Below are 41,564 nucleotides of genomic sequence, written 5' to 3' on the forward strand. Positions count from 1 at the left end.
CCGAAAGACAAGATCCGCTCGACTTGCATGTATTAGGCACGCCGCCAGCGTTCGTCCTGAGCCAGGATCAAACTCTCCATAATAGGCGAAATGGCAGAGCCATTTGCGCCAAATGAATTTGCTTGTTAGCTCATTCAAAAAACTAGCTCGTCAGAAACACTTTCGCCAAATGGCGATCGTCGTTTCGACGTATTTTATGACCTTTTGACAGGTCGCTCATTGTTCAGTTTTCAAGGAACAAACTTACTTATTTCTCGTCCCAGTCTCGCGACCGGAATTAGAATATAACACACATCGAAACTTGATTGCAAGCTTTATTTTTCAACTTGTTTTTGTTTCGACCACCGCGTCATCGTGTATGTCTCAGCGGCAGAAATAGAATATACCATGTCCCACAACTAGTATGCAACAGGTATTATTTTACAACAAAAGAAAGAGCCAATGCAAGTTGCCTCGGCTCTTTCTTTAATCAACACGGACTATGCCCAGTTCTTACAACCTCGGAACGGCATATGCTTGCCTTCGACATACTTAGGGAATGGCACGTATTCGTTAACGCCAGGCACTGCCTTGCCGCGAAGCAAGAAAGCCGATGGCCATTGTGGAATCGTAATCTTCGTGCTCGTCGGAATGTAGCGGATCGTTAAACCACAGCGTCGCAGCGGCGAATGGTTCGGCTCTGAGCCGTGAATGACGTTCGGATGATGAACCGACACGCCACCTGCGCGGAGAATAAGGTCAACTGCTTTATCCTCTTCGACTAGCGCCGGATCGACCTCCGACTCAAGAACGTTCGCTGTCTTCGTATTCGTCTTCATCTCTTGCAGTTCCATCGTCTGCGTGCCTGGGATAACTCGCAAGCAGCCATTCTCCGGCAGTGAGTCGTCAACGGCAAGCCACAACGTCACGACATTCATGGGCTCAAGCGGCCAGTAGCTGCCGTCTTGATGCCATAGTACTGGACGTCCGTCAAAGGGCGGTTTACTAATATAGTGGGATGCAAATAGCGCAATGTCTGGTCCGATGTACTGCTCCGCAATATCAAGCAGACGGTCGTCACTAATAAGGCGGACCCAGAACGGATCATCTGCCATCAATGTATGTCCGAGATTCTCTGGACGAAGATCCGGATTGTGCTTCATCAGCCAGTCAATATGCTCTGCTGCTTCTTGTATAAGTGACTTATCAAGGACGTTCGGGTACACGGCGTAACCATTAACGTCGTACTGTTCTTTTGCCTGCTTTAATTGTTCTAGGGTCATTGCTGGTTCCTCCTCCATAGTAGCTCTTGCATTTCTTTATTTTAACCGCTTACATCTTGACCTGTCCATAAGCCTGCGCCCATCACAATAAGGAAATATAGCTGAGCGAGAGGCAGATGCCTCAATCGGAAATGGAAACCCCGGCGTACGATAGAACACATGAATTTTATCGCGGGGGTTGAAGGTTACCATGAAGGCAGTTGTCACAGGAGGCGCCGGTTTTATCGGCTCTCATCTCGTCAAAGGTTTACTAGAAGGCGGCGCCATCGTCCATGTCATCGACAATCTGTCCTCAGGCATCCGTGAAAATGTCGCTCCCGAAGCGGTACTGCATACGGAAGATGTCCGTTCAGCGGAAGCGAAGCAGATCATTGCCTCCGTCAAACCGGAGGTTGTCTATCATTTGGCTGCGCGAGCGGATGTGCAGCAATCTATCCTTGCGCCATCTCTCGATGCCTCCGTCAATATAACGGGTACGATTAACATCCTTGATGCATGCAAGGCGGCTTGCGTAAATAAAATCATTTTTGCATCGACATCGGGCGTCTATGGCAATTTGGAGAAAGAGCGGATTACGGAGCGTGACCCCGCCATTCCGATCTCGTTCTACGGCTTGTCCAAACTAACAGCAGAGCGCTACATCCACATGTACAGTCAGCTCTACTGCCTCTCCTATACGATTCTCCGGTATGGCAATGTGTATGGCCCGGGTCAAACGGCCAAAGGCGAAGGCGGCGTCATTGCTAACTTTATGGAAAGGACCATAGGCAATCTGCCCCTATACATTAATGGAGACGGCGAACAAACCCGCGATTTCATCTACGTCGGCGATGTCGTGCGCGCCAACTTGGCTGCTGCCCGCCATGGCGATCAAGAAACCATCCATGTGAGCACTGGCAAACGTACATCCGTGAACCGCATTATTGAGCTGCTCCGCGAAATGCACTCCGCCGAAATCGATCTTCATTACCGTCCAGCGCAATCCGGAGATATTAAGCATAGCTGCCTATCGAACCGGAAAGCTCGCACAAACCTGCAGTGGGAGCCGGCGGTAAGCATTGAACAAGGTATTGCAGAAACATATCGTTCATGGCTGCAGCGCCGTTAGCGCACTTCCCTTATATAGAAGAAAGCCTTGAATGCATACCGCGGGGCGCGGCATCCATCAAGGCTTTCTTACGTTCTGTTTACGGCGCATATACGGCACCTTGAAGCGAATAAGGACCGATAATCCGCGCCCGCTTCTCCGCTGAACGCACAATTAAGTAATAGCGCTGTGCCGTAACTGCGCCACCGACCATTGTATGCCGCTCCGTGGAACGAGCCCGCAAGAAACAGGACTCCATATTCCAATAGAGAACGGTACCTGTCTCGGAACCTTCCCGAATCATAATTTCAAGCTCTCCGGAATCCCATTCGGGCAGACTTTCCCAGACGATTTCGAAGCTCAGTACGATTCGATCGCCCGGCGCGATATTCGCAAGTCCTGCCGAAGCAAGCACAATCTCGTCCGGGCCGACGAGAAAGGGAGCGAAGCTTCCTGCATCCGCAAACATTTTATCCGAAAATTTCATCGCTACCATCCCTTATCCATACATAGATTGCACAATCATGGCATGCGGTCGAAATCCTTCTCCGTAAAAATAGCAAGCAGTACGCCTTTGCTTCGAACAATTAGCGTCACGGTCGTAGTGTCATACGTGAAGTAATTCGTGACAATCAACAGGTTGAACGGTGTGTAATTCGTAGGCACAGAAGGAAAGTTAGCCCCGCTGTCTGGCTTAAGCTCCTGTAGTGATTCAAAGAATAGGGCACCATTGTGGCTCGCCTGCACAAGCATGTCGAAGGTCCGGCTGCTTTCATTCATCACGGTTAACTCCATTGACTCTACGAATCTCGAATCCACCTTTGCACCAGGGGCCACTGCTAGCTGAAAAATCGCCATATCATCCCTCCCTCATGCCGCAAGCTGTCTATAGTATCCTATGAAGCGCAGCTTCATCTGCTTGGGACATATCCTCCCTGCCAGCTACCCAAATGTGCCAGGCCCTCATCCATCTGTCCAATCATGCTGCGTGAGTGAAGCATTTAATAGTCTAAGAGGTTGATGGCTATGAAAAGAAAGGAAGTGTGAGCGATGCGACTTGCTGAGTTAAAAGGAAGGTACGACACGATCTACAGCCTCGGCGATCTCTGTCTGCCTGCGATTCAGATGGAGCTCAATGATTTGCGGCCTTTTGCCGGACCGCTCGATTGGATGCAGTCTCAAGTGCTGCCTGATGTGATCAGACTACTCGCGAACCGTTTTGCCGGATTCATGGATTACAGTCACTTGGAAGTTATAAATAAAGCCACCGACAAGCTCTACTATGTAAAAGAAAAAGAGTACAACATCTACTCCAACCACGACTTCTACACACATAACAACTTCCCGCCTGAACTGAATACGTACCCGGAAGTGAAAGCGAAGTACGATCGAAGAGTTGCTCGTTTCCTGGAAAAGGCCGCGCTCAGCGAGCAAATCTTGTTCATCCGGACGGAAGCGACACCTGAACTGACGAAACAGCTGACTGACGTGCTATCTTCCCTTGTTGCAGGCAGCTATCGGCTCTTGGTCGTTAACCATACTCCGGTTGCCGGCATCGTCGAGCAAGACTGGGGACTGCCTAACGTATGCGCGATTCAGATGCCGAATGATGAGATTTGGCAAGGAAATAACCAATTGTGGAAGCAGATTTTTCAGGGTATTGAATTGAAGGATGAACTATAATGGTTGGCAAAAGCGAAGGGCCTCCTGATTTAGGAAGCCCTTTTTGTGTGCCCTGTGCAGCAATCGGCGGTTATGAAGTTGGTTTGCCAATCGTTGAAAGTACGGTCCAGTCCGGCAGCTTATAGCCCTCTGGCAGCCCTGCGAGTATGCGGGTCCAAACCTCATAATCAACTCTCAGCGACGAATCTGTCGTTTGAGCGGCGAAGATGCGGTTGTACAAATCTGCTGGCACCATAAAAGGCTGATTAGTCATCAAGCTTCGTTTGCCCCCTCTATGGAAGTTTGGATTTTGCGATTGCGGTCTGATAGACGCGCATAACATTGCTCATCATCGTATTCATCGACCATTGCTTCGCCCCCCATTGTCTCGCGTTATGACCGAGCTGCCGGCGAAGCGCATCATTCTCAAGGAGCATCTCCAGCTGTGTTGCGAGTGTGACCGTATCTCGTACTGGCGAGATGAGTCCGTTCACGCCATGCTGCACCATCTCTGGCAAGCCTCCCGCGGAGGAGACAAGTGTAGGCAAACCGGCAACCTGCGCTTCCATAACCGAGAACGGCTGATTGTCTTGAATGCAGGCGTGCACAAAAATATCCGAGTTGTTAAGCAAACCGGGGATGTCATCCCGCTCGCCGAGAAACAGCACCTCCTGCTGCAGTTGAAGTTCGGCGGTCTGCCTGAGCAGATCCTCCTGCTTCTCTCCGTTCCCGACAATCCAGCACACCCAGTCCTGACGCCGAAGCTTCAGAAGATGAAGCGCTGCAATTAAGACATCAATCCCTTTGACGAAAGCAAGGCGTGCCGGACAGATAATCACTTTCTTGCCAGGCGGGCGCTGTATTGTCGTCCCTTGCTTCAGCTTCCTCGTAAAGGCATCAATATCAAGCCCATATGGGAACACGCTGATCCGATCCGCTTGTACGCCGAATGACTGGACGAGAAGCTCCTTCTGCCAATTGTTCGCTGTAACCGTTACATGCCCTGCGTTTGCGCCGTAATGCTCAAGTCCGTTGAAGTACCGCCATGCCGGGTCATCCTCTTTTACCCCAAGCTGCGGGTTCAGCTTATAGTTCATTGTGAGCTCCAGCGCGACAGAACCGTGTACGTGAGCGACTAGTGCCGTTCGCGGTGCTTTCACCCGTTCAAACGCCCTTGCCGCAAAAATATCTTGCGTATGGATCAGATCATATTGAGATATGTCAAAATAAGCTGCCGCGAGCTCCATATAGTAGCGTTCAAACTCGCTATGCAGCACAAAATGGTCTGAATGGATTTGAGGCGCACGAGCAGCATTCAGCTTCGCCATAATGAGCGGCCTAAGAGTATCCTTATTCAGCTCCCTGTTCGATCCCGGCATGTGAATCTTCGTATTGTCCGGACTATTGCCCAGCATGTCGACCTGATGCCCCATCCCTTCAAGCCGTTCCTTGAGCTGCAGCATATACTTCCATACGCCGCCGACATGCGGAATCGCCCAATAGGTGGCTAGTAATATTCTCACTCTGTCTGATTCCCTCCCCGTGCACGTCCGAATTATTACATTTTATTGGGGAAACGACTCATTAGTCACGACAGTTCGCCCCCGTCAATGGACTATTTACCAAATTGTAATACGGGCATCTTCATGCATAGAGTTGAATATAAATACGTTATGTAGTATATTTATTCATATACTTATTTCGAGGGGGATTCCGGAATGTCGCTTACTGTAAGGAATGTCGAGGCTGCAGATGTAGCTAAAGTAGCTGAATTGATGCATAAATATATCGTCGGTTTCTATAGTAATCCATGGCCAGGCGATGACAACATAGATGAACTGATCCAAACACTGCTTAAGAAAGAGGAAGGCATTCAATTCGTTGCCGAGAAGGACGGCGAGCTCATTGGCTTCTCTACGCTATATTTCTCACGCAGTACGATGAAGGCGCAGAAGATAACAGTCATGAACGACTTCTTCGTACTTGAGCCTTATCTTAATACGAAGGTGGAGTCGCTTCTCTTCATGACATGCCAGAAGTACACGCAGGATCTGGGGTTCTCGCATATGTCGTGGATTACTTCGGTGGAGAACAAGCGCGCGCAGCAGTTTTTTGACCAAGCCGGCGCCGTGCAGGGGAATTGGCTGTCTTACTCGATCGTATAAAAAGAGACTTGCGGCTGAAGGAACGAGTGAGGATGTTCCGCGGCTGTAAGTCTCTTTTTTGCGTTGTGATGCGTGTTATAGGAATTAAAGGGTGAATTAAAGAGTTACAAAGCTGCCGCCCGCTTCTGCGGACTTCTGCTCTGCTTCAATAATATCAATCGTGCGCGCTGCGCTCTCCGGTGTACATACGGTCGTCGGCTTGTTCGTCACGATCGCTTCAACAAACGCGCGAACCTCGAAATAGTACCCCATATCGTCGGACAGCTCAGCGACGAAGCCTGCGCCTTCGTTCGGATTGACAGTCACTTGGTTGTTCTCGAAAATCAAGTTGCCTCCCTCGAAGTTTACCCGGTACGTCATCGCGAAACCGAAGTCACCACGAAGTGTCCAATCCGCCTGTGCGTTCAACACCAAGCCATCCTCATAAACATAGTGAGTCGAGACGATGTCGTAGGCACTGCCGGCAATGACGTTGCGTCCGATTGTAGAAACCTTTTGTGGAACACCGAACAGCCAGTTGATCATATCGGTATCGTGGATATGCATGTCCATCAACACGCCGCCGCTCTGGCTACCGTCGAGGTACCATGGCTGTGGAAGACCCGAGCCGCGGAAGAAATAACCGCCAAGCGGTTGGCCGTAGCGGCCGTCTTCAATGCATGCTTTCAGGTACTCATATGCTGGCCAGAAACGGAGACACTGGGCAATCATTAGCTGCTTGCCGGTGCGCTTCGCCGTCTCAACCATTTTCCAGCTGTCCGCTGCTGAGCGAGCCATCGGCTTTTCACACAGCACGTGCAGACCGCGCTCCAGCATCTGGCAAGTGAGATCCGCATGAGCCGTCGTCGGCAATGTGATGTCGACCATATCGAGCTCTTCATTCGCCAGCATGTCTTCGATGCTCGTGTATAGATTGAAGGCAGACAGATCGTACAGCTCCTGATTCGTCGCAATATTACCAACTGCCGCGCCATTCTTCAGTTCTTCAATACGAAGATCGCATACCGCGACGAGCTGAACCGGATGCCCTTCCTTCATTAATCGCGTATAGTTGTCAAAATGCATTCTGCCCATAAAGCCGAAACCGATCAAGCCTACTTTAATCATTAAAAGTCCGCTCCTCTATTTGACCCGGCCTAGGATAGCATCCATTGCGCGGGAAGTATTGTAAATGATTTGCTCGCCGTGATGTGTATACGATGGAATCATCTCGCCAATGACATAACCGTTATAGCCGACTGTATTCAGCGCCTCGACCACTGCCGGATAGTTTACATCGCCAGCAAGCAGATCCACGAATCCGTGCAGGCCGCCGGCCTGTCTGCGGTAGTCTTTGAAATGTACTTTCTTAATGCGCTTGTTAAGAATACGGATCCACTGCTCTGGGTAGCCGCTATGAACGACGTTTCCTACGTCAAAATACGAGCCTACATAGTCTGAGCCAACTGTATCGATGAACGTTCTCAGCTCAAGTGGGGAAAGGAACAGCTTGTTCCATACGTTCTCGATGCCGATGTTTACGCCTGCTGCTTTTGCATCCGGTGCAAGTGCAGTGATGCACTCAAGAGCACGGTCGTATGCACGCTCGTAATCAACGACTTCGCTGCCCGGAATAAAGTCGACACCGACTGCGCCAGGGATAACGAGAATCGTATCGACATTGAAAGCTGCGGCAAGCTCAAGCTGCTTGCGCGTAATGTCCATTGCCTTCGTGCGATTCGCTTCCGATTCGCTCGTCATGGAGTTGGACCAGTAGAGACCAGTCGCAAGACCGCAAATTTCAAGGTCTGCCTGCTCCAAATGCGATTTGATCTCGCGGATTTCCTGCTCCGTCGTTTCAAGACTAAGCTCGCCCGTCTCATTCAGCGCCAGCTCAATACCCTCGAAGCCTGCGTCCTTCGCGATGCGAATACTCTCTGCAATCGTCATTCCTTGCGGGAACGACCAAATGTTAATCCCCTTCTTCATGTGGCTGTCATCCTCTCCATTTGTGTTTTTCCTGTTTCCAGGTCTATTCGTGAACATGTATAATTGTTGTAGTTATAATTCGATTATAATGGAGTATGAGGGGAAAATATTTAGCGGATAGAGCGATAATTTGTACGATTCCGTGATTATAAAGAGCGAAAGATAAAGAGGGAGAGCGATGGAGCGTTGATGCGGCAACCGCGAGACTTGTAAGGATGGTGAAGGGATGATGCGGCAACCGCGAGATATGTGGAGCGCTGATGCGGCAACGGCGAAGCTTGAAAGGATGGTGGAGCACTGATGCGGCAACCGCGAAGCTTGAAAGGATGGTGGAGCACTGATGCGGCATGTTGTGCCTTATCGTGAATGGTCGCCTAGCATTCACTATGCGCAGTACCAACGGTTATTGCCGGGTAAGCTCGTCCGGCGGCGGCTGTATGATTATGAGCTGCTGTATGTGCGCCAAGGCGAAGCGGCTACGACGATAGATGATGTACGGCATGTGTGGAAGGCTGGGCAGCTCGTTTATTTGCCCGCTGGATTGTACCACCAGAACGAGGTCGTTTCTAGTCCTAGTGCGGAACTGCTTGGGATACACTTCGATTATTTCAGCGAACTAGAGGTAAGCTCGGATGAGGATATGGTCGTGAACGAGCAGCAGCAGGTGGCGGAGAAGTTCTGTATCGAGCCGATGAACGAGACGTTCCCGCCGCTGTCGGAGCAGCTGATCTATACGCCACCGCATGGTTGCGTCCAGCTGATGGAGCAGCTAGTGGACGAGTTCACGGCTCGGCCTCCGGGCTATGAGCTCGTCTGTAAGGCGCTCATGCTGAACATTCTCTCACAGCTGCAGCGAACACGGTCAACACTGCATGAACGTGCAGCGGAATCCGTGCATGGTCAGCGCATTCTATCGCTGATGAAGCAGATGGAGGCCGCGCCGGCCGAGGCCTGGCCAAGCCAGCGGGTTGCGGAGTCGCTCCGCATGACGGAGGATCATGCGGCGAAGCTGTTCAAGCAAGTCGCGGGGCAGCCGCCAGGCGAGTATTTGCGCGCCTTACGGCATCGCGAAGCAAGGCGGCTGCTCCGTGAAACGGAGCTGTCCGTGGAGGCAGTCGGGGCTGCCATCGGCTGCCCGGACATCCATTATTTCAGCCGCCAATTCTCGAAGCAGGAGGGACTCTCACCGAGTATGTACCGCAAGCTGTCGCGGGTGGTATAGGGAGAGGTCGCGCCGCAAGTAGGGCTAGGCGGTGGGGTTGATCGCCTGCAAGTGGCGGCGGAGGATGAAAGCCGTGAGACCGGGTTGGCCGCTGGGCAGCCGTTGTGCGGTTGGGATTCTGAGAGAACGTATTTGATCTCTCAGCGTGATTTTGAGGGATCTGTTGAGCTGAGAGCACGTATATGCTCTCTCAGAGGAGTTTTTTCGCTCGAGTGCACTCTAATAGATGCTGAGAGAGCGTATTTGATCTCTCAGCTTTTTGTTTGGCTGGAAATATTGCTGAGAGCACGTATATGATCTCTCAGCAATATTTCTCGGACGAGCGAAGCCTCTGAGAGGCGGAGTTTCCGACTCTCAGAGCTAAGTGAGGCTAGTTTGGCTGCGGAGAAGCAGATTTCCCGACTCTCGAGCTGCATTTGGCGGGGGATCTGGGTTGTTGGTGTCTGAGAGTCGAGTTTTCCGACCCTCAGAGCAATTTCGAGCTAGATTGGCAGCGGAGAAACGGATTTCCCGACTCTCGAGCTGCGCTGGGTGAGGGAACTCGGTTGCTGGTGTGTACTGAGAGTCGAGTTTTCCGACCCTCAGAGCAATTTCGAGCTAGATTTGCAGCCGAGAGACGGATTTCCCGACTCTCGAGCTGCGCTAGGCGAGGGATCTTGGTTGCTGGTGTGTACTGAGAGTCGGGTTTTCCGACTCTCATAGCAATTTGAAGCTAGTTCGGCTGCTGATAGGCGGATTTTTTTACGAATCCAAATAAAAAAACACCCGCAAGCCATCAAAATGGCTTGCGGGCATCGCATCGCGATTAATTGCCTGCGCTGTCGCCGGTGTTGCTGCCGGCCTCAACTTTATTCTTTTCCCCTTTGCTTTTGTACGGCTTCGGGGCGCTCTTGAGTTTGTTGGCACTGCGCTGCCAGCGGTTCCAACCTTTTTTGTCGGTGCCGCGGCCAGTGCCGCCTTTACCTTTTGCCATGATGGTCCCCTACTTTCTCGTTAGCGAGGCCCACGTCTGCTCAAGCCACTGATCAAAACCAGCTTCCTTATCGCCCTCGTAAGTGTCGTAAACGTCGGATCTCATCTTTTGCAGCTTCTCCTTGAATGCCTCAAACGAATGACCCTCTGGCAAACTTTTCTTGATACGCAGCAGAATCTTATTCACGCCCTTGACCAGCTCGCCAGTCTTGCGTGCCGGCAGCTCCAGTTCTTCACCTAGCTCGCGCAGCGCGCGATGCGCCGCTGCCTGCACTTGATGAACCGTGTCGCCCTTCGCCATGCGGGAAAGCTGATCAATAGCTTGTTGCCCGCCGAGCTTGCCGAGCTCCTCGACTGCTGTAAGACGCGCTCGCCAATTCGACATCCGGCTCGATGACTTTTTCAATTCTTCGATGCTTGGCGCACCGGATTCAACAACTTCTACTTCTTCTGTATGTTCCATATCTTATCAAGCTCCTCACAATTTCCACGTTCTATAAGGCAGTATATCCCATTTTGCAACTTACAGTCCTTATAGAACGCTACTACGATGAGCGGAGAATGTCAATGTTGTTGCTTCTGGTGTATGAACTACGCGCTGCGACGTATACGGAGAATGGGCACAGCGAGCCTGAGATAGTCAGACTGGTCAAACGGATTATGGCGGGGGATGACGCTACCCCAGCTGCTTCGCATTCGTCCGGTACTGGCTCGGCGTAATGCCGTACACCTTCTTGAACTGTGTGAAGAAGTGGCTGCGGCTGGAGAAGCCCGACTTCTCCATAATATCGGTGATCGTATCCTTCGACGAAACGACCAGATGGCTCGCATACTCAAGCCTTGCGTTATTGATATAATCCGCGACCGATACGAGCCGATGCTTCTTAAACAGCTTGCCGAGATAGGCGGGAGACAGGTCCACTTCCGCAGCGATTGAATCGAGCGACAACGCTGGATTAGCAAGCTCACGCTGAATGATCTGCGTCACTGTACCAAGCAGCTTCATATACTTGTTATCCTTCTTCGCCTCCAGCTCCATCGCGAGTGAATCGAAGAGCCCGAAGAAGTCTGTCAAAATCAATTCGACCGTCTCCATCTTCTGCAGCTTCATCAAATACGCGTTGAAGTTGAAATCCACCTTCATCGCATGGTTCGTCTCCAGTGCCTCGATTGCATGGCGGATAAGCAGCAACAAACGAATGAAGAGCGAGTTCAGCGCCGTATAGCTGTACGACGACGCACCTGCAACAATCTCGTTAAGCGCCTGCTTCGCATTCTCAGACCGCCCCCCAATAAGCGCCTCCGTCAGCTCGTCATCCCGCTCCTGCGGATATTTAATTTCATCCGTACGGCCACTGACGCTGATCATCTCGCTGTATATCATGCTTTCATGCCCATAGATCAAACGATAATAACTCAAATCCACCGTCTTCAAATAATAAAAGTTCAGCTGTGAGATCGATTCAAACGTATCACTGCATGTCACGGATACCGTGGAGCCCAAATACCGATGCGTCTGTTGCTGAATGTGCTGAAGAAGCAGCGCCAGCCCGCGATTCTCGGAAGGGTCGTGCATCCCTGGCACCTGTAACAGGATCATAACCTGATCCTCACCTGTCTCCGTACACTCATGTGCATACGCAGGTGCAAGCAGCTCCGTCACAATGTTGACCATGCCGAATTTCAGTAGATCGCGGTCACCTCTTGTGTACTTCGCGCAGAACTCGGAGAATCGGTCGATCTTCAGCAGCACAATTAAGAAACTGCCCGTCGGATCAAGTGTAATCGCGTACTTGTGAAACTGGTTCTGCAGATACTCCCGAGTCAGCAGTCCGCGCGAATGAATGACTTTGCGAAGAAACTCCTGCTTCCGATCGTAGTACTCGCCCCGCTTCTCAAGCTCCAGCTGATTGTAATTCTGGATCACCATCGAGATCGGGACAAACAGCCTGCGGGCAAAATAGAACGACAGCAAAATGCTGCCCACAATAAACAGCACCACGAAGAGGTAGGTCTTCTCCTTCATTTTCTCAACATCTTTCACAATGTAGCGGTATGGCGTAATGCTGACCAGTTTCCAATCGAACGCATCGGTCGAAGAATAGGTAATGAACGAATCCACGCCATCAACATCCATCCGCATGCTGCCTGCCGGAGTTTTAGAGCCGTTGATCTGCTGGATGTATGCCTGACCATGCAGGTCGCTAAGCAGTGGATGAACCGAATCATCGGACAGCAGCTGTCCATGGGAACTGATAACGAAGATCCGATTACCGCTCTCGCTGCTCTGCGGCTGAATGCTCTGCTTAATCCAATCTGCGGAAATGTTCAGAATGATCGCCTCATTCACTTTGCCGCTTGATACTTGCGAGTCGAAGAACAGGTAGGAATAAACATAAATGCTCTGTGGCGCACCTGTGGAGATGCCTGCGAGCACATTAGGAATTTGACGAAGGACGATGCTGTGGGATTTATTGTTCTTGATGTCATCGAGAATGGTGAAAATGCCTTTGTCATCGAAGCTGTTTCGGTCATAGACGAACTCCGGCCTTGGAACTGCATGGATATGCTCGCCGTTATAAACGTAGATGGATTGCAGGAAGGGATAAATATTTTTGTACGATTGCAGCTTGTTCTGGTACTTGAAGTAGTCATCGGGGCCGACGTCTGTGTAGAGCAAATCTTTGATCACATCATCGAAGAAGGCGGTCGTCGATACCGATCTCGCGGTCTGCTCGAGAACGCTTACATTTTGGCTCGTGTTTTGAAGGTCTGTCACTTGCTGATGGTACACTTGGTTGAGCGCAAATTTCTCGAAGTTGCGGTTAAGCAGGGAAGATTGAAGAAAGAGCAAGAGCACGGTGCTGACGAGGAAGGGAAGCAGTATCGTTAGAAAAAGCTGATACGGATTTTTGAGGACGAATTTTTTAAACATCGTAAGTCCACTCCTTCCCTTCAACACTATCACAGAAGCAGAATTTTCATCAACGTAATCAACTCCAACCACTGGTCAAAAACCCACTTTCCGAACAAAAATCGGTATTGAGAACTACCCTTTCCCTGAAAATCGAACTGATATCCCGATTCAGAAATTGCCTCAGCGACCACGCTTCCCCTATGATCAAAGTATAAATGACAACGCATACATTAATCCGCAAAGGAGTCGGCTTGCACGTGAATAAACTCCCTTTCCTATCGCCGTCACGACATTTCAAGAAGAATCTACAACTAACAGTGCTTGCCCTTCCCGCAATTCTCATCATCCTCATCTTCTCGTACTTGCCGATGGGCGGCATCTTTATCGCATTCAAGAACATTAACTACACCGATGGCATCCTCCACAGCCCTTGGGTCGGCTTCGACAACATCAAGTTCTTCTTTACCTCGAACGATGCCTGGCTGGTCATCCGCAACACGCTACTGTATAACATCATCTTCATTGCAGTTGGTACGTTCATGTCCGTCGTCTTCGCCATCATGCTGAATGAAGTGCTCAGCCGCAAATGGCTGAAGACGTATCAAACCATCTTCTTCTTCCCCTACTTCTTCTCCTGGATTATCGTGGCGTACATGGCATACTCGTTCATCGGTCCATATGGCGTCATCAGTACATGGGTCAGCAAGCTCGGTTACGAATCCTTCGACTTCTACTCGGAAACGTGGGTTTGGCCAATTCTGCTCACTCTCATTAATATTTGGAAGGGACTCGGTTATGTCAGCATTATTTTCTACGCAGGCATCCTCGGCATCTCGCAGGAATATTTCGAAGCTGCTGAGATCGACGGCGCCTCCAAGCTCCAAGTCATTCGCACCATAACTGTACCGCTGCTCATGCCGCTCATTACCATCATGACACTACTGTCGATCGGCAAAATCTTCTACTCCGACTTCGGCCTCTTCTTCTTTGTACCAAGGGAGGTTGGCCAGCTATTCCCGGTGACGCAGGTCATTGATACGTATGTGTACCGCATGCTGAAGGTGTCAGGCGATATTGGCATGTCGTCAGCAGTCGGTTTATTCCAATCGGTTATGGGCTTTATCGTCGTGCTCTTCAGCAATTATGTCGTGCGGAAGATTGATGACGATAACAAACTATTCTAATCAGGAGGTGCGCGTGTGAGCGACAAACCTTGGCAGTCCAGAATTCCTCAGTTACTCATTCATCTCGTATTCGTCCTGTTTAGCCTGGCATGTATCCTTCCACTCATCTCCGTTCTGTCCGTCTCGTTCAGCAACGAGGTCGATATATTGAAGAACGGCTACAGCCTATGGCCGCGCAAATTCGATCTCACTGCTTACACCTACGTGCTGTATCGGCCCATTCAGCTGCTAAGCGCATTCAAAATCTCTATCATTGTGAGCGTCGCCGGCACGGCATGCGCGGTCTTGTTCATGGCAGGTATCGCTTATGCCCTATCCCGCCATGATTATAAATTCAAGAACAGCCTCAGCTTCTACGTCTTCTTCACGATGCTGTTCAACGGCGGCCTAGTGCCGACTTACATTCTTATCAGCAACTATCTTCACCTCAAAAATACGATCTGGGTGCTCATCCTGCCGTACTTGGCGGTTCCTTGGTTTATTTTGCTGCTGCGCTCGTTTATGCAGAAGATTCCGTACCACATCATCGAATCATGCATGATCGACGGTGCGAGCGAGTTCCGGATCTTCTTCCAAATCGTGCTCCCGCTTGCCAAGCCAGGTCTCGCAACTGTCGCTTTGTTCACGATGCTGCAGTATTGGAACGACTGGTGGCTCAGCCTGCTCTATATCGAGGATGAACATCTTGTCCCGCTTCAATATATGCTCTACCGAATGATGAACAACATCTCTTTCCTCACGAGCTCCACGAACATGATGCCCGCGAGTATGAAGAACGTCGTGCTGCCCTCCGAATCCGCGCGCATGGCGATGGCGATTCTCGCTGCTGGTCCGATGCTGGCGGTGTTCCCGTTCTTTCAAAAATATTTTGTTCGCGGACTTACGGTTGGTGCGGTGAAGGGGTAAGGATTCGAAAGGAAATCGCTTAAACATGGATTGGCCATCCATTTTAAGATAAGCAGATTCAAACAAATAAAGGGAGGATTCACGATGCAAAGAGCAGTCCGAATGTCAAAGCTTGGCCTTGTCTGTACGATCATTCTGCTCGTCTTCAGCATGCTCGCGGCAGCATGCGGCAGCAATTCAAACAACAATAATAATGCGGGCACATCGGGCAATGCAGCGAAGAATGACTCAGGAGGGACGGCTAACACGAGTACGGATACATCCAACAACGCGGCAGCAGATAATTCAGCTACAGAGACGAATACATCGGCTGATCTCCCTGAAGTGAAGCTGACTTGGTATTTCCCGGGAAACTGGCCTCAACCGGAGCAGGATAAGGTATTCGCTGAAGTGAACAAGGTCATCAAATCGAAGATCAATGCAACAGTCGATTTCAAAGCGATTCCGTTCGGCGATTATGACCAGAAGATGCAAGTTGTTATTGCTTCCGGCGAGCCTTATGACATCACCTTCACAGCAGGCTGGATTAACAACTACACGCAGAATGTAGCGAAGGGAGCTTTCCTCCCTCTCGACGACCTGCTTGCCAAATATGCGCCGCAAACCTCTGCTTCGATGCCTGCATCCTTCTGGGATGCCACGAAGATTAAAGGTCAAATCTACGGCTTCGTGAACCAGCAAATCTCCGCGCGTACGCCTGCTGTCGCCGTACCACAGTCGCTTATCGACAAGTACGGCCTCGATATGAATGCCATTAGCGCCAAAATCGGTCCGGATACGCTGAACCTGCTCGAGCCATTCATTCAAGCGGTGAAGAAGGACAATCCGCAGAAGTTTCCAGTTGTCGGCATCGACCCGGACTTCTTCAACGTCGAAGCGATCGTCGGCATTAATGTCCCTGGCGTCGTCGCTTTCAACGATGATTCGCTCACCGTTGTGAATCAGTTCGAATCGGACGGCTTCAAGACGTTCCTTGCTACACTGCGCGACTGGAATGCGAAGGGCTATATGAATTCCAAAGAACGTCTCTCCAAGAAAACCGACGATTGGACCGACGGTAAAGCAGGCAAGTTCATCTTCAACATCGGCGGCGCCTTCAAACCAGGCGGTGCGAACCTCGACTCTGCTCTCGGCGGCGAGCCTTACGCTGAAGTTCCGGCAGGCACGGCCCACTTAACGACTGGCGGTATTACGGCAACAATGATGGCGATCAACCGCAACTCCAAAAATCCGGAACGGGCGATGATGCTGCTTGAGCTGCTCAATACAGACAAAGATCTGTACAATCTGCTCAACTTCGGCATTAAAGACGAGCATTACAAAATCGACTCTGACGGCTTAATGATTCCAGGCGACAACCAGCAAGGCTATAATCCGCAGGTACCATGGATGTTCGCATCGAACTTCCTCGCTAACGTTGAGAAAGGGATGCCTGCTGATGTTTGGGATCAGACGAAGAAAGTGAACGCTGATGCGCTGCCTTCCAAGCTGCTCGGCTTCACCTTCGACGCTGAACCAGTCAAAGGGGAGATCGCGAAAGCAACAGCGGTATGGGATGAATACTCGCGTGCGATCAGCCTCGGCGTCACTTCAGAGGAGAAGTATAACGAGTTTCTATCGAAGATGAAGTCCGCTGGTGCGGATAAGATTATTGCGGAAATGCAGAAGCAAATTAATGATTGGAAGGCTAGCAAGTAAACGGGCAATTGTAAAAGAAAGAAGCTCCTGTACGAGGAATGTATCCTTCGTATAGGAGCTTCTTTCGTTCGTTTCGTTTAGTTGATTAAGTGCGCTTTCTGTAGGAGCGCATACAGCACCATCGCCGCCGCTTCACGTGTCGTTGCCCCACTTGGGTTAAACATTTGCTGCCCCGCTACGATTTGGCCTTTCATTAAGCCACTTTCGGTAACGGCCAGGATGCTCGCCTCGGCAAAACCGGCGAAGCTCTGTGCGTCACCGTAGGTGACATGCTTCGGCCCTTCAATGCCAGTGACATCGAGCAGCTTCAGCACCTTGGACAGGATCACCGCCAGCTCTTGGCGGGAGATATCGGCGTTCGGATGGAAGCTACCATCTCCATAGCCGTTCACAAGCCCAGCTTCTTGGACCGCTGCCACATCTTTCGCATACCAAGCCGTCGACGGTACATCGTGGAACGGAGCTTGCCCGGTTGGCGTAAGGCCAAGCGCACGAACGAGCATCGCTGCGAATTCTGCTCGCGTGACATGCTTCTTCGGTGAAAAGCTTGTCGCGGAAGTGCCATTCAGCAAAAACTTGCTTGCAAGCGTCTGAATCTGATTGTTCGCATACGAGGTGCCGATATCATTGAATGCCACCTTGTGAGATGCGGCTGCGTAAACAGAGAAGCCCGGCCGGTTCACGACTACTGTATACGTGCCGTCTGAATTGTGCGTGAATGTCGCGGGTACAGGCTCGACCTCACCATTTTCCAAGTACAGCACTCCTGCGGAGGCCGGGTTCAAGTCCCCGCTGACGATGAAGGAGCGTTTAACGAAATCCTGACCTTGCAAAGTGATCGGAACAGATTGTGAGCCAGTGACAACGAACACTTCGAAGGAGACAGGCGTCCCGATGACCGTTATCCCTGCATCTGCAATCATAAACGTGGAGTTCGACTCACTAGCTTCTTTCAAGACGATCTTGAGACTTGATCCAGCCGGGACCTGTTTTAATACCGAAACAGGAAGAGCGAGTGATGCTCCTTGTGTGCTGACGACAATCGTAGTCGCTTCATTCGCACCTTGAAGCGCCTGTAGCTGAGAAGGCGAAAGCATAAATTGAGCTTGCTGCCCCTCTGTTGTTGACTTCGAGATCACGATAGCAACCGGAGACTGACCTGCGCCCGTAATCGCGTCTGTCAGATCCTTATCTTCGATCGTAACGGTAACCGTGTTCCCATCGACCTTACTCTCCGGCGAGATCAGCACTTGAGCTTGGCCCTGGTTGATGACGCCAGGAATTGAGGTAATTGCAGAACCTGGCTGCTCTGTACTTCCAGAGCCGCCAGTTTCACCGCTCGTGCCGCCGCTTGTACCGCCACCTCCACCGCCACCTCCACCGCCTCCGGCTCCGCTACCGCCGGTATTAGCAAGGACCTTAAACTGATCCGTCGCCACGTCGGTTCCTTGCCCCACAACAACGGTATAGGTTCCGAGCGCTGCTGAGCTTAACAACGTGATTGCCTTAGAGAAGCGAGCATTCGTAACCGCCAGATCATCCAAGTATAGAACCGTATCATCAGGTGCGATAATCTTGACCACTACGTCCGCATAGCTTGAAGTGCCCGCGATTGTAATCGACTCGCCGACATGCTTATTCGTAATATCCACTAAAGTCAATTGAGGGTCGACAGGTGCCGGTATGACATTAGGAAGTGATTGTGCCGAAAGGGGGGCAGCGCTAGTAAGAAGCGCTGCGCCCGCTATTAAAGCGATCAGTTTCTTTCTCAAGTATCTCTACCTCGCTCTCCTTAGCCTTCCTGCTGATGCAGCTCTAACGTATTGCTCAAAAAGACAGGTACATTGCTGCTCGAATTATCAACTTCATCCACCACAAACACCTTCACCCAATATTGCGCACCGGAGACTTGGAATTGTGCAGTGAGATGGCTCGTGCCTGGCTCGCTCTTCGAGATGGCAATCATGCTGACCGGACTGTCACCCTTCATGAGCTGGAAGACGACAAATGCGCTGCTTTCCACAATATTGCCGCTCGGATTCTTAGCAACATCAACGCTGGCAACTAGCCCGCTCGATTTCGTAAGTGTTCCAGCTTGTACAATAAGCGGCCTTTCGGCCGGAGGGAACAACTGCACAGGGACGGTCACACTAGCCGCCATCGATGGATTGTTGCTGGAAGAGATACGAACAGTCAGATTAACCGTTATACTGCCATCTGCCGGGATACCCTCTAAGGACTCCAGAATACCGGAAGCGCTGATGTAATCTTGGTTATCCGAGCCTGTTACTTGATATACAATTCCTGGTGTATTTGGCAGTGTAAGAACAGCCACACCGAGTAGCGAGGTATTCGTAATACTCGGCACAAAGTGATCCTTCGCTTGCTGTACGATTTGGTCAACGAGTGGATCGGAGACAGCGAACGGTTTATAAGCGGAATAAAGTTCAGTTGTTAGATCAAAATTGCTGTCAAGTCCCGCCGCCAGTACCTCGATCTTGTATGTCCCAGGGGTTAGATGCTTCACAACAGGATTGCCATCGCCATCCACATTATCATCCGTATAGCTGCCGTCAATCGTGATCATCTTGGTACCCGGAGCAATTGGCTTGAGATTACCGTTGCCATCTAATTCACCAAGAACGCTTATGTTCCCGATGTATTGATCATCAAGGCCGTACACATTGATTTCCATATAGTTCACATCAGTGGCAGTCAAATCAAAGGAAAGGTCTGTCGAGTCTTCCACTTCGTCACCGTCTGGCGAGATAATCGTATTCGATAATTGCAAATTTTGAATGCCAAAGCCTGTAGCTTCCTGCTCCGTACCAACATGAACCGAGAACGGAATATGAAGCGTCGGGTTACCGTCACTTTCAAGGCGAACCTCCCCTTCATAGACGCCCGGAGCTGCCGTAGCAGTTGGTTTAACCTGCAGTGCAAATTGTTCTACAGAGTGTCCTTCTGCCGTGATCGTGCCGTTATCCAGCAGGAGGAATTGTCTCTGAATATCGTCGACATTCGGAGTTGCAGTGGGATTGGACGGATCAGAAGTAACGTTTGGATGCATCACGATAGAGGCTGTATATGTGACTTCAGTGTCGCCCGTATTTTTCAGTTGCAGGAACTCCAGCTTCGCATCCTCCCCTGGCGCCATAAGCCCGAAGCTCGCATTGTCGTTATAATTCGTCACTTGCTGCGGCTGCAGGTTTTTATCCAAAATCGTAAGCGGATCAATCGTCTGCAGCAGCGCATCCGTCTGAATCGCATTCACGACATTGGCACGTCCCGCCCCCTGCGAGTAGACATCATATCGCACGCCATTCTCATCCAAAATTTCATCAGCGGTATTCGCCAGTGCTGCACGAATATCGAAAGGCGTCCAATTCGGATGCGCCTGCTTAATAAGCAACGCAAGACCCGCGACATGCGGTGTTGCCATCGAAGTACCAGAAATTCGGTTGTAGGCTTGGTCATAAGAAGCTGTCGGATCAAATTTCTTGTACGCTGGCCATGTCGACATAATGTTGACGCCTGGCGCTACAACGTCCGGCTTAATGCCAAAGCTGCCATCGGATGCTGGGCCGCGAGACGAGAAGTCTGCCATATGATCGCCCGGAATGACTGTCTGCGGATAGTCGGGACCGAATGTAAAAGTCAGCTGAGTCTCTGGATTAGCTTCTACTGCTCTAGCCAGCGCTCGCCCAGCTTGTCCTTCCATGTCAAAGCTCGGTATGAAGTCATAGCTATCGCCGAGATAGACATCAATTGCTCCGTCTCTGCCAGGGATGGAGTCGGATAAATCCGGAATCGCACTTTCACCCGTGCCAATAGAAACGCCATTGAAGATAACAGCCGCTTTCGCGCCTGCATGCTTCGCATTTGCGATTTTATCTACGAAAGCAAGGTCTCCTCGAGAGATAAAGGCAATCTTACCTGTTAAGTCTTTGCCTTCAAAATCAGACTCTTTACCGATGCCAACATATACGCCTTCAATCGGCTCTGATCCGATTAAGTCGGCAAACTTACTGTCTTGGCCGACGGACCAGCCCATTACATGCAAAGGATACGAAAGCTCGGAGTCAAATGAACTTGTTACGGTTGCTGTGTAATGCTTCTCGGTGCTGGTGACAGCTCCAACCGAAATGGCGAGCTGCGAAGATGCGGGCGAGCCCATGGAGTAGTAGTAGTGGCCATCAGCGGCTGCATTCCCGTTGGCAATAACAGCTGTTACACCTGCGAGTACCGCATTATTGATTGCGATTGCATCTGGAGAGTTAGGATCTTTATCGGAGTCGGAGCCAAGCGATAAGTTGATAACGTCCATGCCGTCCTTCACGGCATGCTCGATACCGTCGATGACTTGAGCGGAGGAGCCGGAAGCTTGGCCTGTCGCCGGATCATAGCCAAGCACCTTATAAACATGGAGCTCTGACTTGTAGGCAATCCCCTTCTGTACAATGTCGGATGTCGGATTAGAGGCGCTGCCGGCAATTGTGCCCGATACGTGAGTACCGTGGCTGGTTCCAGCATGATCATCGGTTGGCCCTTCTTCGTACGGATCATCATCATTGAAATAAGAGTCATGCCCACCTACATAGTTCCTAGCCAAATCCGGATGCAAGTAATCGACACCGGTATCGATAACGCCAACCTTCATCCCGCTGCCGGTATAGCCCATCGCCCATGCTTGATCCACACCGACTTGAGCAATCGGGTCGATCTCGAAATTGAGCGGATTGCTAGCATCAGCTTCAAGATCAGGAATGGCGTGATAAGTACGGTTTTCATAGACGGAAACAACACCTGGAATTTGAGCAAGCGCGGAAATTTTGTTCGCTGGAATCGACACTTCCATGCCGTTCAGCACCGTGTTGAACTGATAATTGACGGTGAGGTTAATGCCTTTCGCTCTTGCGGCGTTAAGAACTGTTGACTGTTGTGTACTAATGGAGGATTCGGTCGATTCTGCGGTAAATGCGCGATTACCTTGGCTTGCAGCGAACCGTCCGACGGAGGTCGGCTGTGCGCTCAGCTGAACGATGACTTTCACTGTTGCACTTGAGGATAAATTCAATTTCGGAGAAATAAAGGCAGGCTTTAAAGCTTGGCTAGACAAGGACTGTGATTGCAGCTTCGGATGCAGCTGTGCGGCGATGTGCTTGTTCCCCACAGCGCCTAATGTGCTTGCTGCGCTGGCCGTGCCATGCAGCGGCGTCAAGGCAAGTGTGAGCGCAGCGGTCAAGGCGAGAGTTGCCGCTTGTTTCAACGTCTTCTTCAATACTTCCATCTCCTCATTCTTTAAAATTAACAAAGAATTCCGTGATGAAGACCATGATGTCAGAGGCGCTGCTTGTCCTGCCCATATGCGGTTGTAAAAGTCTCTAGTTGCTAGTGCAGATAACATAGCATTTTCCCACAGCTTCTTCTATAGCTTTCCGGTAAAGTTTCGCTAAAAAATTAAACTTATCTCTCAAATCCTGCATGCAGCACAAAAAACCTTGAATGGTGTCGAACCAATCAAGGTTACTATGTCACGTCCCGCGTCCTAGTCCTGCAGCATAAACCGATACCCAATCCCCGGCTCCGTCTCGATAAACTTCGGCCGCGTCGGATCCTCCTCCAGCTTCTTGCGGAGATGACCAATGTAGATGCGCAGGTAGTGGCTGTCGGATTCATGATGATGGCCGCCCCATACCTGCTGGAGCAGCTGACGCTGGGTCATCACTTTGCCAGCGTTTGATGCGAGCACCTTGAGCAGGTCGTACTCGGTAGGTGTCAGCTTGACCCGATTACCATCCAGCTCGACGAGCCGCTGCGCCAAATCGAGCTTTAAACCGCCGAACTGAAGAATCGGCTCATTCGCCGAGCTAGCCACATGCCGAAGCGCCACGCGAATGCGGGCGAGTAGCTCGCCCATACCGAACGGCTTCGTCATGTAATCGTCCGCGCCGCTGTCGAGCGCTGCGATTTTGTCGTCTTCCCGCTCCTTCGCCGTCAGCACGATGATCGGAACACGCGACCATTCACGCACCCGCCGCAGCACGTCCATGCCGGATATATCCGGCAGCCCCAGATCCAGCACAATAAGATCAGGATGAACGATGCTCGCCTGATAGACGCCTGTCTCCCCATTCACCGCTTCATGCACCTCGAAGTGATGCGCCTGCAGCGTCACCCGAAGCAGCTTCACAATTTGCGGTTCGTCATCAATGACTAAGATGCGCGCTCCGCTTCCGCCTGCCGCTGTCATACGCGTTCACCGCCTCCTCCTCCTCCTTCTTCTTCTTCTTCTTCTTCTACTTCTTCAGCCGTTACATAATGAATCGTCTGCCGATCCCCTATCGGAAGAGCGATGCGAATAACAGCGCCTCGACCGTTCGCTTGACTCGGTTCCGCGGCGGTAATCGTGCCACCATGCGCTTCCACAATACCTTTGCAGATCGCAAGCCCGAGCCCCGTTCCGGTCACATGACTCGTCGCACTGCCGCGGTAGAATTTCTCGAATATCAGCTCCCGCTCGCCCTCCGCGATACCAGACCCCTCATCAGCCACATTAATGATTACCTGCTGGCACGCCGCATCCTCATGCACCGCAACCACGATCTCGCTGCCATCAGGCGAGTATTTAATTGCATTGCTTAACACATTCACAAGCACCTGCTCAAGCAGCACCTCGTCCCCGGCAAAATAAGGCACGCGCTCCGGCAGATGAACAAGAATATGCCGCTGCTGCTGATAGCCCTTCACTTGCGCCAGCACAACGCCGAGCATATCTTCAATATCGCAAAGGCTCGAGCGCAGACGCAGCATGCCGCTCTCCAGCTTCACCATGCCGAGCAGATTCGTCACGAGCCGATTCATCCGCAGCGAGCCTTCGCGAATCGTAGCCAGCAGCTCTAGCCGATCTGCGGAGCTAAAGATCTGCTCCCCTTCAATGAGCCCCGTCGCGGAGCCAATGATCGTGGCAAGCGGCGTGCGCAGCTCATGCGACACCGAGTCGAGCAGAGCGGTCCGCAGCCGCTCCGACTCCGCAGTCAAATGCGCTAGCTTCGCTTCCTCGCCAAGCTTCACGCGGGCGATCGCGGTAGCCGTCAGGCTGCCGAACGCCTCAAGCAATCTTTTATTTTCCGCTGTGAATATCGCTTCCTGCTCGTTCTGTCCTAAGACTGCAAGCACGCCATACATCCGCTCCTCGGTACGAAGAGGTACATACAGCCCTGAATATTCCCGCAATGTGCCGGAGCCTTTGCCTGCCATCTCGCCATGCCCAAACACCCATCGCGCGATGACCATCTCGGACTCCCCGCTCCCCCATTCGGATGTACTCGAAGAGGTCGCCGTCAAGTGCAGCTCCCGCTCCCCACTGCCGCCAGGCAGATAGATCGCCACCTGCGCTGCATCCAGCGTCACCGACACTTGCTTGCACACATTCTCTAGCAGCGTCTGCAAATCCGATATCGCCGTCATCTGCCGGCTGAGCGTATACAGCGATGCCGTATGCGCTTCGCGCTGCCTTGCGTAACGAAGCTGCTGCTTCAGTCTCGCCGCGAGCGTCGCGGTCAGTGCCGCAACCGCTAAATAAACGAAGAAAGAGAATAAGTACCGCAAATCATCCACAGAGAAGCTGAAGAAGGGCGGCACGAAGAAGAAATCGAACGCCATGACGCTTATGGCTGCCGTATAGAATGAAGGCCCGATTCCCCAATAAACGGCGCTGAACAGCACCGGAAACAAGTACAGCAACACAATATTGACTCGGTCATAACCGAGCCCCACCGCATGCAGCATCGCAGTAAGCAGCACAACGACAACCGTAACAACCGCATACGGCATCCATGGCAGCACGCCATGCGCTCCATGACCTTTTGCTCGCGCTGCTTCCATTCTCATCACATCCCACACCCCAGCTATACCATCCATTCTATTATAGAGCGACAAACGAATCAAAATCAGCTACGATCAGCACATCCATATGTCGCGTCCGCCGAATCAGCCTATTCACGACCGAGCCTTGTGCGAGCCGCTCCCATAGCGTCTGCTTTGAGGCGCCAATAACAAGCTGTGTCGCACCGAGCTCCTCCGCCCGAGCCGCCAGCACCTGCGCGATCTGTCTAGCTCCGCCCAGCGTCTGATGAACGATAAATTTGCCGCCTAATCGCACGGTAAGCTTCTCAAGTGCTTCAATTCGCTGCTTCATCTCAGCGGACATATCCGCTTCACATTGCACATAGTTCACATACCACGCCGCCTTCAGCCTGTAGGCCATGCGAAATCCGCGCCGAATCAGCCGTTCGGCATGCGGCGTGCTGTTCACGCCTATAAAGATCACCTCTTGCCGTCGCCACGGGCCGCGCAGCGAGCTGGTCCGCTCCACCGATTCCAGCCGTTCGTCGACATCATCAGCGATTTCGCGAAGCGCAAGCTCACGCAGCGCAATGAGATTGCCTGTCTTGAAGAAGTTGCTCAGCGCTTGATCGACCTTTGTCATCGCATAGATTTTGCCTTCCCGCATCCGTCTTTGCAGTGCTTCGGGCGCTACGTCAATCAGCTGCACCTCATCGGCAAGCTGAAGAATATGATCCGGCACCGTCTCGCGAACCCGAATCCCTGTCATTTGCTCCACGGCATCGTTCAAGCTCTCCAAATGCTGCACATTCACGGTCGTGATAACGGATATCCCTGCTTCGAGAATGTCCAGTACATCCTCATATCTTTTCTTGTTCTTGCTTCCTGGTACATTCGTATGCGCAAGCTCATCGACGAGTACGACTTCCGGAGCGCTCCGAATGATCGCCTCCGTATCCATCTCCTCAAGCTGAACCCCTTGATAGTCGATCCGCTGCCGTGCAATGTGCGGCAAGCTCCCCATCTGCTCCCCTGTTTCCTGCCGGTTATGCGTCTCGAGCAGTCCGATCCGAACGTCGATGCCCTTCTTCAAGAGATCGTTTCCATCGCGAAGCATCATATACGTCTTGCCGACGCCAGGCGCTGCGCCGATATAAACCTTGAACTTGCCGCACCGCATATGGCGGGTGCGCTCCTCCACTTCTGCCGAGCTCAGGCGGCGGTATTGCTGCTTATCCTTCTTCGAGGAGGACAACTGCACAGGCAGTACACGCCTGCCCTCTTGCGCGGCAGAATTGGCAACGAGGAACACGTCCATATTTCGTGTCACGCTCAGCACCTTATTAACGACAGACCCTTGCCACAGCTCCTGCCATCTCGTCTGTTTGGAATGCCCCATTACCATTCGGGTGACATGGTGCTGCACAGCATACTTCACCAACGTATGAGGAATTCGCCTACGGCCAGGAAAAGGCAGCTCCTCGAACCCGCCCCCAACCTTCTCCACGAGCTTCACCATACTTCTGCGAAAAGCCGATTCTTCCTTCGAAAGCGACCGTTTGAAGTCACGATAGGTTACGACAAGTAAATCACCATTTAGCCGTTTTGCAATCTGCTGCCCTCGCCTCACATAAATTGAGCCGTTCCAATGATATTGCGTCGTTACAAGAATACGCTCCGCTGAGCCGGACGGACCGAGCAGCCCCATCTCTTCGCGATGCTCGTTCAGCGACACATGCACATCCTCCGCCACAAGCCGCAGCGCCAGCTCGCGCAGCACGCCAAGATTGCCGCGCATGAATACAGCCCCATCCTTATTGCCGCGAAGATGCCCCTCCGCCAGCCGGTTCAAGATCGTCTCCGGTGTCACGTCGATGAGACGCACCTCATCCGCCAGCTCCAGCGTATCTGCAGGAAGCGTGCACTCCGGCTCAATCCCGGTCAGCTTGTGCGCAAGCTCCGTATAACCCTCCAGCTCATACACATTTACAGTTGTCATGACGCTAATATGATGAGCGAGCAGAAACTGGATATCTTCAAGCCGCGTCTCGAATCTGGCGTCCGGCCGATTCTGATGCGCCAGCGCATCAACAAGAACAACCTCCGGATTACGCTCCAGCAATGAATCAAGGTTCAGATCCTTCTGTTCCACGCCATCCTGGAACCAGTGAATGCTTGGTACCCGCTCCAGATCACCAAGCTGCTCCACGGTCTCGGGTCTTTGCAGTGTGGACACCGCGCAGATGACAACATCAACCCCTTGCTGCCGCAGCGCCTGCCCTTCGCGCAGCATATGATAGGTCTTGCCCGATCCGCTCACTGGACCGATATATACCTTCAGCGTGCCTCGATGAAGCTTCGAAATCGATAACAGAATTTCCTCCGGTGTTTTTCGTTTAAAGCTGTCCAATGTCCCCAGCTCCTCTCCCATGAGAATAAACCGCGAAAGCCACCCCCATTAACATGGAGGCGGCCGCATCATTACAGTTTCAATTGTTTCATTAGCTCCATATTGATTTCCAGCACGTTCACGCGCGGCTCGCCGAACACGCCAAGCTGCCTGCTCTTGGTGCTGGAATCGACCAGCTCGTTCAATTGCTGCTCGCTAATGCCTGTCGCCTTGCTGATTCGCGGCACTTGCGCCATCGCTGCTTCTGGCGATAGGTCCGGATCGAAGCCGGAGCCAGACACGGTAACGAGGTCCGCCGGAATATCAGTCAAATTCGGATTTTCTTTACGTAGCGCGTCAATTTTCTCTTTCATCTCTTTCACATATTCCGGGCTGGCGATCATCATGTTAGAGCCAGCAGAAGCAGTCGGATCATACTTTGCATTCGAGGCTCTCGGATGGAACAGCTTCGGCGACTGGAAGTCCTGCGCAATTAGCTCTGAACCGACTGCCGTCCCGTTTACTTGGGCGAGACTTCCCTTCGCCTGCTTTGGAAACAGCACGCCGGCAGCGCCGGTCGTAACAAGCGGGTATAGCAATCCGCATATCAGCATTAGCACAACGGACACCCGAATAGCGGTTAGTGTTGATTTCATAGACATTCGTTCCCCTTCCTATACCAGACTGAGCCCATGGAGGATAAGGTCAATCAATTTAATTCCGACGAACGGCACGAGCACTCCGCCGACTCCGTACAGAAGCACATTGCGGGTAAGCAGGCTGTCGGCCGTTGATGCACGGTACTTAACGCCCCTCATCGCAATCGGAATGAGCAGAGGGATAATAATCGCATTGAAAATCAGTGCAGATAGGATGGCCGACTTCGGCGAGGCTAGATGCATAATGTTCATCGCCTGCAGCTGAGGCATGGCTAGTATAAACATCGCCGGAATAATGGCGAAATATTTGGCGATATCGTTCGCAATCGAGAAGGTTGTCAACGCGCCGCGTGTAATGAGCAGCTGCTTGCCGATGGAAACGACAGATAACAATTTGGTTGGATCCGAGTCCAGATCGATCATATTCGCTGCCTCTTTCGCTGCCATCGTACCCGAGTTCATCGCAAGTCCAACATCGGCTTGTGCCAGAGCCGGCGCATCGTTTGTTCCGTCGCCGGTCATCGCCACAAGCTTGCCCTCCTGCTGCTCCTTCTTGATCGCAGCAATCTTGTCCTCAGGCTTCGCCTCAGCGATGAAGTCGTCGACTCCCGCTTCCAGCGCAATCGTCGCTGCGGTTAGCGGATTATCTCCGGTACACATGATTGTCTTAATGCCCATCGCGCGCATTTCGGCGAAACGCTCCTTAAGCCCCGGCTTCACCGTATCCTTCAAGTAGATAACGCCTAAGATCCGGTTGCCGGTCGCAGCTGCCAGCGGTGTGCCACCAGCTCTTGCAATGCGATTCGTGATTTCTTCCAAATCGCTCGGAATGGAGCCGCCTCTAGCGGATACATATTTCTTGATGGCATCGACCGCTCCTTTGCGAATCTGCAAGCCGTTTGCCATATCTAATCCGGACATTCGAGTTTCAGCCGTAAACTCAACGATCTCAGCCGACGCATATTCTTTCTCATCCCACCATGCGCCTTGCTTGCTTGCAAGCTCAACGATTGAGCGGCCTTCCGGCGTCTCGTCCTTAACAGAGGACTGCAGCGCGAGCATCGTTGCTTCCTGAGCGGATACGCCTTTTACCGGAATAAATTCGGATGCCATCCGATTACCATAAGTTATTGTACCTGTCTTATCCAGAATAAGCGTATCAATATCGCCCGCTGCTTCGACGGCCTTCCCTGACATGGCCAGCACATTATATTGCGTAACCCGGTCCATCCCTGCGATGCCGATCGCGGACAGCAGCGCTCCGATCGTTGTCGGAATCAAACAAACGAGCAAGGCAATTAGCGTTGCGATGTCCAATTGGACGTTTAAGTAGCTGGCCATCGGTACCATGGTGACAATGACAATGATGAAGATCATCGTCAGCACGGCGAGCAATGTTGTGAGCGCAATTTCATTCGGCGTCTTCTGCCGTTTAGCGCCTTCAACGAGTGATATCATCCGATCCAAGAACGACTCGCCGGGATCAGTCATCACTTTCATAATAATATAGTCAGAAGCGACTCTCATCCCGCCGGTTACGGAGGAGAAATCTCCCCCGGCTTCCTTGATAACAGGAGCGGATTCGCCTGTAATGGCGGATTCGTCAATGGAAGCAAGCCCTTCAATAATTTCACCGTCCGTCGGAATCAGCTCTCCAGCATCTACACGGACGATGTCGCCCTTCTTCAGCTGCGTTGAAGGAACTTGCTTGATGGAGCCGTCCTTGTTCAATACGTTCGCCATCGTTTCCGACTTCGTGCGCCGAAGCGTATCCGCTTGCGCCTTGCCGCGTCCTTCCGCCACCGCTTCAGCGAAGTTTCCAAACAGCACCGTAAAGAGAAGGATGAAGAAAACAGCAATGTCATATCCCCGACCAACTTGGTCCGTGCCGAACAAGTCCGGCGCGATGGACAACAGCAAGGTGATTACCGTACCAACCTCTACGATAAACATGACCGGATTCTTGATCATGACTGCCGGATTCAGCTTCTTAAATGCATCTATAACTGCCTGTGAGGCAATTTCTTTCGTTATTAATTTTTTTTTACGTGTAGACATCTTGATCCTCCTCAGTCCTCAGGGGCTTTGCTTTAGCAAAACGGCTTCCTTAGCTTCGACTTGGTTTATTTCGGCATCGCCAGATGCTCGGCAATCGGTCCGAGTGCAAGCGCCGGGAAGAACGTGAGCGCTCCGATGACGAGAATGATCATAATTAGAATGCCTGTAAACAGCGGCGTATTCGTACGCAGCGTCCCAGTCGTTACAGGCACAACCCGTTTCACTGCAAGTGAACCGGCAATCGCAATCAACGCAATGATCGAGATGTATCTTCCGAACAGCATTACAAGGCCAATGCCGATATTATAGAAGTCCGTATTTGCATTCAGTCCACCGAACGCGGAACCGTTGTTCGCAGCACCGGATGTGAAGGCATAGAGCACTTCGGATAAACCATGCGTACCGCCGTTGCTAATGGAGGCAGTCGCTCCCGGTGTCGCTAACGCCAGAGCGGTAGGCGCAAGGATAATGAAAGGATGAATCAGCAGCGCAATAGCGGCCAGCTTCACTTCTTTCCCCTCAATCTTCTTGCCGAGAAATTCAGGCGTACGTCCAACCATCAATCCGCAAATAAATACGGATAAGATGAGATACAATAACCCATTAAGGAGTCCGACGCCTTTGCCGCCGTACACGTTGTTCAGCATCATTTCCGCCAATGCAACGAAGCCGCCCATAGGTGTTAACGATTCATGCATGTTGTTCACAGACCCGGTTGTAGCAGCAGTGGTCACCGCCGTAAACAATGTAGACTCCGACATACCGAACCGGACTTCCTTACCTTCCATATTGCCATGCAGACCTGCCGCATCTAGCGCCGGTACTCCACGGTACTCCGATACAAATACAACGGAGAGCATAACAAGGAAGATTAAGCCCATAGCCGCAAATACAGCCCAGCCTTGCTTCTTGTTTTTGACCATTATTCCAAACGCATAAACAAGAGCAGTAGGCAGCAGCATCATACATATGATGTGAACCATGTTGGCGAGCGGTGTTGGATTCTCAAACGGATGTGCCGAGTTCGTGCCAAACCAGCCTCCGCCGTTCGTTCCGATATGCTTGATCGATTCAAGTGAAGCGACAAGACCTCTTGTTATCGTTTGCTGCGCCCCTTCTAGTGTGGTCACATTCACGGCACCTTGGAACGTCTGTGGAATGCCTTGGAACACAAGGAACAGAGCAACTAGGAAACTGAGCGGCAGAAAGATCCGCGTCAGGCTGCGAATGAGATCGACATAGAAATTCCCAAGGTTGTCCTGACGGCCGACTAATCCGCGAATGAATGCAATCGCGACCGCAAAGCCGGTTGCCGCCGAAGTGAACATCGGGAAGGTAACTGACAGCATTTGAGATAAATACGATAAACCATTTTCACCTGAATACGACTGCCAGTTTGTATTGGTGATGAAGGATGCGGCCGTATTGAAGGCTTGCGCCGCGCCCATATTGCCAATCCCGTCCGGATTGAGGGGCAGATGGCCTTGGAACCTTAGCACAAGATACATCAGGATCAGCATGACAAAGTTGCTCAGCAGAACGGCTCCAATATACTTTTTCCAGCCCATCGTTTCATCTTCGCGAATGCCCATTACACGATACAGCATTCGTTCTGGCAGACCGAATACCCGGTCCAGCCACGTTTTCTCTCTCCCAAACACGCTAACCAAATATCGGCCCACCGGCTTAACCAACAATATAATGATGATAAGCGTCAGGGCTACTTGAATAAATCCCATCCCCATATGTCGAATCCTCCGCTATACGTTTTAGAATTTTTCCGGTTTGACTAGTACAAACCCTAGATATATCAGTAATAAGGCCGCAATGATTCCAACTACGGTCATCTCGCTCTTAACCTCCTTAAGCCTTCTCGCAGAACTTCATGAATCCCCAAAAAATCGCAAATGCCGCAATGAATATAAGCACCATCGTGACATCATTAGCCATACTCTTTCAACCCCAACTCTATATCGTGCTCATTTTCACATATGGCAACATGCATGAAGTAAACAGTCCATCTACGGATCTGCCATCACCCGAAACCACTTCCTATTCTCCCTCGCTGGTATAGCCAAATCTTATACCGGTTCGCTGTAAATACGGGGTAAAGAAACTAGAGGCTACGTGTAAAAAAAGTATAAAAATTGCTTCAAAACGCGACATACGCCTGGCTATGGTCGAACAAATAAGCTCTGTCCCAACCAATACCGCGATGCTCCATATGGATTAAAGCCGATTCGGCGAGCCAGACGCGATCGTCTCCCCACGTCTCCTGCTTGTGATGAATGAATGCCATACCTTCCTCGGCGGTCATTCCCTTCAGCCTCTGAAAGACGATAGCCCACTGGACAAAGTCCCCTCTCACTGCGCTGCACGGGACTGCGAATTCGCTACAGCCGCATGTCCCATTACTCGCCGTAATCGTGAACAAACCAAACATACATCCCCTATCCTCTCCATGGAATCTTCTCTCGCTAAGCTCCCTATCAAATCGGTATAGCTCAATAGCTGTAATTTTGCATGCTTGCACTCTTCCACTCCCCTATGCTCGAACGGTATTGCCAAATGTTAATATGATTTGCTGTAAAAACGGGGTAAAGAAAGGGAGTTCCGGTGTTAAAAAACGATAAAGAATATCGCTGTCTCTTCGGCCTCTCTATAACTTTCTTATCTATAGACAGCAAATGAAAGTAGAGCGTATGCTAGAGAGGTATCTCTAAAATCGATAATCCCCGACAACTTAAGGAGTGCGCCGCAATGTCTAACCGTACGAAGATGACTGCGATTTTCACAACGATTTTCGCCCTGCTCGCTTCTGTCATTGCGATTTCCGTCTATCAAACGAATGATCTTCGGAGAACAATACATAAAGTCGAAACGAATTGGATGCCTAGCATTGCGAAAATCACTATTTTGAAGGACGAATTCACGCAAGTACGCGTGGATCTGCACAAAATCCTGATCACGGGCGATAAAGCGGTGCAAGAACAGCTCGCTGAGTCGATCCGCAAAGAGCAAGACCAGTTCAAAACGGATTTGTTAGTTTATTCTTACTTGAATAATTCCGATGTAGAAACAGCGATCTATCTGAACGTTGGCAAGTTCACGGATTCGTATTTCAAGACGGGATTGCTTATCGTCGAAGCCGCTTTGTCAGGAGAGCATGACACCGGCCTCGCCCTGCTCGCCCAACTGTCGCCGACGCGCCAGCAAGCGGATGCAGCGCTCAACAAATGGGTCGACTACAACTTGAGTGGGACGCAGCGCGACGTTGAGAAATCAGCGAATCAACAATCGCTAAGCCAAAAGATGGTCATTCTAATCAGCTTGATTGCACTCATAACTGGCGCCATCTTCTTCCTCGTGAATCGTTCCATTCGCCGCCGGGCTAACCGCGATCTGTCGCTTGAGAAGGAGAAGGCGCAGCAATATCTCGATATCGTCGAGGTCATCATCGTCGCATACGACCCGGACGGTCGGATTACACGGATTAACCGAGAGGGCTGTCTCTTGCTGGAAAGCTCGGAGAAAGAATTGCTTGGACAGAATTGGTTCAGTAATGCCTTGTTTACTTTTGACGAGAATGAAGGCGCGATATCGACAATATCCGGTAAGAAAAGGTTTATTTCCTGGAACAACACCATCGTTCGCGACGAAGCTGGACAGATGATCGGTACGCTGAGGGCTGGGATGGATATCACCGAGCGGAAGCAAGCCGAAGAGGCGCTGCATCACTACAAGGAGCATCTGGAGGTACTTGTTGAGGAGCGGACGACGGAGCTTGAGAACAAGAACACGATGCTTGAGGAAGCAAAGGAAACAGCGGATACGGCGAATCGTGCGAAGAGTGAGTTCCTCGCCAACATGAGCCACGAGATCCGTACGCCGATGAACGCTGTCATTGGACTCAGCTATCTGCTTCAACAGACCGTGCTAACTGAGCAGCAGAAAGGCTATGTGGACAACACGATCATATCTGCAAAGAATCTCATTACGCTCATTAATGATGTGCTCGATTTCTCTAAGATCGAAGCGAACAAAGTCGTCATGGAGCAGATTGAGTTTGACCTGTACGAGGTGCTGAACCAAATCTCGAATTTGGTCAGCATTAAAGCATTCGACAAGGGGCTGAAGCTCCACTTCTCGATTCATCCTGACGTGCCGCAGATACTTGTAGGAGATCCTTTTAGACTCAATCAAATATTGCTCAACCTGTCTAATAATGCAGTTAAATTTACGGAAGAGGGTGAAGTGACGTTCGAGGTAGAGATGCTGCGTCAAGATAAGTACGGTGTTACACTCGCCTTTGCGGTTCGGGATACGGGCATCGGCATTTCGCGTGAGCAGCAGGACAAGCTGTTCCGTCAGTTCACGCAAGCCGACATGTCAACAACGCGCAAATACGGTGGAACCGGGCTTGGCCTTGTCATCAGCAAAAACCTCGTCGAGCTGATGGGCGGCTTCATCGAGGTGCAGAGCGAGCTTGGCGAAGGCAGCTGCTTCTCCTTCACCGCACAGTTTGGCCACAGCAATGGCAGAGCGCTCGCTTTGCAAGAGGTGGATGACGTTAAACTGAAGTATCTGCGTGTGCTGCTTGTCTGTGACAATATCGAGATGCAGCAGGTGCTGAAGAAGCAGCTGGAGCAGTTTCAGTGCGTCGTCGGCACAGCGGTATCCGAGGAGGATGCGTTCGAGCATATCGCGCGCAGCGGCCGCTATGACCTTGTCATTGTCGACTGGATGCTGCAGCATACCGTTGCCTTGCAGCTCGCGGAACGGATCAAGCTTGCGTTTGCTGCGCCGCTCCAAGTGATCGTACTGATCAGCGCATATCACGAGCCTGGCTTACTGCAGGTGGAGCAATCGCAGGCAGTCGAGAAGGTGCTGCACTATCCGATCAGCCAGTCTCAGCTGTACAACGAGATGGTCAATCTGTTCAGGCAGCATTTCCAGACGAAGCATCAGTCGTCGCAGCATACCAAGCAATCGGACAAATACACCGCCCTGCGCGGTACTCGCGTGCTGCTTGTAGAGGACAACGAGATTAATCAGCTCGTAGCCAAAGAAATTTTGCGTGAGATGGGCATTCACGTCGATGTCGCGGAGAACGGGCAGGAAGCAGTCGTTTGGGCAAAGCGTGAGCATTATGACGCCATTCTAATGGATCTGCAGATGCCTGTCATGGACGGCTTTGAGGCGACTCAGGCGATTCGAGGATTAGCGCAAGGCAAAGATACACCAATTATTGCGATGACCGCCGATGCCATGAAAGGCGTCAAGGAGCAAGTGCTTGACGCCGGCATGAATGCGTATATTACGAAGCCGTTCGATCCTATTCAGCTGTTCAGCATTTTGCAGCGTCTCATTCAGAACTATAAAACGAAGGAACCTGCGCATACCTAGTCGTAAAGCGCCGTATTCGGGGGCATGAATGCCTTTTGAATGACGGCGCTTTATCACATTAATAGGTCTTTAGAACCTGTAACTTTAGAACTAGTAAAATAGAGGGATTTAAGCCCTTTATGTCGAATAGTTAGACATAGCACATGTATGTACCGAAGGGAATTGTGATTGTCATGCGAGCAGCAACTGAAAGGGCTGAGCCTTCGAACGAGGCCGGATTTACCCTGGTCGAAATATTAACTTGCCTCGTCGTCATTGCTATTGCTGGACTTGCGATGACGGCTTTTTTTGTCCATGCGCTCACATATGCCAAAGGAAATCAGAACAAGACCGTTATGATCAATCTGGCGCGCAATACGCTGTTTTACATGCAGAAGCAGACTGACTTCGATGAGATGAATACCTATTTCAAGATCGGACAGCCGCTTGGTATCGGGGAGAAGCGCAAAGTCATTAATTCGGACGGGTGCCCGTCAGGGAGCAGCTTCTGTACGGATTATGCCGCGCTTGTTGCGGATCCGGGAACATTCGTCTATATTTTGAACCCGAAAATAAACGGCGTGCCTTATCGCGTCGCCATCAGCTGAATCTAACAGGCTCCAAAACCATTGGCTTAACCATCGATGAGACTGGCATCCGCTATGCCAGCTTGCGCAAGAAGAAAGCTTGGACGATCGACCGTTCAGGATTTCTCGCCTTTCCAGACGGCATCATCGTGGATGATCAGCTAGCGAATGCAGCAGGGATTCGTGGATCTTTTAAAAAATGGGTGCATAAGGAGAAGCTTACCGGCGCATCTGTTACGCTAGCTGTACCAACCTCGCAAATTATCGTACGCAAAATGCGCATTCCTTCAACGAACACCAAGGAGCTTCGGTATCTCATCGAACTGGAAGTCGAAACGACGCTTCATCTGCCTTTTGAGGAGCCGGTTTACGATTATTTGATCATGAGCAAGGACGAGGAAAGCACGCATGTTCTTATTTTCGCTGCTCCGCTCAAATTGATTCGCTCTGCGGTCGAGCTGCTTCAAGAAGCCCGTCTTCGTGTCAAAATGGTCTCCTTTCCCGCAGCCGCGCTCGCCAAATCGTTATTTACGCAGCAGGCGGAGAAGACGAGCGAAACGATGGTCATCCATCTCGGCGATATGGCCATGGAGATCTTCATGTTCCATGAGGGCAGCCCGATCTTTATGCGCACCATCTCACTGGGAGCTTGGCAGCCACGAGTCTGGTCAGTTGAGCCAGTTCCAGGTTGGCGAACTAACCGCTGAAATTTCCCGGATTCTTAACTTCTATCAGTTCGGACTCCACGAGGGAGCCTCGCGGATTACGAAAGCGATTGTAGCTGGCGCCCCAATCGTCAAACAAAGTCTCATCGCTGCTCTGCGTGAAACCCATCCGGACATTGACATGAACGATACAGCCTTCCATGCATTCGAGCCGAATATCTTCGCAGGCAGACAAGGCGCTTACTTACTGCCGGCCGGTCTTGCTTTGCCACGTAATCCGAGCTTTACGATTAACCTGCTGCCTCGCCGCGCAACGAGCGAATCCAAGAGATTCCCGGCAACAATAGTCGTTGCGATTATCATCTGGCTGCTTCTGACGGCATTGTCCAGCTATTCTTATCTGAATAATCGATCTGAAGAAGCGATTCAAACCGCACGAGTACAATCGCTGAACGATCAGATCGCGCTGCTGGAGAATGAACTCATCTCCGGAGCAGCAGGTAGCCAGTCGAACCCACTAAGAGAGATTAAAGCGATCAAGAGCAAGCAGCGGAACGTTGTGGCTATCGCACGTGAGCTTGATCAGAAATTGCCCGCTGGAGCAGTTAACCGAACGATCAGCTATTCCGAGCAAGGTCAAATCGCTCTCAGCACTAGCTTCCTGAAGCTAGCTGATTTGTCTCGTTACTTGTTTGATTTGCACCGCATGTCCTTTGCTGAAGATGCTGCCCTGCAAACGATGTCCCGCAGCGAGATCGTCGCTACATCTACAGGCAATGGAGGAGTTGCCGTAAACAAGCCATATACGGCTACATTCTCCATTAAGTTGAAGCAGCAGATGCCGAAGGAGGAGGAGACCGATGGAACAGCTAAATAAGAACCGTTCGCTCGCCGTGCTTCTCATCGCGCTGCTCTTTCTTCTCCTATTCGCGGCTTACACTTTTTTGATTAAGCCTTCTTCAGGCAGCGATTCAGAGCAACAAGCAGAAATCGAACGTCTCACCAGCCAGGCCGAGCTGCTTGGCAAGAAGGTCTCTGAGAATAAGCAAGCGAATAAGGCATACTCCGAAGCTAGTGTACAGAACGCGCTGCCCCTCTGGGATAACACCGAGCAGTTATTGCTCGATTTGCAGCGGATTGAGCAAGAGACAGGCACCGCAACCATTACAGCGACCTTTAATGCCGATACATTAGGAGAACAAACCGCCGGTAACACAGACAGCGCGACCCTAGATGGCACTAGCGACAGTACTAGCTCAGACGGTACCGCCACCACCGATAGCACCGGATCGGCTTCGCTTGGACCCAGTGTGAAGAAGCTTAAAGTTTCAGCCGTTATCAAAGGGCGTTACGCAGATGTACTTCGTTATGTGGAGAAGCTCCAGCGCATGCCGCGGCTCGTTACCGTGGAATCCTTCGATGCGGTAAAAGCAAGCACTGCTGACAAACCGATCTCGGCGAATATTACATTCACCGCCTACTTCGATCCATCATATAAACCGCTCGTCAAGCAGGTTATTTTGCCCTACTCGGATTGAACAAGAGCCGCGCCTACCACCGAATAGCTGGTAAACGCGGCTCTTTCACTGTAAAGCATGTATACCTGCTTCTACTGCTTGCCATAATAAACAAGGTTTCCCATTAAACAAAATTGGAGGAGAGTATTCATGTCCAAACCAGATAACCATGCATCCTCCATGCGGCTATTCGTCGCCGTTCCCTTACCAAGTGAAATCAAACAAGTGATATCTACATGGTCTTCCATTCTGCAGCAGCAACCACAATTTCAATTTCGCAAATGGGTTTATCCCGAAGATTTGCACATTACACTCCAATTTCTCGGAGACACACGATCAGATCGAATACCATATATTATCGATGGCTTACGTACTGCTGTCACCGAAATAACGCCGTTTCAAATTTGCATAGAATCACTCGGCACATTCGGTCGTCCAAATTTCCCGTCAGTGCTGTGGAGTGCAATAGGTGGCGAGGTAAATCAACTTCGCTTCTTGCAGGAGCAGGTCGTCTCTAAGCTTAGCCCGCTCGGCTTTGCGCCAGAAGAGCGTCCTTACCATCCTCATCTTACTCTAGCACGTAAATATAACAGCGAAGTACCTCTCTCTCCATCAACGCTTACACTTCACCAGGAACCGTCTTCAGCAGAAGGAAAGCCGTTGCAATGGCTATCAGACTCGATCGTCCTCTATGCCACTCACATGCATGAGCAGCCGATGTACGAAGCTGTAACGGTTGTTAGATATACTTAAAAAGAGCGCAGACCACTAAGGTCTGCGCTCTTTTTATTAAGACTGCGGTGTATAAGTGACGTTGTACGTAATAATCGTTGTCTTGCCATAAATGTTACTCGCTACGATTTTGAACGTATTCAAACCCGGTACCAAATCAACATTCATCGAGTTGGAATAAACCAGTTGATCATTCACATACACCTTCGGGTAGCTGTCGTTATCATCACTTGCCGTCCAAGTAAGTGTAATGCGGCTCGATGAGGTTGTCTCCGGCGCATACCCGAGCGTCAAACGAGGAGCGCTAGGTTCAAAAACAATCGTATGCGTCTCCTCGACCGATTTGCCGAAGCTGTTAGTCGCTTTGAACGTCAGCGTGTTCGTACCAGGCTCCAAGTCAATGCGAGTGCTGGATCCATACATTTGTTGATCGTTAATAAATACTTTCGGATAGCTGTCATTCGTGTCCGTCACACTCCACGAAACCGAGATCGAGCTCTGTGTCGTTGTTACCGAGATCGGATTGACGTTAAGTACCGGTCCACCTGTATTGAAGGTAATGGTTCTCGTAACCTCACTTGATTTACCTGAGCTATTAGTCGCCTTTACCGTAATCGTATTCAATCCTGGCGACAAATCAATGTTCGCACTCGAACCGTATACCTGCTGGTTATTAACGAACACCTTCGGATAGGAATCATTCTTATCTGATACAGTCCAGCTAATTGTTATGGAATCTTTGTCCGTCGTTGCAGGCAGCGAGTTAACTGTCAGTACAGGTGCACCGCTCATTAAAACAACAGTCTTCGTCACTTCTGTTGACTTGCCTAAGCTGTTGACTGCCTTAATTGTAAACGTATTTGTCCCTTCCTCCAAGTCAACCGTTACGCTCGTGCCATAGACCTGATCGCCGTTAAAGTAAACCTTTGGATAGGAATCATTCTTATCAGAAACAGTCCAGCTAACCGTGATCGTTGATTTGTCCGTAGTAGCCGGTACGTTAAGCACGTTCAAGGTTGGACCGCCGCTTTGGAAAGTAATATGCTTCGTAACGGTTGTTTCCTTGCCGAAGCTGTTCGTCGCTGTCACTTCGATCGTATTATCGCCTTCTTCAAGCTCTACGTTCATGGATGTTCCATACGTCCGCTCGTCATTCACCGTCACGACCGGATAATTATCGTTCTCATCCTTTACAGTCCACGTTACTGTGATCGTTTGTTTATCTGTCGTTTCAGGTACTCCCTTCACTTCAAGAGTAGGCGCACCTTTTTCATACTTCACCGTCTTCGTAACCGTTTGCGTTTTTCCGCCTGCCATGCGAGCAGTTACGGTATACGTATATACACCTTCTGCGTCCAGTGGGACTCCTACGCGGAACTGGCCTTGAACAACCTCAATTTCCTTGTTGTTCAGATAAACCTTAGCACCTTTCGTCACATCACCGCTAATATAGAAAGTTGACGTTGTTATAGTCTCTGGTGCATCAACATTCAATGTCAGCTGTGCTTGTGAGTCGCCCGCAGCGCCTTTGATGACGCGATACAACAGCGCCGCAGATTCTGCGCGAGTAACCGGCTTGTCCGGCATAAACGTTCCATCAGAGTATCCGCTGATCAGCTTCTTCTCGACTGCTAGAGCGACATAAGTTCTTACGTTAGGTGAGATGTTCTCTTCATCTCCGAAACGGTCCAGCACATCAGAGTTTTCGAGCTCATCGGGCTGATAGTTCAATGTCTTAACAAGCGCTACCGCAACATCTTCGCGTGTCGCCTTACCGGTAGGATCAAAGAACGCGCGACCTGAAGGAGGATAATAACCAGTCAAAAAGTCTTTAGCTGCCTCAACCGCTCCATAGGACCAACGGGATTTCGATACATCCGCAAATGTTTGCTCACTAGCAGCTGGAACATCGAGCATAAAAGCTCGTGTAATCAGGGAAGCGAACTCTTCGCGCGATACCGGATTGTTCGGTTTGAACGTGTTGTCTTTATAACCACCAACAACACCAAGCGCAGTCATGCTATCGATAGCGTCCTTCGCCCAGTAGGTATCACCGACGTCCTTGAACGTCTTCTCTGCATCTGCGTGAGCAGCCCCGGAAAATGAAAAAATGAGTATGAACAGCCATACAAATGAAATTGATGCGATTAACCTTCTTTTCATGCGACTTACCCTCCACGTCTCGACATATTAGTTACAATGGCTCACTCATTCTATCACAGAAGCACTATGAAACTATGTCGAACAATGTCGGTTATATGCTTTTTTTCAAGATAATACCACTAACGACCTAGTTCTGAAAGCAACAAAAAATCCTTGCCTAAGCAAGGATTGTAATTGAAGTAATATGCACTTATATGGAGCGGAAGACGGGAATCGAACCCGCGACCCTCGCCTTGGCAAGGCGATGCTCTACCGCTGAGCCACTTCCGCATATAAATGGTGCCGGCGATAGGAGTCGAACCCACGACCTACTGATTACAAGTCAGTTGCTCTACCAACTGAGCTACACCGGCATAGTATTGAGGTAATTAACACCCTGAAAACTGGATACGAACCTTTGCGAAGGTTTCTTACTTTAGCTGATTTCACTTATTTAGGATAAGCCCTCGACCGATTAGTATTCGTCAGCTGCACACGTTGCCGCGCTTCCACCTCGAACCTATCAACCTGATCGTCTT

At 50.9% G+C, this 41,564-nt stretch carries 34 protein-coding genes, 2 tRNA genes and 2 rRNA genes; 13 read left to right on the forward strand and 25 right to left on the reverse strand.

Annotated features, from left to right (window positions below; all coding sequences use genetic code 11):
• Positions 1-83: ribosomal RNA gene (locus BMY11_RS27490) — 16S ribosomal RNA — on the reverse strand; the annotation flags it as partial.
• A gap of 396 nt (positions 84-479) precedes the next feature.
• A complete protein-coding gene (locus tag BMY11_RS27495) occupies positions 480-1,262 on the reverse strand; it encodes a phytanoyl-CoA dioxygenase family protein (protein ID WP_090583496.1) in 783 nt (260 codons plus the stop codon).
• Positions 1,263-1,452: 190 nt separating this feature from the next.
• Between BMY11_RS27495 and BMY11_RS27500 the strand changes: the two genes are divergently transcribed.
• A complete protein-coding gene (locus BMY11_RS27500) occupies positions 1,453-2,370 on the forward strand; it encodes a GDP-mannose 4,6-dehydratase (RefSeq protein WP_090583497.1) in 918 nt (305 codons plus the stop codon).
• A gap of 79 nt (positions 2,371-2,449) precedes the next feature.
• On the opposite strand, the gene BMY11_RS27505 is transcribed toward BMY11_RS27500, so the two are convergent.
• The gene (locus BMY11_RS27505) at positions 2,450-2,836 is read right to left on the reverse strand and encodes a hypothetical protein (protein ID WP_090583499.1); all 387 of its coding nucleotides are present in this window, start codon (positions 2,834-2,836) and stop codon (positions 2,450-2,452) included.
• A 35-nt stretch (positions 2,837-2,871) separates the two neighbouring features.
• Positions 2,872-3,207 (reverse strand): hypothetical protein, encoded by a 336-nt coding sequence (locus BMY11_RS27510; RefSeq protein ID WP_090583501.1) that lies wholly within the window; start codon positions 3,205-3,207, stop codon positions 2,872-2,874.
• Positions 3,208-3,399: 192 nt separating this feature from the next.
• On the opposite strand from BMY11_RS27510, the gene BMY11_RS27515 reads away from it, so the two are divergent.
• A complete protein-coding gene (locus BMY11_RS27515) occupies positions 3,400-4,032 on the forward strand; it encodes a DUF1796 family putative cysteine peptidase (RefSeq protein WP_090583503.1) in 633 nt (210 codons plus the stop codon).
• Positions 4,033-4,102: 70 nt separating this feature from the next.
• Here the strand turns inward: BMY11_RS27515 and BMY11_RS27520 are convergent, their stop codons facing one another.
• Together BMY11_RS27520 and BMY11_RS27525 are read right to left on the reverse strand one after the other, a co-directional pair.
• Positions 4,103-4,288 carry a hypothetical protein gene (locus BMY11_RS27520; protein ID WP_371262957.1) on the reverse strand — a complete coding sequence of 62 codons (186 nt, stop codon included), beginning with the start codon at positions 4,286-4,288 and terminating at the stop codon, positions 4,103-4,105.
• Positions 4,289-4,304: 16 nt separating this feature from the next.
• Entirely contained in the window at positions 4,305-5,534 is a 1,230-nt protein-coding gene (locus BMY11_RS27525) for a glycosyltransferase family 4 protein (protein ID WP_090583507.1), read from the reverse strand.
• A gap of 195 nt (positions 5,535-5,729) precedes the next feature.
• Here BMY11_RS27525 and BMY11_RS27530 point away from each other — a divergent pair, with 195 nt between their 5' ends.
• Entirely contained in the window at positions 5,730-6,176 is a 447-nt protein-coding gene (locus tag BMY11_RS27530; protein ID WP_090583509.1) for a GNAT family N-acetyltransferase, read from the forward strand.
• A 96-nt stretch (positions 6,177-6,272) separates the two neighbouring features.
• On the opposite strand, the gene BMY11_RS27535 is transcribed toward BMY11_RS27530, so the two are convergent.
• A complete protein-coding gene (locus tag BMY11_RS27535) occupies positions 6,273-7,283 on the reverse strand; it encodes a Gfo/Idh/MocA family protein (RefSeq protein WP_090583511.1) in 1,011 nt (336 codons plus the stop codon).
• A gap of 15 nt (positions 7,284-7,298) precedes the next feature.
• Complete coding sequence (locus BMY11_RS27540) at positions 7,299-8,144, reverse strand: sugar phosphate isomerase/epimerase family protein (protein WP_090583513.1); 846 nt, start codon at positions 8,142-8,144, stop codon at positions 7,299-7,301.
• A 340-nt stretch (positions 8,145-8,484) separates the two neighbouring features.
• On the opposite strand from BMY11_RS27540, the gene BMY11_RS27545 reads away from it, so the two are divergent.
• Entirely contained in the window at positions 8,485-9,366 is an 882-nt protein-coding gene (locus BMY11_RS27545) for a helix-turn-helix domain-containing protein (RefSeq protein ID WP_090583515.1), read from the forward strand.
• 805 nt (positions 9,367-10,171) lie between these two features.
• On the opposite strand, the gene BMY11_RS27550 is transcribed toward BMY11_RS27545, so the two are convergent.
• From BMY11_RS27550 to BMY11_RS27560, 3 genes are all read right to left on the reverse strand, one after another.
• Positions 10,172-10,339 (reverse strand): DUF3934 family protein, encoded by a 168-nt coding sequence (locus BMY11_RS27550; RefSeq protein ID WP_090583517.1) that lies wholly within the window; start codon positions 10,337-10,339, stop codon positions 10,172-10,174.
• Positions 10,340-10,348: 9 nt separating this feature from the next.
• A complete protein-coding gene (locus BMY11_RS27555) occupies positions 10,349-10,801 on the reverse strand; it encodes a HEAT repeat domain-containing protein (RefSeq protein ID WP_090583519.1) in 453 nt (150 codons plus the stop codon).
• A 213-nt stretch (positions 10,802-11,014) separates the two neighbouring features.
• Positions 11,015-13,273 carry an AraC family transcriptional regulator gene (locus tag BMY11_RS27560; protein WP_090583521.1) on the reverse strand — a complete coding sequence of 753 codons (2,259 nt, stop codon included), beginning with the start codon at positions 13,271-13,273 and terminating at the stop codon, positions 11,015-11,017.
• Between the two features lie 239 nt (positions 13,274-13,512).
• On the opposite strand from BMY11_RS27560, the gene BMY11_RS27565 reads away from it, so the two are divergent.
• The 3 genes from BMY11_RS27565 (at position 13,513) to BMY11_RS27575 (ending at position 17,043) form a co-directional block, all read left to right on the forward strand.
• Entirely contained in the window at positions 13,513-14,439 is a 927-nt protein-coding gene (locus tag BMY11_RS27565) for an ABC transporter permease (protein WP_256217804.1), read from the forward strand.
• A gap of 15 nt (positions 14,440-14,454) precedes the next feature.
• Positions 14,455-15,345, forward strand: coding sequence for a carbohydrate ABC transporter permease (locus BMY11_RS27570; protein ID WP_177182854.1), 891 nt, complete (start codon positions 14,455-14,457; stop codon positions 15,343-15,345).
• Positions 15,346-15,429: 84 nt separating this feature from the next.
• Complete coding sequence (locus BMY11_RS27575) at positions 15,430-17,043, forward strand: DUF3502 domain-containing protein (RefSeq protein ID WP_090583525.1); 1,614 nt, start codon at positions 15,430-15,432, stop codon at positions 17,041-17,043.
• A 77-nt stretch (positions 17,044-17,120) separates the two neighbouring features.
• Here BMY11_RS27575 and BMY11_RS27580 read toward each other — a convergent pair whose 3' ends face one another.
• The 10 genes from BMY11_RS27580 to BMY11_RS27625 all read right to left on the reverse strand — a co-directional run bounded on the left by BMY11_RS27580 (position 17,121) and on the right by BMY11_RS27625 (position 32,440).
• On the reverse strand, positions 17,121-18,815 hold the full coding sequence (locus tag BMY11_RS27580) for an S-layer homology domain-containing protein (protein ID WP_090583527.1): 1,695 nt from the start codon (positions 18,813-18,815) through the stop codon (positions 17,121-17,123).
• Between the two features lie 20 nt (positions 18,816-18,835).
• Positions 18,836-22,333: a S8 family serine peptidase gene (locus BMY11_RS27585; protein WP_090583529.1), complete on the reverse strand. Its 3,498-nt coding sequence runs from the start codon at positions 22,331-22,333 to the stop codon at positions 18,836-18,838.
• Positions 22,334-22,591: 258 nt separating this feature from the next.
• Positions 22,592-23,296, reverse strand: a complete 705-nt coding sequence (locus BMY11_RS27590) for a response regulator (RefSeq protein WP_090583531.1) — start codon at positions 23,294-23,296, stop codon at positions 22,592-22,594.
• Complete coding sequence (locus BMY11_RS27595; protein WP_256217805.1) at positions 23,293-24,936, reverse strand: ATP-binding protein; 1,644 nt, start codon at positions 24,934-24,936, stop codon at positions 23,293-23,295. Before BMY11_RS27595 ends, BMY11_RS27590 begins: the two co-directional genes overlap by 4 nt.
• A gap of 34 nt (positions 24,937-24,970) precedes the next feature.
• Positions 24,971-27,301, reverse strand: coding sequence for a universal stress protein (locus BMY11_RS27600; RefSeq protein ID WP_090583535.1), 2,331 nt, complete (start codon positions 27,299-27,301; stop codon positions 24,971-24,973).
• A 71-nt stretch (positions 27,302-27,372) separates the two neighbouring features.
• Positions 27,373-27,942 (reverse strand): potassium-transporting ATPase subunit KdpC, encoded by a 570-nt coding sequence (gene kdpC / locus BMY11_RS27605; protein ID WP_256217806.1) that lies wholly within the window; start codon positions 27,940-27,942, stop codon positions 27,373-27,375.
• A 12-nt stretch (positions 27,943-27,954) separates the two neighbouring features.
• Positions 27,955-29,997 carry a potassium-transporting ATPase subunit KdpB gene (gene kdpB, locus BMY11_RS27610; RefSeq protein WP_090583548.1) on the reverse strand — a complete coding sequence of 681 codons (2,043 nt, stop codon included), beginning with the start codon at positions 29,995-29,997 and terminating at the stop codon, positions 27,955-27,957.
• 65 nt (positions 29,998-30,062) lie between these two features.
• Complete coding sequence (gene kdpA / locus BMY11_RS27615) at positions 30,063-31,736, reverse strand: potassium-transporting ATPase subunit KdpA (protein ID WP_090583573.1); 1,674 nt, start codon at positions 31,734-31,736, stop codon at positions 30,063-30,065.
• Between the two features lie 30 nt (positions 31,737-31,766).
• Positions 31,767-31,844 carry a potassium-transporting ATPase subunit F gene (locus BMY11_RS29825; RefSeq protein ID WP_090583574.1) on the reverse strand — a complete coding sequence of 26 codons (78 nt, stop codon included), beginning with the start codon at positions 31,842-31,844 and terminating at the stop codon, positions 31,767-31,769.
• A gap of 305 nt (positions 31,845-32,149) precedes the next feature.
• Positions 32,150-32,440: a hypothetical protein gene (locus BMY11_RS27625; protein WP_143069361.1), complete on the reverse strand. Its 291-nt coding sequence runs from the start codon at positions 32,438-32,440 to the stop codon at positions 32,150-32,152.
• 317 nt (positions 32,441-32,757) lie between these two features.
• Between BMY11_RS27625 and BMY11_RS27630 the strand changes: the two genes are divergently transcribed.
• The 6 genes from BMY11_RS27630 to thpR all read left to right on the forward strand — a co-directional run bounded on the left by BMY11_RS27630 (position 32,758) and on the right by thpR (position 38,904).
• A complete protein-coding gene (locus tag BMY11_RS27630; RefSeq protein WP_090583550.1) occupies positions 32,758-35,403 on the forward strand; it encodes a response regulator in 2,646 nt (881 codons plus the stop codon).
• A 173-nt stretch (positions 35,404-35,576) separates the two neighbouring features.
• Positions 35,577-35,990, forward strand: a complete 414-nt coding sequence (locus BMY11_RS27635) for a type IV pilus modification PilV family protein (RefSeq protein ID WP_177182855.1) — start codon at positions 35,577-35,579, stop codon at positions 35,988-35,990.
• Positions 35,991-36,022: 32 nt separating this feature from the next.
• Positions 36,023-36,676, forward strand: coding sequence for a type IV pilus biogenesis protein PilM (gene pilM, locus BMY11_RS27640; protein WP_256217808.1), 654 nt, complete (start codon positions 36,023-36,025; stop codon positions 36,674-36,676).
• Positions 36,642-37,511, forward strand: a complete 870-nt coding sequence (locus BMY11_RS27645) for a PilN domain-containing protein (RefSeq protein WP_090583552.1) — start codon at positions 36,642-36,644, stop codon at positions 37,509-37,511. The genes pilM and BMY11_RS27645 overlap by 35 nt, the downstream gene beginning before the upstream one ends.
• A complete protein-coding gene (locus tag BMY11_RS27650; RefSeq protein WP_090583553.1) occupies positions 37,495-38,172 on the forward strand; it encodes a hypothetical protein in 678 nt (225 codons plus the stop codon). Before BMY11_RS27645 ends, BMY11_RS27650 begins: the two co-directional genes overlap by 17 nt.
• Positions 38,173-38,301: 129 nt before the next feature.
• The gene (thpR, locus tag BMY11_RS27655) at positions 38,302-38,904 is read left to right on the forward strand and encodes an RNA 2',3'-cyclic phosphodiesterase (RefSeq protein WP_090583554.1); all 603 of its coding nucleotides are present in this window, start codon (positions 38,302-38,304) and stop codon (positions 38,902-38,904) included.
• A 36-nt stretch (positions 38,905-38,940) separates the two neighbouring features.
• Here thpR and BMY11_RS27660 read toward each other — a convergent pair whose 3' ends face one another.
• From BMY11_RS27660 to BMY11_RS27675, 4 genes are all read right to left on the reverse strand, one after another.
• Positions 38,941-41,046, reverse strand: a complete 2,106-nt coding sequence (locus tag BMY11_RS27660; protein ID WP_090583556.1) for an S-layer homology domain-containing protein — start codon at positions 41,044-41,046, stop codon at positions 38,941-38,943.
• A 195-nt stretch (positions 41,047-41,241) separates the two neighbouring features.
• Positions 41,242-41,316, reverse strand: a tRNA-Gly gene (locus tag BMY11_RS27665).
• A gap of 7 nt (positions 41,317-41,323) precedes the next feature.
• Positions 41,324-41,399: transfer RNA gene (locus BMY11_RS27670), tRNA-Thr, on the reverse strand.
• 81 nt (positions 41,400-41,480) lie between these two features.
• Positions 41,481-41,564 (reverse strand): 23S ribosomal RNA (locus tag BMY11_RS27675); the annotation flags it as partial.

Source organism: Paenibacillus sp. OV219 (assembly GCF_900110075.1).
Classification (GTDB): Bacteria; Bacillota; Bacilli; order Paenibacillales; family Paenibacillaceae; genus Paenibacillus_Z.

Excerpts from the sequence above, each read along its gene's own strand:
- BMY11_RS27495 (WP_090583496.1), bottom strand. The coding sequence starts at position 1,262 with ATGACCCTAGAACAATTAAAGCAGGCAAAAGAACAGTACGACGTTAAT.
- BMY11_RS27500 (WP_090583497.1), top strand. The coding sequence starts at position 1,453 with ATGAAGGCAGTTGTCACAGGAGGCGCCGGTTTTATCGGCTCTCATCTC.
- BMY11_RS27505 (WP_090583499.1), bottom strand. The coding sequence starts at position 2,836 with ATGAAATTTTCGGATAAAATGTTTGCGGATGCAGGAAGCTTCGCTCCC.
- BMY11_RS27510 (WP_090583501.1), bottom strand. The coding sequence starts at position 3,207 with ATGGCGATTTTTCAGCTAGCAGTGGCCCCTGGTGCAAAGGTGGATTCG.
- BMY11_RS27515 (WP_090583503.1), top strand. The coding sequence starts at position 3,400 with ATGCGACTTGCTGAGTTAAAAGGAAGGTACGACACGATCTACAGCCTC.
- BMY11_RS27530 (WP_090583509.1), top strand. The coding sequence starts at position 5,730 with ATGTCGCTTACTGTAAGGAATGTCGAGGCTGCAGATGTAGCTAAAGTA.
- BMY11_RS27535 (WP_090583511.1), bottom strand. The coding sequence starts at position 7,283 with ATGATTAAAGTAGGCTTGATCGGTTTCGGCTTTATGGGCAGAATGCAT.
- BMY11_RS27540 (WP_090583513.1), bottom strand. The coding sequence starts at position 8,144 with ATGAAGAAGGGGATTAACATTTGGTCGTTCCCGCAAGGAATGACGATT.
- BMY11_RS27545 (WP_090583515.1), top strand. The coding sequence starts at position 8,485 with ATGCGGCATGTTGTGCCTTATCGTGAATGGTCGCCTAGCATTCACTAT.
- BMY11_RS27550 (WP_090583517.1), bottom strand. The coding sequence starts at position 10,339 with ATGGCAAAAGGTAAAGGCGGCACTGGCCGCGGCACCGACAAAAAAGGT.
- BMY11_RS27555 (WP_090583519.1), bottom strand. The coding sequence starts at position 10,801 with ATGGAACATACAGAAGAAGTAGAAGTTGTTGAATCCGGTGCGCCAAGC.
- BMY11_RS27560 (WP_090583521.1), bottom strand. The coding sequence starts at position 13,273 with ATGTTTAAAAAATTCGTCCTCAAAAATCCGTATCAGCTTTTTCTAACG.
- BMY11_RS27575 (WP_090583525.1), top strand. The coding sequence starts at position 15,430 with ATGCAAAGAGCAGTCCGAATGTCAAAGCTTGGCCTTGTCTGTACGATC.
- BMY11_RS27585 (WP_090583529.1), bottom strand. The coding sequence starts at position 22,333 with ATGGAAGTATTGAAGAAGACGTTGAAACAAGCGGCAACTCTCGCCTTG.
- BMY11_RS27590 (WP_090583531.1), bottom strand. The coding sequence starts at position 23,296 with ATGACAGCGGCAGGCGGAAGCGGAGCGCGCATCTTAGTCATTGATGAC.
- BMY11_RS27595 (WP_256217805.1), bottom strand. The coding sequence starts at position 24,936 with ATGAGAATGGAAGCAGCGCGAGCAAAAGGTCATGGAGCGCATGGCGTG.
- kdpC (WP_256217806.1), bottom strand. The coding sequence starts at position 27,942 with ATGTCTATGAAATCAACACTAACCGCTATTCGGGTGTCCGTTGTGCTA.
- kdpB (WP_090583548.1), bottom strand. The coding sequence starts at position 29,997 with ATGTCTACACGTAAAAAAAAATTAATAACGAAAGAAATTGCCTCACAG.
- kdpA (WP_090583573.1), bottom strand. The coding sequence starts at position 31,736 with ATGGGATTTATTCAAGTAGCCCTGACGCTTATCATCATTATATTGTTG.
- BMY11_RS29825 (WP_090583574.1), bottom strand. The coding sequence starts at position 31,844 with ATGACCGTAGTTGGAATCATTGCGGCCTTATTACTGATATATCTAGGG.
- BMY11_RS27625 (WP_143069361.1), bottom strand. The coding sequence starts at position 32,440 with ATGTTTGGTTTGTTCACGATTACGGCGAGTAATGGGACATGCGGCTGT.
- BMY11_RS27630 (WP_090583550.1), top strand. The coding sequence starts at position 32,758 with ATGTCTAACCGTACGAAGATGACTGCGATTTTCACAACGATTTTCGCC.
- BMY11_RS27635 (WP_177182855.1), top strand. The coding sequence starts at position 35,577 with ATGCGAGCAGCAACTGAAAGGGCTGAGCCTTCGAACGAGGCCGGATTT.
- BMY11_RS27650 (WP_090583553.1), top strand. The coding sequence starts at position 37,495 with ATGGAACAGCTAAATAAGAACCGTTCGCTCGCCGTGCTTCTCATCGCG.
- thpR (WP_090583554.1), top strand. The coding sequence starts at position 38,302 with ATGTCCAAACCAGATAACCATGCATCCTCCATGCGGCTATTCGTCGCC.
- BMY11_RS27660 (WP_090583556.1), bottom strand. The coding sequence starts at position 41,046 with ATGAAAAGAAGGTTAATCGCATCAATTTCATTTGTATGGCTGTTCATA.